The sequence below is a fragment of the bacterium 336/3 genome (genome assembly GCA_001281695.1).
Lineage (GTDB): Bacteria > Bacteroidota > Bacteroidia > Cytophagales > Thermonemataceae > Raineya.
The window spans coordinates 3,155,219-3,212,889 of sequence record LJIE01000001.1 but is presented as its reverse complement, the minus strand read 5'-3'; the positions used below and the strand labels follow the sequence as shown (position 1 = coordinate 3,212,889).

General features: G+C 33.0%; 58 protein-coding genes and 4 pseudogenes (2 of these 62 running past the window's edge). 29 read left to right on the top strand and 33 right to left on the bottom strand.

Features of this window, described 5'->3' with window-relative positions:
- The 4 genes from AD998_15080 to AD998_15065 form a co-directional block, all read right to left on the bottom strand.
- Positions 1-1,544 carry the 5' portion of a peptidase M16 gene (locus AD998_15080; GenBank protein KOY88230.1) on the bottom strand. The gene continues 1,387 nt to the left of window position 1, outside the view, so only the first 1,544 of its 2,931 coding nucleotides appear in the window; the start codon lies at positions 1,542-1,544; the stop codon falls past the left edge of the window.
- A 243-nt stretch (positions 1,545-1,787) separates the two neighbouring features.
- Positions 1,788-2,906, bottom strand: a complete 1,119-nt coding sequence (locus AD998_15075) for an MBL fold metallo-hydrolase (protein ID KOY87296.1) — start codon at positions 2,904-2,906, stop codon at positions 1,788-1,790.
- Positions 2,907-2,956: 50 nt separating this feature from the next.
- Positions 2,957-3,517: a hypothetical protein gene (locus tag AD998_15070; protein KOY88229.1), complete on the bottom strand. Its 561-nt coding sequence runs from the start codon at positions 3,515-3,517 to the stop codon at positions 2,957-2,959.
- A 100-nt stretch (positions 3,518-3,617) separates the two neighbouring features.
- Positions 3,618-4,103: a hypothetical protein gene (locus tag AD998_15065; GenBank protein KOY87295.1), complete on the bottom strand. Its 486-nt coding sequence runs from the start codon at positions 4,101-4,103 to the stop codon at positions 3,618-3,620.
- A 419-nt stretch (positions 4,104-4,522) separates the two neighbouring features.
- Between AD998_15065 and AD998_15060 the strand changes: the two genes are divergently transcribed.
- From AD998_15060 to AD998_15010, 11 genes are all read left to right on the top strand, one after another.
- On the top strand, positions 4,523-5,020 hold the full coding sequence (locus tag AD998_15060) for a hypothetical protein (GenBank protein KOY88228.1): 498 nt from the start codon (positions 4,523-4,525) through the stop codon (positions 5,018-5,020).
- A gap of 14 nt (positions 5,021-5,034) precedes the next feature.
- Positions 5,035-5,256, top strand: coding sequence for a hypothetical protein (locus AD998_15055; protein KOY87294.1), 222 nt, complete (start codon positions 5,035-5,037; stop codon positions 5,254-5,256).
- Positions 5,257-5,365: 109 nt separating this feature from the next.
- Positions 5,366-8,335, top strand: coding sequence for a hypothetical protein (locus tag AD998_15050; protein ID KOY87293.1), 2,970 nt, complete (start codon positions 5,366-5,368; stop codon positions 8,333-8,335).
- A gap of 30 nt (positions 8,336-8,365) precedes the next feature.
- Positions 8,366-9,508, top strand: a complete 1,143-nt coding sequence (locus AD998_15045; protein ID KOY87292.1) for a hypothetical protein — start codon at positions 8,366-8,368, stop codon at positions 9,506-9,508.
- A 31-nt stretch (positions 9,509-9,539) separates the two neighbouring features.
- The gene (locus AD998_15040; GenBank protein KOY87291.1) at positions 9,540-10,232 is read left to right on the top strand and encodes a hypothetical protein; all 693 of its coding nucleotides are present in this window, start codon (positions 9,540-9,542) and stop codon (positions 10,230-10,232) included.
- A gap of 12 nt (positions 10,233-10,244) precedes the next feature.
- Positions 10,245-10,949 carry a hypothetical protein gene (locus tag AD998_15035; GenBank protein ID KOY87290.1) on the top strand — a complete coding sequence of 235 codons (705 nt, stop codon included), beginning with the start codon at positions 10,245-10,247 and terminating at the stop codon, positions 10,947-10,949.
- 39 nt (positions 10,950-10,988) lie between these two features.
- Positions 10,989-12,290 (top strand): hypothetical protein, encoded by a 1,302-nt coding sequence (locus tag AD998_15030; GenBank protein ID KOY87289.1) that lies wholly within the window; start codon positions 10,989-10,991, stop codon positions 12,288-12,290.
- A gap of 47 nt (positions 12,291-12,337) precedes the next feature.
- The gene (locus AD998_15025; protein KOY87288.1) at positions 12,338-13,735 is read left to right on the top strand and encodes a methyltransferase type 12; all 1,398 of its coding nucleotides are present in this window, start codon (positions 12,338-12,340) and stop codon (positions 13,733-13,735) included.
- Positions 13,736-13,846: 111 nt separating this feature from the next.
- On the top strand, positions 13,847-16,417 hold the full coding sequence (locus AD998_15020) for a polynucleotide kinase-phosphatase (GenBank protein KOY87287.1): 2,571 nt from the start codon (positions 13,847-13,849) through the stop codon (positions 16,415-16,417).
- 6 nt (positions 16,418-16,423) lie between these two features.
- Positions 16,424-16,972, top strand: a complete 549-nt coding sequence (locus AD998_15015; protein ID KOY87286.1) for a hypothetical protein — start codon at positions 16,424-16,426, stop codon at positions 16,970-16,972.
- Between the two features lie 71 nt (positions 16,973-17,043).
- The gene (locus tag AD998_15010) at positions 17,044-17,412 is read left to right on the top strand and encodes a hypothetical protein (GenBank protein ID KOY87285.1); all 369 of its coding nucleotides are present in this window, start codon (positions 17,044-17,046) and stop codon (positions 17,410-17,412) included.
- A 109-nt stretch (positions 17,413-17,521) separates the two neighbouring features.
- Here AD998_15010 and AD998_15005 read toward each other — a convergent pair whose 3' ends face one another.
- The 4 genes from AD998_15005 to AD998_14990 form a co-directional block, all read right to left on the bottom strand.
- A complete protein-coding gene (locus AD998_15005; protein KOY87284.1) occupies positions 17,522-18,382 on the bottom strand; it encodes a hypothetical protein in 861 nt (286 codons plus the stop codon).
- 6 nt (positions 18,383-18,388) lie between these two features.
- Positions 18,389-20,755 (bottom strand): collagen-binding protein, encoded by a 2,367-nt coding sequence (locus tag AD998_15000; GenBank protein KOY88227.1) that lies wholly within the window; start codon positions 20,753-20,755, stop codon positions 18,389-18,391.
- A gap of 311 nt (positions 20,756-21,066) precedes the next feature.
- Positions 21,067-21,885, bottom strand: a complete 819-nt coding sequence (locus AD998_14995) for an alpha/beta hydrolase (GenBank protein ID KOY87283.1) — start codon at positions 21,883-21,885, stop codon at positions 21,067-21,069.
- 64 nt (positions 21,886-21,949) lie between these two features.
- The gene (locus tag AD998_14990) at positions 21,950-22,531 is read right to left on the bottom strand and encodes a hypothetical protein (protein ID KOY87282.1); all 582 of its coding nucleotides are present in this window, start codon (positions 22,529-22,531) and stop codon (positions 21,950-21,952) included.
- A 182-nt stretch (positions 22,532-22,713) separates the two neighbouring features.
- Here AD998_14990 and AD998_14985 point away from each other — a divergent pair, with 182 nt between their 5' ends.
- Positions 22,714-23,973 carry an NADH dehydrogenase gene (locus AD998_14985; protein KOY87281.1) on the top strand — a complete coding sequence of 420 codons (1,260 nt, stop codon included), beginning with the start codon at positions 22,714-22,716 and terminating at the stop codon, positions 23,971-23,973.
- A 31-nt stretch (positions 23,974-24,004) separates the two neighbouring features.
- Here AD998_14985 and AD998_14980 read toward each other — a convergent pair whose 3' ends face one another.
- From AD998_14980 to AD998_14965, 4 genes are all read right to left on the bottom strand, one after another.
- Complete coding sequence (locus AD998_14980) at positions 24,005-24,439, bottom strand: 3-dehydroquinate dehydratase (GenBank protein KOY87280.1); 435 nt, start codon at positions 24,437-24,439, stop codon at positions 24,005-24,007.
- Between the two features lie 17 nt (positions 24,440-24,456).
- A complete protein-coding gene (locus tag AD998_14975) occupies positions 24,457-25,437 on the bottom strand; it encodes a hypothetical protein (GenBank protein KOY87279.1) in 981 nt (326 codons plus the stop codon).
- An 81-nt stretch (positions 25,438-25,518) separates the two neighbouring features.
- On the bottom strand, positions 25,519-26,682 hold the full coding sequence (locus AD998_14970) for a hypothetical protein (GenBank protein KOY87278.1): 1,164 nt from the start codon (positions 26,680-26,682) through the stop codon (positions 25,519-25,521).
- A gap of 110 nt (positions 26,683-26,792) precedes the next feature.
- Positions 26,793-28,343, bottom strand: coding sequence for a glutamyl-tRNA synthetase (locus tag AD998_14965; protein KOY87277.1), 1,551 nt, complete (start codon positions 28,341-28,343; stop codon positions 26,793-26,795).
- Positions 28,344-28,910: 567 nt separating this feature from the next.
- On the opposite strand from AD998_14965, the pseudogene AD998_14960 reads away from it, so the two are divergent.
- Positions 28,911-29,663: pseudogene (locus AD998_14960) on the top strand (hypothetical protein).
- 33 nt (positions 29,664-29,696) lie between these two features.
- Complete coding sequence (locus AD998_14955) at positions 29,697-30,101, top strand: transcriptional regulator (GenBank protein KOY87276.1); 405 nt, start codon at positions 29,697-29,699, stop codon at positions 30,099-30,101.
- 52 nt (positions 30,102-30,153) lie between these two features.
- On the opposite strand, the gene AD998_14950 is transcribed toward AD998_14955, so the two are convergent.
- The 5 genes from AD998_14950 to AD998_14930 all read right to left on the bottom strand — a co-directional run bounded on the left by AD998_14950 (position 30,154) and on the right by AD998_14930 (position 34,122).
- Positions 30,154-31,083: an alpha/beta hydrolase gene (locus AD998_14950; protein KOY87275.1), complete on the bottom strand. Its 930-nt coding sequence runs from the start codon at positions 31,081-31,083 to the stop codon at positions 30,154-30,156.
- 31 nt (positions 31,084-31,114) lie between these two features.
- Complete coding sequence (locus tag AD998_14945; protein KOY87274.1) at positions 31,115-31,660, bottom strand: hypothetical protein; 546 nt, start codon at positions 31,658-31,660, stop codon at positions 31,115-31,117.
- Positions 31,661-31,720: 60 nt separating this feature from the next.
- Positions 31,721-32,281, bottom strand: coding sequence for a hypothetical protein (locus tag AD998_14940; GenBank protein ID KOY87273.1), 561 nt, complete (start codon positions 32,279-32,281; stop codon positions 31,721-31,723).
- A gap of 61 nt (positions 32,282-32,342) precedes the next feature.
- A complete protein-coding gene (locus AD998_14935; GenBank protein KOY88226.1) occupies positions 32,343-33,626 on the bottom strand; it encodes a fumarylacetoacetase in 1,284 nt (427 codons plus the stop codon).
- Positions 33,627-33,747: 121 nt separating this feature from the next.
- The gene (locus tag AD998_14930) at positions 33,748-34,122 is read right to left on the bottom strand and encodes a hypothetical protein (protein ID KOY87272.1); all 375 of its coding nucleotides are present in this window, start codon (positions 34,120-34,122) and stop codon (positions 33,748-33,750) included.
- A gap of 96 nt (positions 34,123-34,218) precedes the next feature.
- On the opposite strand from AD998_14930, the gene AD998_14925 reads away from it, so the two are divergent.
- On the top strand, positions 34,219-34,809 hold the full coding sequence (locus AD998_14925) for a hypothetical protein (GenBank protein KOY87271.1): 591 nt from the start codon (positions 34,219-34,221) through the stop codon (positions 34,807-34,809).
- A 58-nt stretch (positions 34,810-34,867) separates the two neighbouring features.
- Positions 34,868-35,746 carry a hypothetical protein gene (locus AD998_14920; protein KOY87270.1) on the top strand — a complete coding sequence of 293 codons (879 nt, stop codon included), beginning with the start codon at positions 34,868-34,870 and terminating at the stop codon, positions 35,744-35,746.
- A gap of 1 nt (position 35,747) precedes the next feature.
- On the opposite strand, the gene AD998_14915 is transcribed toward AD998_14920, so the two are convergent.
- A complete protein-coding gene (locus AD998_14915; GenBank protein KOY87269.1) occupies positions 35,748-36,107 on the bottom strand; it encodes a hypothetical protein in 360 nt (119 codons plus the stop codon).
- A 12-nt stretch (positions 36,108-36,119) separates the two neighbouring features.
- Positions 36,120-36,353 carry a hypothetical protein gene (locus AD998_14910; GenBank protein ID KOY87268.1) on the bottom strand — a complete coding sequence of 78 codons (234 nt, stop codon included), beginning with the start codon at positions 36,351-36,353 and terminating at the stop codon, positions 36,120-36,122.
- 780 nt (positions 36,354-37,133) lie between these two features.
- Here AD998_14910 and AD998_14905 point away from each other — a divergent pair.
- Both AD998_14905 and AD998_14900 read left to right on the top strand, forming a co-directional pair.
- Positions 37,134-37,403 (top strand): annotated as a pseudogene (locus AD998_14905) (hypothetical protein).
- A 119-nt stretch (positions 37,404-37,522) separates the two neighbouring features.
- The gene (locus AD998_14900; GenBank protein ID KOY87267.1) at positions 37,523-38,539 is read left to right on the top strand and encodes a hypothetical protein; all 1,017 of its coding nucleotides are present in this window, start codon (positions 37,523-37,525) and stop codon (positions 38,537-38,539) included.
- 67 nt (positions 38,540-38,606) lie between these two features.
- On the opposite strand, the gene AD998_14895 is transcribed toward AD998_14900, so the two are convergent.
- From AD998_14895 to AD998_14880, 4 genes are all read right to left on the bottom strand, one after another.
- Positions 38,607-39,206, bottom strand: coding sequence for a hypothetical protein (locus AD998_14895; protein KOY87266.1), 600 nt, complete (start codon positions 39,204-39,206; stop codon positions 38,607-38,609).
- A 671-nt stretch (positions 39,207-39,877) separates the two neighbouring features.
- On the bottom strand, positions 39,878-41,746 hold the full coding sequence (locus AD998_14890) for a DNA topoisomerase IV (protein KOY87265.1): 1,869 nt from the start codon (positions 41,744-41,746) through the stop codon (positions 39,878-39,880).
- A 265-nt stretch (positions 41,747-42,011) separates the two neighbouring features.
- Positions 42,012-42,257 (bottom strand): nitrogen fixation protein NifU, encoded by a 246-nt coding sequence (locus tag AD998_14885; protein ID KOY87264.1) that lies wholly within the window; start codon positions 42,255-42,257, stop codon positions 42,012-42,014.
- A gap of 96 nt (positions 42,258-42,353) precedes the next feature.
- Entirely contained in the window at positions 42,354-43,448 is a 1,095-nt protein-coding gene (locus AD998_14880) for an ATP-binding protein (protein ID KOY87263.1), read from the bottom strand.
- A 199-nt stretch (positions 43,449-43,647) separates the two neighbouring features.
- On the opposite strand from AD998_14880, the gene AD998_14875 reads away from it, so the two are divergent.
- Both AD998_14875 and AD998_14870 read left to right on the top strand, forming a co-directional pair.
- Positions 43,648-44,640 (top strand): glucose-1-phosphate thymidylyltransferase, encoded by a 993-nt coding sequence (locus AD998_14875; GenBank protein ID KOY87262.1) that lies wholly within the window; start codon positions 43,648-43,650, stop codon positions 44,638-44,640.
- A gap of 5 nt (positions 44,641-44,645) precedes the next feature.
- A complete protein-coding gene (locus tag AD998_14870; protein ID KOY87261.1) occupies positions 44,646-45,341 on the top strand; it encodes a hypothetical protein in 696 nt (231 codons plus the stop codon).
- Between the two features lie 126 nt (positions 45,342-45,467).
- On the opposite strand, the gene AD998_14865 is transcribed toward AD998_14870, so the two are convergent.
- From AD998_14865 to AD998_14850, 4 genes are all read right to left on the bottom strand, one after another.
- Positions 45,468-45,932: a hypothetical protein gene (locus tag AD998_14865; GenBank protein ID KOY87260.1), complete on the bottom strand. Its 465-nt coding sequence runs from the start codon at positions 45,930-45,932 to the stop codon at positions 45,468-45,470.
- Between the two features lie 4 nt (positions 45,933-45,936).
- Positions 45,937-46,155, bottom strand: coding sequence for a hypothetical protein (locus AD998_14860; protein KOY87259.1), 219 nt, complete (start codon positions 46,153-46,155; stop codon positions 45,937-45,939).
- Positions 46,156-46,280: 125 nt separating this feature from the next.
- Positions 46,281-46,805, bottom strand: coding sequence for a hypothetical protein (locus AD998_14855; protein KOY87258.1), 525 nt, complete (start codon positions 46,803-46,805; stop codon positions 46,281-46,283).
- 124 nt (positions 46,806-46,929) lie between these two features.
- On the bottom strand, positions 46,930-47,136 hold the full coding sequence (locus tag AD998_14850; GenBank protein KOY87257.1) for a hypothetical protein: 207 nt from the start codon (positions 47,134-47,136) through the stop codon (positions 46,930-46,932).
- Between the two features lie 89 nt (positions 47,137-47,225).
- Between AD998_14850 and AD998_14845 the strand changes: the two genes are divergently transcribed.
- From AD998_14845 to AD998_14825, 5 genes are all read left to right on the top strand, one after another.
- Positions 47,226-48,686, top strand: coding sequence for an RNA 2',3'-cyclic phosphate--5'-hydroxyl ligase (locus AD998_14845; protein KOY87256.1), 1,461 nt, complete (start codon positions 47,226-47,228; stop codon positions 48,684-48,686).
- 56 nt (positions 48,687-48,742) lie between these two features.
- Positions 48,743-49,330, top strand: coding sequence for a hypothetical protein (locus AD998_14840; GenBank protein ID KOY87255.1), 588 nt, complete (start codon positions 48,743-48,745; stop codon positions 49,328-49,330).
- A 65-nt stretch (positions 49,331-49,395) separates the two neighbouring features.
- Positions 49,396-50,136, top strand: a complete 741-nt coding sequence (locus AD998_14835; GenBank protein KOY87254.1) for a hypothetical protein — start codon at positions 49,396-49,398, stop codon at positions 50,134-50,136.
- Between the two features lie 9 nt (positions 50,137-50,145).
- The gene (locus AD998_14830) at positions 50,146-50,541 is read left to right on the top strand and encodes a hypothetical protein (protein KOY87253.1); all 396 of its coding nucleotides are present in this window, start codon (positions 50,146-50,148) and stop codon (positions 50,539-50,541) included.
- Positions 50,525-51,619: a hypothetical protein gene (locus AD998_14825; GenBank protein KOY87252.1), complete on the top strand. Its 1,095-nt coding sequence runs from the start codon at positions 50,525-50,527 to the stop codon at positions 51,617-51,619. The genes AD998_14830 and AD998_14825 overlap by 17 nt, the downstream gene beginning before the upstream one ends.
- Positions 51,620-51,623: 4 nt before the next feature.
- Here the strand turns inward: AD998_14825 and AD998_14820 are convergent, their stop codons facing one another.
- From AD998_14820 to AD998_14800, 5 genes and pseudogenes are all read right to left on the bottom strand, one after another.
- On the bottom strand, positions 51,624-52,250 hold the full coding sequence (locus AD998_14820; protein ID KOY87251.1) for a hypothetical protein: 627 nt from the start codon (positions 52,248-52,250) through the stop codon (positions 51,624-51,626).
- Between the two features lie 2 nt (positions 52,251-52,252).
- Positions 52,253-53,110: pseudogene (locus tag AD998_14815) on the bottom strand (hypothetical protein).
- A 182-nt stretch (positions 53,111-53,292) separates the two neighbouring features.
- A complete protein-coding gene (locus AD998_14810) occupies positions 53,293-53,676 on the bottom strand; it encodes a hypothetical protein (GenBank protein KOY87250.1) in 384 nt (127 codons plus the stop codon).
- Positions 53,677-53,695: 19 nt separating this feature from the next.
- Positions 53,696-54,172, bottom strand: coding sequence for a hypothetical protein (locus AD998_14805; GenBank protein KOY88225.1), 477 nt, complete (start codon positions 54,170-54,172; stop codon positions 53,696-53,698).
- 98 nt (positions 54,173-54,270) lie between these two features.
- On the bottom strand, positions 54,271-54,717 hold the full coding sequence (locus AD998_14800) for a hypothetical protein (GenBank protein ID KOY87249.1): 447 nt from the start codon (positions 54,715-54,717) through the stop codon (positions 54,271-54,273).
- 206 nt (positions 54,718-54,923) lie between these two features.
- Between AD998_14800 and AD998_14795 the strand changes: the two genes are divergently transcribed.
- From AD998_14795 to AD998_14780, 4 genes are read left to right on the top strand one after another with little or no spacing between them, the layout of a single operon-like run.
- The gene (locus AD998_14795) at positions 54,924-55,136 is read left to right on the top strand and encodes a hypothetical protein (protein ID KOY87248.1); all 213 of its coding nucleotides are present in this window, start codon (positions 54,924-54,926) and stop codon (positions 55,134-55,136) included.
- On the top strand, positions 55,120-56,049 hold the full coding sequence (locus AD998_14790) for a coproporphyrinogen III oxidase (GenBank protein ID KOY88224.1): 930 nt from the start codon (positions 55,120-55,122) through the stop codon (positions 56,047-56,049). The genes AD998_14795 and AD998_14790 overlap by 17 nt, the downstream gene beginning before the upstream one ends.
- A 25-nt stretch (positions 56,050-56,074) precedes the next feature.
- Positions 56,075-56,716 carry a hypothetical protein gene (locus AD998_14785; protein ID KOY87247.1) on the top strand — a complete coding sequence of 214 codons (642 nt, stop codon included), beginning with the start codon at positions 56,075-56,077 and terminating at the stop codon, positions 56,714-56,716.
- A gap of 34 nt (positions 56,717-56,750) precedes the next feature.
- Positions 56,751-57,206, top strand: a complete 456-nt coding sequence (locus AD998_14780) for a hypothetical protein (protein ID KOY87246.1) — start codon at positions 56,751-56,753, stop codon at positions 57,204-57,206.
- 380 nt (positions 57,207-57,586) lie between these two features.
- On the opposite strand, the pseudogene AD998_14775 reads toward AD998_14780, so the two are convergent.
- Positions 57,587-57,671 (bottom strand): annotated as a pseudogene (locus AD998_14775) (hypothetical protein) (it continues 191 nt past the right edge of the window).

The following is a 57,671-nucleotide window of genomic DNA, read 5'->3' as shown; positions in this document are numbered from 1 at the left end:
TCAACAGGTGTAATAGTAGGTTTATCTACTTTAAGACTCTTCTTTTCACCTTTGCGTTTATAAACTACTACATAATTTTGGGCATAATAACGATTTGCAAATTGTACCAACTCTTCTTTGGTAATGGTCGCTAACTCATTGATTTCATTGACCATATCTTGCCATTCTACACCATAAATAAATGCAGTTACAAAAGCATCAGCTCTTGCATCGTTACTTTCCATTTGTAACATTTTAGTTTTCTTAAAGTCATTTAGAATAGCAGGAAGAAGCCAGTCTTCAAATTTGCCTTGTTTTACCAAATCTAATTGTCCTAAAAGTAAATCTTTTACTTCTTCTAGTTTTTGTCCTTCTTTTGCTCTTCCACCTAAGAAATGTATACCATAATCTCTAAGACGATATACAGAAGAATATGCTCCTTGTACTTTTTGAGTTTGATTCAGATTTAGGTCAATAAGCCCTGCTTGGCTGTTGCTAAGTACCATATCAAGCATAGTGGCAAGTTGCATTTCACGTGTGTTGTAAGAAGGTAAACGAAATCCAATTTGGAGATTTTCAGCATCAGGACCAGTTACCTCTTTTTCAATTACTTTGGTCAAAAGTGGTTCCGCTTTCACAGAAAAAACAGGAACAGGTTTTTGGGACATTCCACCAAAATATTTGTCAATGTAAGCAATGGTTTCAGTAGGGTTTAAATCACCACTTAGACAAATTGCCATATTATTAGGCACATAATAAGTGTTAAAATACTTTTTAATTTCAGTTAGAGAAGGGTTTTTTAAGTGCTCTATCGTACCTATAGTAGTTTGTGTTCCGTATTGATGATTAGGAAAAAGTGTTGCAAACATCAGTTCTGACATTTTTCTACCATCATTGTCAAGGGAAATATTTTTTTCTTCATACACAGCTTCTAATTCTGTATGAAAAATACGTGGTACCATATCCGAAAAGCGATTAGATTCTATTTTAAGCCACTTTTCAAGTTGATTAGTAGGAATATCATTGACATATACAGTTTGTTCATACCAAGTGTAAGCATTTGTGCCTGTTGCACCAATAGCCCCTAACATTTGATCATATTCGTTACCAATAGCAAATTTTGAAGCTTGGTTTGAAACTTTATCTATTTCCGCATAAATTGCTTTGCGTTTTGCCTCATCTTTGGTTTGACGATAAGTTTCAAAAAGTTGCTCTATTTTATCTAATAAAGGCTTTTCGCTTGCCCAATCTGAAGTTCCAAATTGTGTAGTACCTTTGAAAACCATGTGTTCCAAGTAATGAGCCAAACCTGTTGCATCAGCAGGGTCGTTTTTACTACCTGCTCTTACAGCAATATAAGTCTGGATACGTGGTGCATTTTTATACACGGTCATATATACACGCAAACCATTTTTGAGTGTATATATACGTGTTTTTGTAGGATCTCCTTGTACAGTCTGATAAGTGTAATTATCTTCTGTAACAGTTTGGGTTTGTGCTTGGGTATTGTTGGGTAAATAAAGTGTAGAAGCCCAAAGTCCAAGTACAAACAATTTTTTTAGCAAATTCTGTTTGAACATTTTTTTTTACGATAGATAGTGAATAGTTGTAATGAAATTATATAAACGAAGTATTGTTCATTTCTTTATGATGATATTAGAAGTCAATAACACTTGTTATTTTTCATCAATTTACTGAATGTAAAATTATATTTTTTTGATATATAAAACCATAACCAGTGCAACTTTATATAAAATAACAAACGATTTTGCTGAAATAATATTATTAATATTTTGGTTTGTAATAAATTAATCCACCTTTTTCCACCAAGTTTCAAAAGTTTGTGTTTGCATAAAGTCTACCCCTTCGCCTATCATGGGGGTAAGAAGTGGCATTTTTTGTTCTAAACCATATTCTGATACTTTTAGAATAGGTTCATCCCAAGCATGAAGAGCAAGGACAAATTTACCCCAATGTACAGGCATAAGTTTTTTGGCTTTTAAATCTTGAGCTGCTTTCACAATTTCGTGTGGGAGCATGTGGATATATTTCCAATATTCGTTGTATTGTCCTGCTTCCAAAATAACCAAATCAAACTCACCAAACTTAGAGCCAATTTCTGCAAAATGCTTGTCATAGCCACTATCTCCACCTATATATAATTTTTTGGTAGGTGTTTGAAGCACAAAAGATGCCCAAAGAGCTTTATTTCTTGATAAACCTCTTCCTGAAAAATGCCTTGCAGGAGTGACATGAATGGTAAAATTATCTTCAAAATCAAACTTTTCGTACCAATCACCTTCATAGATGTTTTTTACATCAAAGCCCCAATGTTCAAAATGCTCACCTGTACCCAAACCTGTTACAATATGTTTGATTTTAGGTTTTAAAGCCAATACCGTTTCATAATCCAAATGATCCCAATGGTCATGAGAAATGAGTAAATAATCGATTTCAGGGAAATCATCAGGGCTATAAACATCTGCTCCTTTAAAACTACGAGTGGTAAACTTAATAGGCGAAGCTGCTCCACTCAATACGGGGTCCACAAGAAATGTTTTTCCATCTGTTTGAATAAAATAAGATGAATGACCGAACCATACCAAAATATCCTGATTTTTGGGTAAATTTTTCAAATCTACTTTTTTAGAAGGCAAAATATTTTTTGGAGTGGAACGTTTACTTCTGCCAAAAAAGAAATCCCACATTACTTTTGGATAGCTTGCCCCTTCGGCAAGGTCGGGGGTATGGCTTAGGTTTTGGAATTTGCCGTCTTTATAATGAGGCGATTTTTCAATTCTTTCAAGCCTTTTGCCACTAGGCAGTTTTCCGAATTTTGTTTGTTGCGTAAATATCATAACAGAAATAGTTAAAACAATAATTAAAATGAGTATGGAGAGAAAAGTGTATTTAAAGAATTTTTTCATGATGTAAATATTTTAGACTGACTAATCAGTCGGATTGAGTGATAAATTTTTTATGTAAGCATTTTCCAAAGAAGCTCAAAAGATTGCTCAATGAGTTCTTTCTTCGGTTTTTCACCTAATTCTTTTTTTGAAATATACTGATACACACCAAAAATATGAATACCAATCAGGCTATGAATAAAGTCTATGGGTAGTTTTTGAATATATCCACCTTCCATAGCTTCTTCAATAAGCTCTATAGCTGCCTTCTTTTGTTCTTGAATTTCGTCCAAGGGTATTTGGTTTGCAAAAGGAGAGAGGCTCACTTGTTGCATAAAATGAAACTCCAAAGGATGGTCTAAAGCCCAATACAAAGTATAAATATAATGAGTCTTTACTTTCTCTTTGGTGTTTTTTTGTGTTTGAGCTTGATTTTCAGTAAAATCTAATAATTGTTTTTTGATGTCAAGATATAATCGAATAATTAAATCGTCTTTGGTTTTGAAATGATGAAACAGCGTTCCATTGGCTACACCAGCCTCTTGAGCTATTTTGCTCGTGGCTGTGCCATGAAACCCTTGTTCTACAAATAAACGCAAAGCCGCTTGTAATATTTCTTTTCTTTTATCTATCATAGACTGACTAATCACTCCACAAAAGTGAAATAAATTTTAGATATATCCAAATAGAAAATAAATTTTATTGAAAAATATTTAAGAGAAGTTATTGAAACTAAAGTAAATTGCTTGCTTCAAACGAAAAAGGAAGCAGTTGAGCAATAGAAGGAATTTTGAAAATTTTCCCTTCAGCATCTATTAAAAGCACTTCAATTGGGCTGTTTTGGCGTTGTTCAAACTCCAACATCACTTGTCTACAAGAGCCACAAGGAGGGGTAAAATTATACTTTCCATCACGTTTTTTTGCGACAATAGCCACCTGCAATATTTTAACATCTTTATAAAGTACTCCAGCACTGAAAAATGCCACTCTTTCAGCACAAAGCCCTGAAGGGTAAGCAGCATTTTCTTGATTTACGCCTTCTACTATTTCTCCATTTTCTAATTGCAGGCAAGCTGAAACTAAAAAATTGGAATAAGGGGCATAAGCTTTTTCACTAATAGATTTGGCTTTTTGAATGAGTTTTCTTTCAGATTCTGTTAAAAACTCTTCGTTGGCATAAAATTTATAAGAGGTGATAAACTGGCGTTCTTCTATCATTTTTCGGAAATTAAGGATTGAAATTTAGTAAAAATACCCACAGTCTCCAAACTTACTTATAGCTAATTTTGTAGATTAAGTGATAAATGGCTAATTTTGGAAAAAACTATATGCTCTTAGAGTCGCACCAAATCGCAGAAACCATCAATTTGAAACAATTTAGGGCAAGTTATGTACAAGTACCTATATATGCAACAATTTGGGATGCTTTTTATGTAGATGATAAACAGCGATTTATCCATGTTTTTGGGCATGGAGTAGTGGTTTTTGTAGGCTATGAAATCGCAGAAAAAAATGAGTTTATCAAGTTTTTGAGCCAATTTTCGCAAGGATATATCAATACTGATGTAAATGAGGATTTTACCATTCACTTGGATGCTACCATTCGAAAACCAATTGTAAAAAATAATTCTATTACTCTGTCTCATTTAGAATATGATACCATTCGGATTATCACACTCAATGTAGCTCAATCAGTATCTTTAGATTATTATGACTCCTTGAGCCTTGAAATGCTTAAGAGTAGTAAAAAGCATATTGATGAACTTGAACAGTTTGGTAAAGTAAAAATTTCTAAAAAAAACTTACTTAAACTGATTGGAAAAATTAAAAATATTAAAAATAGTATCATAGATAATTTGTATATTTTGGATGATCCCAATATTGTTTGGGATAATGAAGAACTTGAAAAAATTAACAAACAACTCAAAGAAACATTCGATATAAACCCTCGTTTCAAAGATTTGGACTATCGTTTGCGAATTGTTGAAGAAAACTTGGTATTGTTTACAGATTTACTTCAACACCGAGAAAGTTCCAGACTGGAATGGATTATTATTATTTTGATTTTGGTAGAGATTTTAAATGTATTTTTGGGTGATTCGCTCAAAAAAGCTTTTGATTGGATTGGAAAATAAATTAGAAAAAATTTATGTGGAAAACATTATTAATCATCGTTTTATTGGTGTATTTTCTCTCAAGCGTATTAGGTAAAATATTACAATTTCTGAAAGAAAGTAGTGGTGAAAAACCACAGTCTAAACCCCAAAAACCCGAAAAAGCAGGAACAATGAAAGTTTTTATTCCTGAAGAAAAAAATAAGAAAAAATCGTTTCAGGGCGGAGAATACACAGATTATGAAGAAATAAAATAAAAAATGAATGAGCTATGAATGATTGAGTTTTTAAATATTTATTCACACATTCATTTATAAAATTTTAAACATATCACGACTTTATTTTGAATATTTTGCCTGAATTATTATGTATAGAAAACTAATTTTATTTGCATTATTACCAATTGTTTATCATTTATCCAATTATATAGAACCTCAGGTTTCACCACAAGAAAGAACACTTTTTGTAAACCCTATAAATTACTTTAAACAAGAGCAGTGGGTAGATAGCGTTTATAAAACCATGAGTTTGGATGAAAAAATAGGACAACTTTTCATGGTTGCAGCCTATTCTAACAAAGATGAAAATCATTATAAAGAAATAGATCATCTTGTAAAAGAGCATCATGTGGGTGGGCTGATTTTTTTTCAAGGAACGCCCTATAAACAAGCCGAATTAACCAACCGTTATCATACTAAAGCCAAAATACCTTTGCTTATTGCTATTGATGGCGAATGGGGACTGGGTATGCGATTAGATAGTACCATTTCATATCCTTATCAAATCACACTTGGTGCTATCAAAGAAGATAGCCTCATTGAAGAAATGGGTAGCCAAATAGCTGACCAATGTAAGAGGTTGGGAATTCATGTCAACTTTGCTCCTGTCGTAGATATTAATAGCAATCCTAATAATCCTGTGATTGGGTTTCGTTCTTTTGGTGAAAATAAAGAAAAAGTAGCCCAAAAAGGAATAGCCTACATGAAAGGTATGCAAAAAAATGGTGTGATGGCTGTGGCAAAGCATTTTCCGGGGCATGGGGATACAGATGCCGATTCGCATTATGCTTTGCCTGTGCTCAAACATGATGTTCAGCGTTTGGATAGTTTGGAGTTGTATCCTTTTCAAAAACTTATTGAAGCAGGCGTACAAGGCATGATGGTGGCTCATTTAAACATTCCTGCTTACGAAAAACGCCCCAATTATGCTACAACACTTTCTTCGGCAGTTGTAACTGATTTGCTTATCAAGAAAATGAATTTTAAGGGATTGATATTTACAGATGCTTTGAATATGAAAGGTGTAAGCAGTTTCTTTAAACCAGGTGAAGTGGATGTTCTTGCTTTGCTTGCAGGAAATGATGTATTGCTTTTTTCGGGTGATGTGCCTATTGCTGTTAAAGCCATTAAAAAAATATTAAAAAAGAAAAAAATTAAGCCTCAAGATTTTGAAAACAGAGTAAAAAAAATCTTGAGAGCTAAATATCAACTAGGTTTGCATGAATATAAACCTATTGAATTACAAAACATTCAAAAAGACTTACACAAAAGAGAGTACTATACACTTTTAGAAAAAATTTATGAAAATGCTGTAACCATCCCACAAAATCAGGATAGTTTATTACCTTTCAAGTATTTGGATAAATATCAAATAGCTTCCGTTTGTATCAATGCTCAAGAAAAAGATGCAAATTATTACCACGATATTTTAAGTAAATACACTGATATAAAGCGTTTTAGTATCAGTCCACAGACATACAATATCGAAACTCGTCTCCAAACCATTGATAAATTAGATAGTTCAAAAACACTCATTATCTCTGTTTTTGGAATGAGCAGACTTGCTACTAAAAAATTTGGGATAGATTCAGCAACCATTCGTTTGGTAGCAGATTTACAGAAAAAGCATCCTAAAAACTTATTGTGTTTGTTTGGCAATCCGTATGCCTTAAAATTCTTCCCAAATACCCGTAATGCCATCATAGCCTACGAAGAAAATGCTTTTACAATTAAGTACATTCCTCAAATGATTTTTGGGGCAATAGGTGTAAAAGGTACTTTGCCTGTTTCTGTAAATGGCATCAAGGCTGGTACAGGCATACAAAGTGCTTCTGTGATGCGTTTGCAGTATGGTTTTAGTCCTGAAAGTGTAGGTATGAGTACCGATACACTTCAAAAAATGGATACACTCATCAAAAGTGCTATCATCAACAGGGTATTCCCTGGTTGTCAGGTGCTTGTAGCCAGAAAAGGAAAAGTAATTTGGGAAAAAGCTTATGGTCATTTTGATTATCAGGGTGAACAAAAAGTAACAACCCAGAGTATTTATGATTTAGCCTCTATCAGTAAGGTTGCAGGTACAACACAAGCCTTGATGTTTTTATTTGATGTTGGGAAATTGGATTTATCGCTGAAAGCCTCTGTGTATCTTCCTGAACTTGAAAAAAGCAACAAGAAGAATATCATTGTTCATGACATTATTTTGCATCAGGCGGGTTTACAACCATATATTTTATTTTTCAGAAAAACTTTTGGAAAATTAAGAGAACCTTCTCCCAAGTTTTATAGATATGCACCAGATGATACATTTTCATTACAAGTTGCACCAAGTTTGTTTGCTCGAAAAGACATGGAAGATTTGATATGGAAATGGACAATAGACTCTGATATGCTCAAGAAAAAGGGCAAACGTTACCCTTACGAATACAGCGATTTGAGTTTTTTTATACTCAAACGCATAGCCGAAAAGCAACTTAATGAACCTTTGGATAAGTTTTTACGTAATAATTTTTATCTTACTTTAGGAGCTAATAGTTTGTGTTATAAACCTTTAGAGTGCTTTAAAGCTGATGAGATTGTACCCACTGAAAATGATAAATATTTTAGAAGAGAGCTTCTGAGAGGTACAGTACACGACCCTACGGCTGCTATGTTGGGGGGAGTAGGTGGGCATGCAGGTTTATTTGGTAATGCCAATGACCTAGCTAAACTCTTTCAAATGAATATGCAAGGAGGGTATTATGGAGGTATTCGTTATCTTGTTCCAGAGACAATACAATTATTTACATCTCAGACAGATAGCCTCAATAGAAGAGGTTTGGGTTGGGATAAACCTGATAAAAATGCGATTTATGGTTATATTTCTAAATATGCCACAGATAAATCGTATGGGCATTCAGGTTATACAGGTACAGTAGCGTGGATAGAGCCTGAAAAAGAGCTGATTATTATATTTCTTTCTAATCGGGTACACCCTAACGACAACCCTCGAATAGTACGTCAACATACACGCCGAAAAATACAAGATATTGTCTATGAATCGATTGTAAATCCATAACAATCTCATTATCTTATTAAATATCATCCAATGGCTCTACCCATTATTACTCAGCAAGTTCAAAATCAGCTTTCTAAAACACAAACCAGCTTTAATCAGAAGATTAAACAAATAGATGAGTTAAAACTTCTGCTTAATTTGATAGAAGAACATGAGATTTTTTTACGTAAAAGACTTACAATATCTATTTTTCCGCTTATCAAAGAATCTAATAAAATTCGTATGGAATTTGCTGAAAAGTTGAATAATTATTTCTTTGATAATCAATTTACAAAAGCAGAAAAAAAGAAAATTTCAACGGTTATTTGTGAGTATATGTCTATCGTTTTAGAAAATGAAGAAACGCCAAGAGCCATAGAACTTTATAATATGCATACAGATACACTTTCTTTTGAAGAAGAACGAGCAAAAGCAAAAGAAATGCAGAAAAACATGATGAAGAAACAAGCTGAAAAGTTTGGTTTTGATTTTGAGAACGTAGATTTGGACGATCCCAATAGTTTTATGGCATCTATGGCAGAGCAAGCAGAAGAATTGCAGAAAAAACAAGAAGAAAAACAGGCAAAACGTAAGAAAACACCCAAACAATTAGAAAAAGAACAAAAAGAAGCTGAACAAAATAAAATATTGAATAAAACTGTAAAAGCTCTTTATACAGACTTGGCAAAAATTTTGCACCCAGATTTGGAACATAATGATGATAAAAAGCAAGAAAAAACAGAGCTGATGCACCAAGTAACCACTGCTTACGAGCAAAATGATGTGTTTGCATTGCTCAATTTGCATATCAAATATGCCCAAGAGGGAGAAAATAAACTTGATGCCATTGCTGAGGAGCAAATCAAACTCTACATTGTGCATCTCAATGAGCAAATCAAAGATTTAGAAGACCAAATACACCTCAAACGCTTCGCAAATTTTTCGCCTATGATGGAATGGGCAGGACAGAAAAATTTTGAAAGGAAGGTGAAGCAAGAAGAAAAAGGCATGAAAGATGAAGTACTTTCGCTTAAAACTATGGTGATGGAAGCTGATGATGTAGCCATTGTCAAAAAAAGACTAAAAAATACAGATATAGATGACAAGAACATGATAGATTTTGATATGATGTTAGAAATGATGGAGATGATGAATATACAAATCAAAGACCCCAAAAAGAAGAAAAAGAAATAAGAAATTTCTTAAAATCAAATGATTATGAACTATGAAAATTTATCTGATTTTAATATTATTTGTTGGACTTTTAGCAACTTGCAAGTCACCACACCAAAAAAATACAATGCCTGTGGTACTAGACACCACAAAACTACATCTAACAAAAATTGAAAAACTGGATAGTAGCTATAGGCAGTTTTTTGATTATCGAATTATGTATGTGGGGCAAATAAAGGATACTATATTATTGCCAGACACATCTAATAAACGTAAATTTCAAGAAACATACTTGCCATCCTTGCCTCAAAATGCTTTTAGTTTTGATGATTCTTTAAAAACAAACCTATTCATAGATACCAACAGAAGGATATATTCTAAATCCTTTTTAAGAGTAATAGTGATAATACCTAATCAAGATTTAACGAAAACAACATTTCCATGCTATCCATTAATCATCAAGAACCAAACAAAAAATGATTTTTATGTAGGGAATGATATTGATTTAAGTATGGAAGCCCAAGACTCCAAAGGCAATTGGATAACGGAAAAAAAGATGATTAGATTTGGATGTGGTACAGCAGGTTCAATAGCTAAATGGTTACCTAATCATATAATTATAGTACCCATTCCTATTTACAAAGGGGATTTTACCACTAAATTAAGAGTTCGATTGGGTAAAAATGTTTCTAATGAATATACAGGGCAAATTAATTTAGAACAGTTTGAGAAGACTCAATATTAAAGTTTGAATACTATGAAAATTTATGTGATTGTGTTTTTTCTGCTCATCTTTTTATTGAGCTGTAATTCTTTGGAAACGAACAAAATGTCAGTTATTATAGATACAACAAATCTAAAAAAAATGCCTATACATGAAAGAATCGAAAAAGAACAAACTCTATTTTATTATCATGTTAAATATGCAGGAAAAGAACAGGATACTATTTTTATACCTAATCATCTTTGTTGTTTGGAGGCATTTTTGGAAGATAGTAGTAAACAAATCTCAACAAGAAATAGCCTTATGGATTCAGGTGCTATAAAAATTTTGATAGATACCACCCAAAATATCTATGATTATGGTATAGCTAAAGGAGTAGATATAAAAGAGATTAATGCAGAAAATGTAAAAAGCAAAATGGTAGCATATAAAAGCTATCCTTTGATAATTAAGAATGTATCTTCTAAAACTATCTCAGTTTTGGAAACTCCAGATTTGATAATAGAGGCTCAAGATAAAAAAGGCGTTTGGAAATCAATACAAAATAATGATTTTAAACGTTTTTGTGCAACTGTTGCCAATACCATAAATATACCAGCAGGATATTTAGTAATAATACCCATTCCCATTTATAAAGGCGATTTTACAACTAAATTAAGAGTTCGGTTGGGTAAAAATATTTCCAATGAATATACAGGGCAAATTAATTTAGAACAGTTTGAGAAGACTCAATATTAAAGTTTGAATACTATGAAAACATATATCTTATTTTTATTAATGTTTGGTATAATGGCTTGTAATACAAAGCCTTCCAAGGAAGAAAAAACTGTAAAAAAAGATACGTCAAAACTTTCTCAGAAAGCTATTTTAACAAAAGAAGATAGAGAAGTTGTAGATTATGAACGCAATCAAACAAGTGATGGAACTTTTTCTACTAAAATACAAAGTGATGGTTTAGAGATATACAAAGCCAAGAATGCTCAAATTATCCAAACAGACTCAGGTATTTCGTTTAGAGTGTGTACCATAGATACCACCAGAAAGTTACAACAAGAATTTTCGTATGTAAAAGCCATAGAAAAAGCTTTGAATAAACGTATAGAAGGCTATTCGAGAATAGATGCAAAAACCAAAAAACTTGTTCCTGCCAGTAGTTTAGTAGCTTCTATGCAGATTGCCTATGTCAATCATCATCCATTTGTCATTTCTCCTGATATGATTTGGCTAACACTTTGCCAAGGATTTTCCAAACATATCAACACAAACCCCAACAAATACAGAAAATTTCTGGTGGCTCATCAGGGTAAAAAAAGACTTGATATTGTACCAAAGGACTTCAAAAAAGGTAAACAAAATCCTTGGGAAGAAGCCATTGTTCAGTGGCAAGATAGCATCAAAAAGTATGTCAAAGAAGATGCCTATGGGCTGATAGTGGATTCTTTTAGTACAACAGACCTCAATGCTACCATTGCCTATCAGGTAACACTGATGGAAACTATGCAAGAATACTTTAATTATGGAATGTATGGTTGTGGTATTCCTTATATTACACTGGAAGGTAAAACAGAAGACTGGGTAAAAATACGAAACAAAATTGAAGGTTTCCGAAAATATGATTTGAATGAATGGGTAGATAACCTGATACCTATTTTAGACCAATTTGTAGAAGCCTCTAAAGGCAATATTGATGTGGATTTTTGGCAAAATATGTTTAAAAATAATGTTAGACGCTACGGTCCAAAACTTATAAATGGTTGGATATTAAAATTATATCCTTATTTGGAAGACAGAAAAAATAATTCTGGTATAAGAGGACAAAAGAAATATATACGCAATGCTTTTCTGAAAGGAAATGCTTATCATAATTCAAATTTGGTACTTAAAGATTTTCCTTCGGGGCTTTCCAGTTTCGATTTTGTATGGATAGACCCTCGTATTAATTTAAGGGCAAATATGGAGTTTGGAGCTGGGTTTATTGGCATGACTCAAAACAAACAAACCAAAGCCCTTAAACCAGAAATAGGTTGGTATGTATTGGATAAAAACTCTCCATATATTGAAACTACACAAACTCCTTAGAAATTTACCAAGAAATTTATAGATTAAGGCAATAATTGTAAACAACAATGCTTTTAAACATCTCAACAACTCATTACCCTGCTACTGATTTGGGGTATTTGCTTCATAAACACCCTGATAAATTCCAGACCATCGAACTTTCGGTAGGGAAAGCTCATATCTTTTACCCCGAAAAAAGCGATGAACGAACGACCATTTCGTTGATGCTTGATATTGACCCCATTGATATGGTTAGAGGCTCAAAAAATATGATGGGAGATGGTTTTTCGTTAAGGCAGTACGTAAATGATCGTCCTTATGTGGCTTCTTCATTTATGAGTGTGGCTATTGCCAAGGCTTTTTCTACGGCTCTCAATGGCAAATGCAAAGATAAACCCGAATTGGTAGAAGTGGTAATGCCTTTTGAAATTTCAATTGCTTCATTGCCTTCTCCAAAAGGTGGTGAAAAGCTTATTCGTAAATTTTTTGAGCCATTAGGCTATGAAGTAAGCCTTACAAGACACCCTCTTGATACCAAATTTGACTGGGGAGAAAGCCGATATTACAGCCTTACACTCAAAGGTTTTAAAACTACTCAGGAAGTGCTTTCACATTTATATGTGTTAATTCCTGCTTTGGATAATGACAAACACTATTTTATAGATAACAGTGAAATTGAAAAACTCCTTGAAAAAGGTGGTGAGTGGCTCAGAGAACACCCTGAACGTGAGCAAATTGTACAACGTTATTTGCTGGGCTTGTATGGTCTTTCTAGAAAAGCCATCCAAATTATGAAAGAAGAAGAAATAGATTTGGAAAGTACTGAAATAGAAGAACAAACAGAACTGAAAGTAAAAAGAGAAACACTCCACGACAAGCGTTTGCAACTGGTTTCTGAAAAAATTATAGCATCTGGTGCTATCACAGTACTCGATTTGGGTTGTGGAGAGGGTAAACTGATTAAACTCCTGATGAAAGAAAGCCAAATTACGCAAATTTCAGGGATGGACGTATCATATCAGGAGTTACTGAGGGCTAAAGATAAACTGCGTTATGATGAAATGGCTCCCAAACAAAAAGAACGCATACAATTATTTCAAGGTTCTTTGATGTACAGAGATAAACGTTTTGAAGGCTTCGAGGCTGCTGCTGTAGTAGAAGTGATAGAACATCTGGAACTTAACAGACTCAAAGCTTTTGAAAGAGTATTGTTTGAGTTTGCCCGCCCCAAAACCATTGTACTCACTACTCCCAATCAGGAATACAATGTCATGTGGGAAAAACTGGATGCTGAAACTATGCGACACGAAGACCACCGATTCGAGTGGAACAGAGAAGAATTTAAAGCTTGGGTAGAGCAGATTTCAGAAAAATATAATTACACCTATTCCATTTTTTATATTGGTGATGAAGCTGAAAATATAGGCTCACCCAGCCAAGGAGTGGTTTTTAAGGATAAGTTATAAATTCTTTTTTTGATAAAGGAGGAAGGAAAAAAGAAAAAAGAGTTTTTTATCCTTATTCCTTTTTCCATACTCTTTTTTCCAAACTGTCTCAAATCTAATATCTCAAAAAATATGCATATAAAAGTTCCTGAATTGTCGTTGGTGGTTTTAATAGGGGTTTCTGGCTCTGGAAAAAGTAGTTTTGCTAAAAAGTATTTCAAAAGAACAGAAATCATCTCTTCTGATGAATGTAGAGCCTTAATTTCTGATGATGAAAACAATCAGGCTGCTACCCCTGATGCCTTTGAGTTGCTTCATTTTATGGCAGGAAAACGCCTCAAAAATGGTTTGCTTACAGTTATTGATGCAACCAGCGTTCAGAGAGAGTCTCGTAAAACACTCATAGATTTAGCCCGAAATTATCATGTTTTACCGATAGCTATTATTTTAGATGTTCCTGAATCAGTTTGTGCAGAAAGAAATAAAAAAAGAGAAGATAGAAATTTTGGACATCATGTCATCAGAAATCAATCACAACAACTCAAAAAGAACCTTAGAAGTATCAAAGAAGAAGGTTTTTCGCATGTCTATCATCTCAAAACCGTAGAGGAGATAGAAAATGTAGAAGATATTATCCGTGAAAAACTTTACAACGATAAAAAACACGAAACATCACCTCTTGATATTATTGGCGATGTACATGGCTGTTTCGAGGAACTGACAGAACTCCTCGCAGAGTTGGGTTACAAAATTGAAAAAGTAGACGAAGACGAAACAAATTTTGGGTTTGCTGTAACTCCTCCTGAAAACCGAAAAGCCGTTTTTGTAGGCGATTTGACAGACCGAGGACCTGATTCTCCAAGTGTTTTAAAGCTCGTAATGAGCATGGTACACGCAGGCACAGCCTATTGTGTTTGTGGAAACCACGATTCCAAGCTTCAAAAGCATTTAGCAGGCAAAAAAGTACAACTCAAACATGGTTTGGAAACAACTGTTGAGCAACTTGAAAAAGAAACAGACGAATTCAAACAAAAATTAGAGAAGTTTTTATACAAATTAGTAAGCCATTATGTATTTGATGAAGGCAGACTGGTAGTAGCTCATGCAGGCATCCGAGAAGAAATGCAGGGACGTGGCTCTGGAGCTATCAGGGCTTTTTGTATGTATGGCGAAACAACAGGCGAAATAGATGAATTTGGTTTGCCTGTTCGTTACAATTGGGCAAAAGACTACAAAGGAAAAGCCAAAGTAGTCTATGGACATACGCCTGTACCCGAAGCAGAGTGGCTCAACAGAACCATTGATATTGATACAGGTTGCGTTTTTGGTGGAAAGCTCACAGCGTTAAGGTATCCCGAAGATCAATTGGTATCTGTAAAAGCTAAAAAAGAATATTATACCCCCAGAAAGCCATTTTTATCAGAAGAAAATGCTTTAAATGCTCAACAAGAATACGATGATGTATTGGATGTAGAAGAGGTAATAGGCAAAAGAATTATCCAGACAAGGCTTAGAAGCAATATTACTATCCGAGAAGAAAACTCAATCGCTGCTTTGGAAGTGATGAGTAGATTTGCCGTAAATCCCAAATGGCTGATTTACCTGCCACCTACTATGTCGCCATGTGCCACTAGTAGCTTGCCTGAATACTTGGAATATCCTACAGAAGCTTTGGATTATTACCAGAAAAAAGACGTTCAGAAGGTGATTTGCGAAGAAAAACACATGGGTTCGAGGGCTGTGATAGTACTTTGTAAAGATGAAGAGGCTGCTCTCAAACGTTTTGGTGTTGAAAATGAAGGAATAGGAGTGTGTTATACTCGTTCAGGTAGAAATTTTTTCAATGATGAGATACTCGAAAAGGCTTTTTTGAATAGAGTAAAAGAGTGTTTGGATAAAGCTGATTTCTGGAAGAAATTTCAAACAGAATGGGTGTGTTTTGATACTGAACTGATGCCTTGGTCTGCCAAAGCCCAAGCCCTGCTCAAAGAGCAATATGCTGCTGTAGGGGCTGCTGCCAGTGCTGCTCTGCCCGAAGCCGAAAAAGCCCTTGCCCTGACACTTGCAAGAGGTATTGAAGGTGTAGAAAAATTTTATGAAAAAATAAAGGCAAAAAATAGTGCTGTTCAGCATTATATCAAGGCTTATCAGCAGTATTGCTGGGAAGTAAACAGCATTGATGATTATAAACTTGCTCCTTTTCATATTCTGGCAACAGAGGGCAAAGTACACATTGATAAAACCCATGAATGGCACATGCAACAAATTGCCGAAATCTGCAAACATAACCCTTCTTTTATGGTTGAAACGCCCTATAAAATTGTAGATTTCCATGATGATGCCAGCTACGATGAGGCTGTGGCTTGGTGGCTCGAACTCACTGCCAAAGGAGGAGAGGGAATGGTGGTAAAACCTTACGATTTTATTGCATACCAAAAAGCTGATTTTCTGCAACCAGCTATCAAATGTCGTGGAAAAGAGTATTTACGTATTATTTATGGTGCAGAGTACGATTTGCCCGAAAATTTAAAACGCCTGAAAAACAGAGCCTTGAATGCCAAACAATCACTGGCACTCAGAGAGTTTGCTTTGAGTATTGAGTCTTTGGAGCGTTTTGTACGAAAAGAGCCTCTCAGAAAAACCCACGAAAGTGTTTTTGGACTCCTAGCCCTTGAGAGTGAAGACATTGACCCAAGATTGTAGGTGAGTATGAACTATATAGAAATACTTAAAAGACTTTTGGGAGATACAATAGAAAGATTATTTCTAATAATGTGTTCAGATGGAATAGAAGATATTGATGTTAAGTTAGGCTTGGTGATGAATAAAATGCCTAACCAACTTATTGTAATAGGAACAGATTTAAGTGATTGGGAATCGCCTGCTGTAACACTTGAAGAATTACCCACTAGATGCTTGCAAGAAGAAGATTTTTATAAAAATATAGAAAAACGCATAAGTATAGAATCTGATGAGGAAATGTGGTTTTCTTATGAATATGAATATTATGATTTTTCTAATTCAAATTCTTTCAAGGATGTCATAACAAGAAAAATTAGTAATATTCAATTCTTTGGATGGAATAGGTATGAGTTTAGTCCTTTTGGAATAAAACTTATTTTTAAAAGTGATTTTATCCTATCCCTTTCTCATACAAATGGTAATACCATTGAAACCAAAAATTTTAATATAAATAGGAAATTTGAAATCCGTCAAAACTTTAGGGAAATTATTTACACAAATATAAATAGCCTATAATGGCTGATTTTGTATTTTAATTAGGTTTGTAGTAATACTAAACACGAGAGAAAAATTTAATTTCTACTGCTATGAATAAATATATTTTTCTAATTATTGTTGCTATAATTTTTGGCTTTCTTATCCAAATAAATAGGCACGATTGTGAATATATCAAAGAACGTACTCATGAAGAATATAAAGGCATAGTTGAAACAAAATCTAAGATAAAAAGTGACTATGTTTATGAGCTTCAAACTAACAAAGGATACAAAAAAATCTTTAGGATTAACAAAGAAGTAGATAAATACTTAATGGTGGGAGATTCTATATATAAAAAGGATTTTAATGAATGTCTGGTTATTAAAAAAGGAGAATCTAAGTTTTTTCAGAAATTTCATGATTTTTCTTCTGAGAGTAATTGTGATTCTATTGTAAAACCTAATGTATTCAAGAAATAAAAACATCGCTATTCGTGATTTGTAATCACGAATGTATACCATTGGTTTTATAAACCTAAAAAACAGAAAGCCTCTATTTTAAAGGCTTTCTGTTGAATAAAGTATACTTTTATTTAATCACTTGTCCATCTCCTTCTATTTTCCCCAACATACTAATCACGCTTGCTCCACCAAAATAACCAACAGCCTTTTTACCTTTAGGATTGATATTGAGTATATTGGTACGAACATTGGAAGGTGGATTGGCAAATAAACCTCCATTTTGGGTTTGTAAAATCAGTTCATTGTAAAAATTAAATGCATCACGAGTGATAGATAATACTTCTACTTTTAGTTTATCACCTACTCTGAAAGGGTCTCCGTTATTCAATTCTAAATTACTCAGATAATTACCATCGACAAACTGGTCTTCTGCAATAATAATATTATCAGGGCGATTCATGAGGGAGTCATTTCTATACACTTTTACCCTAAAATTATCACCTACACCTTCGTTTTCGGGTCCATTATAGAACAGAAAATAACCTTCACCTTTGCTTGCGGGGATATTGGGACGTTTTTCTTTTTTTACCACAATAGAATCAATTTGAGGTACATTGGGTGTAATTTCAGTTTGAGCCTCGTATGTTTCACCCTGCCATCTGATTTGTAGTTTGTAAGTATTCCCTACAATACCTTCAATTTGATTGATATTATAAATACCATTTCCTGCATGGGTGAGTTGTTCAGTGTTTCCATCGCTATCTGAAAGGGTAACAATGGCATCTGTTATGGCTGGGGGCTTGCCATTTTGGAAATAAGGGGCTGTCGTACTCAAACGAATGGACTGTTGTTTGTTTTCGTCTGTAATCCAGCCATCTACTGCAAGCAATGTTTCACCTTGGTCAAGTTTTACATCTATGGTTCTTTCACAAGAAAATAACCAAAATATAGCCAATACAAATATAGAATTCAAAAATATACGTTTCATAAGAGATTAAAATTTAAAGTTCCAAGTAACAGAAGGAATAATAGATGCGAAAATAGAAAGTTCCCTTGCCTGAGTATTTTGAGGAGCTTGTATCTGTCCATCTTTGGCAGGCTCTTGCCTGAAATACACTGTAAACGGATTTTTACGACCATACACATTATACAAAGAGAAAACCCACTCCTGTTCAAATCTGCCAGTTTTCTTTCTGTGATAAGTAGCTCCTAAATCAAATCTATGATAAGCAGGTACACGATAATTGTTTCTGACGTTGCCTGTGTTGTGTGGTACAACAATTCCATCCATCTCATAACGAGCATTAGGGAAAGTAGTAGCGACACCTGTTGCATAATTGAAATTACTTGAAAAAGACCATTTTTCGTTCAAATCATAAATAAGAACCAATGATAAATTATGTGTTCTATCATATTTGGCTCTGTACCACTCTCCATTATTGATACCATCAATTTTTCTTTCGGACTTGGAAAGCGTATAACTCAACCAGCCATTTAATTTCCCTGAATTCTTTTTCACATAAAACTCTGCTCCATAACTTCTACCCAAACCATACAACAAATCACCTTCCATTTGTCTATTTAAGAGTAACAAAGCCCCATCTACATAATCTATTTGGTTGGTCATGGTTTTGTAATACACTTCAGCAGAGGCTTCAAAAGTATTGTTTTTGAAATTTCTGAAATATCCAGCAGCCACTTGATCAGCCAGTTCTGGCTTGATATTATTGGTGGTTGGCGACCAGACATCAGTAGGGGAGGCAGCCGTTGTACTTGAAATCAAGTGAATATACTGTGAAGTTCTATTGTAACTGGCTTTAAAAGAGCTACTTTCATCAAATTGATAACGCATAGAAAAACGAGGCTCTAAATTTCCATAATCTGCAATGGATTGATTACTTGTAAATGTTCGTGGATTAACGGCAGTTTTACGTTTGCCTGTTTCGCCTACATAATCATATACAGTGCCTTTTCCTAAGAAATTGTACCAAGAATAACGCAAACCATACTGCAACTGCAATCTTGTAGAAACTTTGTGTTCGTGGTCTAAGTAAATGGCAGTTTCCAAAGCATTTTGTCTGTCCAAAGTAAATGGATTGAAAATAGAACCTTTCCCAACTTTGATAGAACCAGGGTAAAAATTGTATCTCAAAGCTGTTGCACCAAAGTTGAAAATACTTTTGGGAGATGAAAAATAGCTAAAATCTGCTTTTCCTTGAAATGTTTCAATTCTTGATGCCCAATCGAAAGCTTGTGTACCTGTCGGAACGCCCAAATTATAATCATAATTACTATAAATGCCTGAAAAATTGGCAAATAGCTTCGGATTGAAAGTTTTATTCCAACGAACAGTTGCTGTTGCATTGCCCCAATTAATCTTAAAATCATCACTAAACTGGAAAACATCCCTGCCAAAATATCCAGATACATACACTTTGTTCTTATCATTGATTTTATAATTGGCTTTGGTCGTTAAGTCATAAAAATATAACTGGTTTTGGCGTTGACTTTCATTTCCAAAAGCTCTCAAAAATACATCAGCATAAGAACGCCTGCCAGCCACAATAAACGAACTTTTATCTTTGATAATAGGGGCTTCTACTGCAAAACGACTTGAAACAGTTCCTACACCTCCCGAAGCCGTAAACTTCTGATTATTACCTTCTTTCATGCGTACATCCAAAACAGAAGCAAGTCTGCCACCATATTGTGCAGGAATGCCCCCTTTGATAAGTTTTACATCTTTTACAGCATCAGGATTGAACACTGAAAAGAAGCCAAATAAATGCGAGCTATTATACACAGCAGCCTCATCCAAAAGTACCAAATTCTGATCTACACCTCCACCACGTACATTAAAGCCTCCAGACCCTTCGCCTACAGTACTTACCCCTGGGGTAAGTTGTAAAGACCTCAAAACATCTACTTCACCAAGCAAGGCAGGCATTTTTTTAAGTGTTCTCATTTCAAGTTGTACCGTTCCCATAGCTGTACTTTCTACATTTTGGCGTGGAGAATCTTCTTTTCCAACGACTTCTACAGCCTCAATTTCACTTCCTTCAGGTTTTAATAGAATATCGAGTGTTTGGGAACTCTGTAAATCTACTTTTTTTACAATATCTACAAAACCTACATAGCTGACCGTAAGCTCATAAGAGCCTTTTTCAACGGTAATAGAATAGAAACCGTATTCGTTGGTAACAGCTCCTGCTTTCAATGATTTAATAACAACAGTAGCCCCAATCAGTTCCTCACCACTGGAGGCATCTTTTACTTTACCACTCAAGGTATATTTTTCTTGGGCAAATGCTTGTAGGATAATTGCTATCCAAAGCAAACAGACATAAACAATTTTTCTCATAGATGGATTTGAAGTAAATACAGCACTTAGACAATCAAAATTTAGATTACCCCTATGCAATTTCATAAAAAAATAAAATATTTTTTAAGTGCTTGATTCTTAATGGTTCATAACTTAATTATAGTAAGATATCTTAAGAGTGTATGGTTGAATTTTACATAAAAACGAAATAGTAATATAAATATTGAATTTACTACGATCTTATATAGTTGTTACACAACTACAAATTTATGAAAAACTTATCAAGAAAGCACTTGTATAGAAAATAGAATATTAATTAGTTGTGCGACCAAAACGTTATGGGCTACCCTCTAAGGCAGTTTAGAAAGAAGTAAATTCAAGTTATCTAAAACTAAATTAGGTTCTTCAATAAAAATATAATGTCCAGAATTTTTTGTTGTAATGTGTATAAAATCTGTGATGCCAGATTTCAATAATTGATGAGCATTATACCAATTTTGTCTATCTGTTGTATTGTGAGAGGCATCTACTTTCATACTTGTCAATATAATTGTAGGTACATTAGGTAAATTCGAGAGTGTAACCATATATTGTGAATCTTCAATTAGTTCTTTTGCTTCCATAGTTGCACCAAAATCTGCACCATTGCTATTCAAAAATGTATTATAAATCAGATCTTCTTGTTCTTGTGTTGGGTTGTTATATGCTTCATGGGAAGGATCAATTAATAATATCCCAGCTATTTTTGTTGGATTTTTTATTGCATAATCTCTCATAATCATTCCTGCAAGAGAATGCCCTACCAATATAACTTTTCTATTGTTTGCAAATTTAGAAATAACACTATCAAGTTCAGCACTTAATTTGACTATGTTTCTTGGTTTTGCACCTTTTTCAGATTTTCCATAACCAGCTCTGTCGTATAGTAAAACGTCTTGTTTAGAACTGATATTAGTTGGTAAGTTTTTCTGATTCCAAATAGAATGATCATCACCCAAACCTGATTCAAATACAATTAAATACTTCGTATTTTTAATGATAGAATAGCTAGTCAGTTTATGAGTTGGTAAAATAATTGTTGCTGTTGTAAAATTATTAGGATTTACAATATTTTTCTTGCAAGAAACAGATGCAATTAAGCAAAAAAGTAAAAAGAGTGATTTATACATAATTTTATATAATTTGATTGACGTAAAATTACTCAAGTCAAAAAAATAAAATCATACACCTAAGTTAATAAATCTCCTTTGTAAATCTTTTTCTTATTCTACTCAATGACTGGGGCTTTACTCCAACATAAGAAGCAATGTAATATTGTGGTATTCTTTGTACGATTTCAGGATAAGTTTTTAAGAAATGTAAATATCGTTGGTCAGGAGTATGCATATAAATAGACATTAATTGGTTTACCAAGACATTAAATCTATGTTCAATGACTATACGTCCAATTTTATCACCATTTTTAAAATTTGCATATAGATTTTGTAAATCATCATTTGTCATTACTAACATTGTAGTATCTTCAATTGCTTGAATACTTTGAATAGATTTACTTTTTTGAACTAAACTTTGATATTCTGCAATAAATTCTCCCTCTCTACTAAATTCCAAAGTTGATTCTTCTTCATTTTTATATACAAAGTATCGTATAAGTCCTTTTTGAATAAAACCTAGTTTATTATTAATTTCTCCTGATTGAAGAAAGAAATCACCTTTTTTTATTTGAAATTCTTTGAACGCTGACTTGAAAAATTCTATTTCATTCAATTCTAATGTTACAATATGGTTTAAGGTCTGAATTAGGTTATCATGCATATCAACTATAATTAAAGTATTCGGAAATTATTATTAACACTTAATAAATACGACAAAAATAAAAACATATTGCTTTTGAAAAGTGTTAAAACTGCTAAAAAAGCTAAAAAAATTTAGAGATTTCCTAAAAAATTGCTAATTAGCTACCTAATTTAGCTATTGTTAAAAATAGAGATATACTCATGGCAAATTTAGTACCCATTGAAAAAGACCCCCAACTCTTAGACCTGATAGGTTCTAAGAAGCCCAAAGTAGAAGATGCAGTGTATATGAACGACCTAACTACACTCAATTTAGGTCCAACACACCCTGCAACACATGGTATTTTTCAGAATATACTCCTCATGGATGGAGAAAAGATTATTTCAGGAGAATCTACCATAGGCTATATTCATAGAGCTTTTGAAAAGATAGCAGAGCAACGCCCTTTTTATCAAATAACGACTCTTACCGATCGTATGAACTACTGCTCTTCGCCCATCAACAACATGGGTTGGTGGATGACAGTAGAAAAGCTTTTGGGTGTACAAGTGCCTCAAAAGGCTCAATACATGCGTGTGATATTGATGGAACTTGCTCGTATCTCAGACCATATTATCTGTAATGGTATTTTGGGTGTGGATAGTGGAGCATTTACAGGATTTTTGTATATTTATCAGTGGAGAGAGCATATTTATGACATTTATGAAGAAGTTTGTGGAGCTAGGCTTACCACCAACATGGGTCGTATTGGTGGTTTAGAAAGAGACTTTACAGATAAAGCCATTGCAGGTATCAATAAAATACTTAAAGAATTCCCAGTTGTTCTCAAAGAATTTGAACGTCTGTTCAATAGAAACAGAATTTTCATGGATAGAGCCATTGGTGTAGGGGCTATCTCTGCTGAAAGAGCTTTAAACTACGGATTTACAGGTCCTAATTTGCGTGCTTGTGGTATCGACTACGATGTTCGTGTCAATGAGCCTTATTCAAGCTATCAGGATTTTGAATTTGATATTCCTATTGGGCAACATGGTGACACTTACGACCGTTTCATGGTGCGTAACGAAGAAATGTGGCAAAGTTTGCGTATTATCCAACAAGCTATGGATAAACTACCCAAAGCAGAAGGTAAACATTATGCTGATGACCCTCGTTATTATTTGCCTCCAAAAGAAGACGTTTATAACAACATGGAAGCCCTTATTTACCATTTCAAAATTGTAATGGGCGAAATAGATGCTCCTGTGGGTGAAATTTATCACTGTGTAGAGGGTGGTAACGGAGAGTTAGGCTTCTATTTGATTTCTGATGGTGGTAGAACGCCTTACCGTCTGCACTTCAGAAGACCAAGCTTCATTTATTACCAAGCTTACACCGAAATGTGCCAAGGACAGCTAATCTCTGATGCTATCATGACTATGAGTAGCCTCAATGTGATTGCAGGGGAATTGGATGCGTAAAAAATATTAAATAGAGTAAAAAGCCAGTATTTTACTGGCTTTTTTGTTTTTGAGTAATCAAATACTCAATGGCTAAATCGTAGCCTTTAAGCCCCAATCCTGAAATAATACCTACTGAAACAGCCGAAACATAACTCTGATGTCTGAAAGCTTCTCTTGCAAAAATATTGGAGATATGAACCTCTACCACAGGGCTTTTTACAGCCTTAATGGCATCAGCAAGGGCAATAGAAGTGTGGGTATAAGCACCAGCATTGAGAATTATTGCATCTGCCAAGAAGCCTATTTCGTGAATTTTATTAATGAGTTCTCCCTCAATATTTGACTGAAAATAACTAAGCGTAATATCTTTGTATTGCGTTTTGAGCTTTTCAAAATATTCTTCAAATGTTAGAGAACCATAAATTTCAGGTTCTCGCTTGCCCAATAAATTCAAATTTGCTCCATTGATGATTTGTATATGCATGATTTTGTGATGTTTAATTACCAGTATTCGTATTCATAAGTTGAAACTAGCTTTCGCATTTCTGTTTTGAAAGCTTTCTGTTTTATGTCATAAAGATGAGTTTGACTCATAAAAAAGCTGATACTCCCTTTTATAAGTCCTTTTTCATTATAGCTATATTCCTTGTAATCATGTAATTCAACTTTTGCATTAGGATCTCTTTGAAGTTTCTCAAAATCCTCTTCTGATAATCTATAGACTTTGTTTATATTTTTTTCAGAATCATGTGTATAAATTTGTACACAAGAAAGTGGACTTTTATTATTAGGATAATAATCTTTAATATCCTTGAATTTTAGTTTCTTATTTTGATAATGAATATAACCTTCAGAATAATTATTTTTATCACTCCCAAAAACTTCTTTTACATATGTTCTATTACTATCAAGGTAATTATATTTAATTACTAATGAAGATTCATTATAAGTGCTATCAAAGCTTCTTAGAGTTGGAGAAATTTTAAAAATATAATTTTTATCTTTATTGTAAAACACCTGTTGATGTTTAATTAAACGTTGAAGAGAATCAAATTCCTCCATTTGATAAAATAATAATAGACCTTTTTGATAATTTTTAATTTCAAAGATATTTTTCTTTTTAATGATGATTACAGAGTCTTTCATTTCCTTCTTAGAAACCCCATCAATACTAGAAGTAATTTGTTTATAATAATTGTCATTAATTACATAAGTAAAATCATGGATAATATTAATATTGTGTTTTGAATTATTTAAGATTAAAACCCTTCTTGTGATACGTCCCAAGGTATCAAAATAATTTTCTTTGGTTGTATAATCCATTTTATGATAAGCATTTTCCGTATAACTTTTGATAACAACTTTTTTTACTCGATTGTCTTTGTGATCCTTATATTCAAATGAATTAAAACCCCAAAAGGTTTGAGCAGAAAGTTTAAAGCAAATATTAAATAGTAATATGGTTATCAAAGAAAATTTCATAACTATGTTCAATTAAAAACGGCAAAACATCAGTTTTGCCGTTTAAATATAAAAAAAGCTTTTATTTTCTCAAAGTGATTCTTACTTAGGAATAATCTGAATAATTCTTCCGGGGCTTTCCACAGAAACATAAATACTGCCATCAGGGGCTTGTTTTACATTCCTGATTCTGCCTTCATTTTCAAGTAGTTTGTACTCTTGCACAATTTGGTTGTCTTTGATTTCACAACGACTCAAATACCTTGATGCCAAGCTACTCACCAAAAGATTTCCTTTCCATTTCTTAAATTTATTATCTGTAATAAAAGCCATACCACAAGTACCAATAGAAGGTGTCCATGTATGGATGGGGCTTTCCATGCCATCCATCAAAGGGCTTGCAGAAATCTGAGTATTGTCGTAGTTTGTACCATTTGAAACCAAATGCCAGCCATAATTTTTTCCTTTTCTGACAATATTAATTTCATCGCCACCTTTTGGTCCATGTTCGCTTTCCCAAATTTCGCCTGTAAACGGATTTAAAATCAAACCTTGAGGATTTCTATGCCCGTAAGAAAAAATAGTTGTAGCTGTTGTATTTCCTTGTAAAACAGGGTTGTCAGTAGGGATGCTACCATCATCTTTCATTCTGTGTACTTTTCCCCATTCACTTTTTACATCTTGAGAGTTTTTGTTGGTGGCAGTAGGTCCTCCATAGCTACCACTACCTCCTTCACCTACCGAAAGGTACAAAAAGCCATTTTTATCAAACTCTATACGGCTTCCATAATGCCCATACCAAGTATTTCCTGCACTTGTCTGAAAAATAATTTGTGCATCTGTGATAGTATTTCCATCTAATTTAAAACGCATCAAATTCAGTTGAGCCTGATTAAAACCTATGGGCAGACTGGCATAACAGATATAAATCAAACCATTGCTGGCATATTTGGGATGAATCCTGATATCAAGCAAACCACCTTGCCCACTGGTATGAATGGCAGGAAGCCCTGTAATTTCTGTAATACTGCCATCATTGGCATATCGGAATAATTTCCCTCGTTTTTCTGTAAATAACAACTCTCCATTTGGCAGAAAATCCATACCCCAAATAGTTTCCCGATTACTGAAAAGTGTTTTTATTTCGATGGTAGGTTCTTCGTTAGAAATGGGTTGAGTCTCGTTTTTAGTTTTTTTACAATTTGTAAAAATGAAGATAAAAACAAGTAGTTTGAGAGCAGCGGATACATTAAAATAGTTTTTCATGGCTTTTTAGGTTTTTTAAGTTTATACGAAAAAAACATCTATTTGTTTGAAAGCCATAAAAAAAGGCAAAACATCTGTTTTGCCTTTTCAAAGTGATAAAAAAAATATTTTTAAACTTTAATCGTATTCAGAGCATTTTCGAGGCGGGTAAGCACTTCAGTTTTGCCCAAAATCTGCATAATGGCAGCAAGGTCAGGTCCTGCACCTACGCCTGTAAGGGCTACACGCAAAACAGGCATTACTTGACCCAGTTTCAAGCCTTTGGCTTCTGCCTCATGGTGTAAAGCTTCTTTTGCTTTTGTACCATCAAAATTACTTTCATTAGCGAACTGGTCTTTCAAAGTTACAATTACTTCTTGTGTTTGAGCATTCCATTTCTGGCTTACAACACCTTCATCATATTTGCTGGGGCGTTCGAAGAAATAACGAGCTTCTTTCCAAAGGTCATCAGGGAAGGTAGCTCTTTCTTTCATGACTTCACAGATTTCTTGTAATTGAGCATCTGAAAACATACCATAATCTACACTTGCGGAATCTAAGCCAGCTTTTAAGTAATTTACCAATTCCTCATTGCTCTTAGCTCTTAAATATTGTTGATTGAACCAACGAGCTTTGTCAATTTCAAATTTAGAACCAGACTTGCCAATACGTTCAACAGAAAAAGTATCGATGAGTTCTTCTATTGAGAAAATCTCTTGGTTTGTCCCTGGATTCCAGCCTAATAAAGCTAAGAAATTGATAATGGCTTCAGGCAGATAACCTGCTTCTCTGTAACCAGTAGAACCTTGCCAAGTAAGCGGAAAAATAGGGAAACCCATGCTCTCTGCATCCCTTTTTGAGAGTTTTCCATGATTTTCCTGAATTACCTTGCCTTTAGGGTCTTTCAAATCAGGTTTTAAGATAAGAGGCAAATGAGCAAAATCAGGGTGTTCCCAACCAAATAACTGATATAAAAGTACATGGAATGGGGCAGAAGGCAACCACTCTTCACCACGAATGACGTGGGTAATTTCCATCAAATGATCATCAATGATGTTTGCCAAGTGGTAGGTAGGCATTCCATCAGATTTTAGAAGAACTTTGTCGTCTAAAGTAGAGCTTTCCACAGAAACCCAACCTCTAATCAAATCTTTGAAACGAATATTTTGTTTAGCAGGAACTTTAAGACGTATCACATAAGGCTCTCCAGCTTCCAGACGGCGTTGTACTTCGTCAGAAGGCAGTGTAAGAGAGTTTTTCATCTGCATACGTGAAATCATGTTGTAAGAAGTATTTTTGGCTTTGGCAGCTTCTAACTTCTCACGCATGGCTGTAAGTTCTTCAGAAGTATCAAATGCATAATAAGCATTTCCACTATCTATCAGTTGTTGTATATATTCTTTATAAATTCCTTTTTCTTTTCTTTCAGACTGGCGATAAGGGGCATGTTTACCACCTTTTTCGGGGCTTTCATCTGCTTCTATTCCTACCCAACGCAACGCTTCCATAATATAGTCTTCAGCTCCTTCTACATAGCGTTCTTGGTCTGTATCTTCTATACGGATTAAAAATTGTCCACCTGTTTGTTTGGCTAATAAATAGTTGTATAAGGCAGTACGAACACCACCAATGTGTAGCCCTCCTGTGGGGCTGGGTGCAAAACGGACTCTAACGGGTTTCATCGAAGGTTATTAAATTTTGAAATGCAAAATTAATAAATTAAAGGTTTATAGATAGAAAAATTAATAAAAAAATACTATTTAACAATTTGAGATACTTGAGTGTATTATTGAAAAATGTAACCTTTTTGCTATTGCAATCGTTAAGAATATCAACACCTTTGAAAGTATAACTATAAAAAATTAAAACTATTTTTTATTTCTATGAATGTATCTCATAAAAAACGAGGGGATAATTCTTATTTTGATATTATTATCAATCATAACCCCGAACTAATTTGTAGATATAATCTACAAAAGAAAATAGAATTTATCAATCAAACTATTTATGAAAAGACGGGTAACCTGCCTGAATTTTATATAGGAAAGACAATTTATGATTTTGGCTATCCCAAAGAGTTTATTGAGAAATTTGAGAGTGCCTTAAATACTTGCTTGGAGCAGGGTTTACAACAAAATATTGAGATATATGTAGATAATAACTATTTGAAAGATACTTTCTTTTCCATTAGTTTTGTTCCTATTTTCGATGAACACAATGCAGAAATTATAGGAGCTTTTTCAGTATCAAGAGATGTTACCAAAGAAAAAAAAATGGAAATGACACAAAATATGCAAATAGATCATTTACAAATACTATCTCAGCGTCTTATCAATAAAGCTAATAAATTACAGAATTTTGCTTATATCGTTTCGCATAATTTACGCTCCCCTGTTTCTAATTTGAATACGCTTATTAATTTTTGTGAAGAAGCTACCACAGAAGAAGAAAAAAGAGAGCTATTAGAGATGCTTAAAATATCTATAGAAAGACTTACAGATACGATTAATGACCTCAGTGAAGTAGTGAAGGTAAATCAGAATATAGATTTAAAAACAGAAGAAATTCGTTTTGAGGAAGTAGTAAAACGTATAGAAGATAGTCTAGTAATCTCTATTACAGATAACAATACTTCTATTATCACAAATTTTGATGAACAACCCACCATTGTTTATAATCGGGCTTATCTAGAAAGTATATTTTTAAATCTAATAACGAATGCTATTAAATATCGTCATCCAGAAAGATCTCCTATCATTGAGTTAAAGACTTATATCTCTGATAATCATTTGTATCTGATGTGTAAAGACAATGGTCTAGGGATAGATATGAAAAGATACGGAGATAAAATATTTGGTTTACATAAAACCTTTCATGGAAACCAAGATGCTCATGGAGTGGGCTTGTACATTACAAAAAATCAGATTGAATCTTTTGGAGGCAAAATCACCGTAGAAAGTACTGTAAATGCAGGAACTACATTTCTTGTAGAGTTTCAATAACTTATCTTAAATATATCAAAAACTTTTATTTCTATGTCAAAAATAGATGTTTTATACATAATTGATGATGATAAAATTTATCATTTTACAATTAAGAAGACGATACAACAGATTGATATTGCTAATAACTTATTATCATTTTACAATGGTGAAGAAGCTATCAATTTTTTGGATGAAGCCATCAGTAATAGCCAAAATATGCCTGATGTGATCCTTTTAGACATAAATATGCCTGTAATGGATGGATGGCAATTTATGGAGAGTTATGTTTTACTGAAACCTAGAATAGGTAAAAAAATACAAATCTATATGGTAAGCTCTTCTGTATATGAAGAGGATATAGAAAGAGCAAAATCTATTAGTGATATATCAGATTATATCATAAAGCCTATTACCAAAAATCAATTATTTCAAATATCAGAGGCTTTGGCTTCTTAAACGAAGAAAGCTCATTTTATGAGCTTTCTTGTTGGTATTAGAGTATGTTAGGTTATCGAATCCAAAGCTTCAATTGTTTAACAAATTCAGTTTGTTGGTCTATAAAAACATTATGAGAGCAATTTTCATAATATTTGAGCTTATCTGTACCTAAAATTGCTTGTAATTTTTGAACTTGCTCGGGAGAATATAAACCATCTTCTTTGCCATAGATGCCATAAATTTTAGTTTTTTGAGCCACTAATTTTTTGGTAGCATCTGTCAAGTCGAGGCTTGTGTATTTTTCATTCTTCCAAAAACCTTGTGGAGCCTGATAACCCATCAGTCTGCCATATTTCTTGATAAGCGTATCTGTTTGGAAACTACCATACAGTTTTTTGGCTTCTTCTGTGGGTGTTTTGGTTGAATAAAACCCATTTTGCATGGCATGAGCAAAGCAGTAAGAGCTATATTCAAGACTTGTTTTATCCATTTTTTCAAGCATACCTACATATCGTAAATTGACACTGTCCTTTTTGCTTTCATAGATTTTTTTAGAGGAGGCGATAATCGTTTGAAAACTCTCTTGTAAATTGATAGGTGCTCCAGCTAAAATGATGGTATTTACTTTTTCAGGATGTTTTTCTGCAAAAAAAGAGGCTACAACTCCACCAAAACTATGCCCAATAAAATTAGCTTTTTTGATGCCATATTGTGTGAGTAAGGTATTCAAGTCAGCAATTGTTTCTGTATAATTATATTGAGCATTTTTATCTGCACTTCTGCCTTCACCACGCCTGTCATAGACAATAACATAGAAGCCTTCATTGGCAAGACGTTGGGCTGTAGTGGCTTCAAAAACGCTAGAATTATACCCTGGACCACCATGCAAAAATACAACAGCAGGATTGGATTTACTTCCAAAAGCTTTTGAATAAATACTTTGCGTAAATGCAGAAAATGAAATAAAAACGAATAAAATAATGGGAAAAATAAATTTCATGAGATTTTGTATGTTTTGATAATTCATTGAATTAAAGAACGTATTCGCCTTCAATAGATTGTGGGTTAATGTGCATATACTTTTCTATCTTCCTTTTGATAAAAATGGCTTTTTCGTAGTCATCATAACTTAAAACCTTGTTGCTTGTGCCTTGCGGAGAGAGTACATTTAAGGAATAACTCACAGATGCTCCATTTTTCCCACGACTAATTTCTTGTTTGATATATACCTGTCCAATATCAGAACGTTTCAGATGCTTATTTTTGTATGTAGGAAAAGGAATAGGCGAGTGACGAGTAGCAAAATCTTGAGAAGTAATGGCAATTTCTGTTTTATTCACAAATAAACAGATGACATACCAAGCCAGCCCAATGCCTACTGCCAAGTGTAGCAGAGCAAATAATTTGAAGAAAATAGGAGTGGGTAAGCTAAACCAAACAATTAAAAATCCATTCCAAATAAGAGCAAAAAATATTAAAAACCAAGCTAGTGGTTTATACCAACGATAGCTAACAGCAATTCCCTGAGCTGTTTCTTTAAGTTCAAAACCTTCTGGGTTGGGAACAAGTTTTTCCATAATGCAAAATGTTTTTTTGTGAAATAGCAAAAATCTAATAGGTTTTTATTTTTTTAATGATTATTGGAGGTATTCCCCTTCTACGGGTTGTGGTTCGATATTCATATATTTTTCTACTTTCCTTTTTAGAAAAATCGCTTTTTCATATTCCTCCTTATCATAACTTAAAACTTTACTACTAACTCCTTTTGGAGAAATTACATTTAAAGAGTAACCATTCAGTGTTTTATTTTTATGCTTGTTATAAGTAAACTCTTCTTTGATATACACTTGTTCAATATCAGAACGTTTGAAGTGTACATTTTTGTATGTTGGAAATGGAATAGGGGCATGTTTAGAAATAAAATCTTGAGAAGTAACAGCAATGTCTGTTTTATTGAAAAATAAGCACACAATATACCAAATTAGTCCAAAGCCCACAACTAAAAATATAACACCAAATGCTTGAAAAATAATTTCATCTACTTTGGTAAACCAAAAATACAAAAAACTAAACCAAAAAACGGCAAAAATTATCATAGGAAATACCATTTGTGGTTTATACCAACGATAATGAATCACAATACCTTGAGTTGTTTCTTTGAGTTGAAAATCTTGAGGGATAGGAACAATGTTCTCCATAGTGTCATATTTTTTGTTAAAAAAAGGAGTTTGTTTAAACAAACTCCTTCAATATAAAATTTTATTTTTTAGCTGGCAAAATTTTACCAACACATTCACCAAAACCAATACGAACACCATCTTTCTCTCCATAACCTTTTATAATAACAGTATCTCCATCTTCTATAAATTTACGCTCTGAACCGTCTTTGAGTTTAAGAGGTTTTGTTCCTCGCCAAGTAAGCTCCAAAAGAGAGCCGTAAGAGTCTGGAGATGAGCCACTAATTGTACCCGAAGCACACATATCACCTACACGCATATTACAGCCTCCAACAGTATGGTGTGCTAACTGCTGGCTCATATTCCAATACATATATTTAAAATTGCTCTTACAAATAAGACTTTCTTTGCTTTTATCAGGAGCGATTAAAACTTCTAAATTGATATCAAAATTCTTTTTGCCTTTAAATTTCAAATAGTCCAACACTTCAGGGTTTTGCTTGGGTGTAGCAGTTCTGAAAGGCTCAAGAGAATCCAGCGTTACAATCCAAGGAGAAATGGTTGATGCAAAGTTTTTAGCTAAAAATGGTCCGAGAGGTACATACTCCCATGCCTGAATATCTCTTGCTGACCAGTCGTTGAAAAGTACCAAACCAAAAATATGATCCTCAGCATTTTCAGTAGTTACAATTTCTCCCATTTGGGTATTTCCGCCTACTATAAAAGCTACTTCCAATTCAAAATCGAGTTGGCGAGTAGGGGTAAAAAATGGTAATTCTACATCAGCAGGCTTTATTTGTCCTTTGGGGCGATGAATATCCGTTCCAGAAACCACAATAGAAGAAGCCCTTCCATGATAGCCTACAGGTAAGTGTTTCCAGTTGGGTAAAAGAGCATTTTTAGGGTCTCTGAACATCGTTCCTACATTGGTAGCATGTTCGATACTCGAATAAAAATCTGTATAATCGCCAATTTGTACAGGTAAATGCATTTTTACCTTATCAGCGGGATAAAAAGCTTGTTTTTGAGCTTCTTTATCATCTTTGAGAAGCGTATTATCCTCTTGAAAAAGCGAAGAGAGGTGTTCTCTTGTTTTACGCCAAATAGGTTTTCCTAAGGCTATAAAATCATTGAGGACTTCTGCATGAAACACAGAGGAATCATCCAAACGTAATTTATCAAAAAAACCTAATTCAACCAAAACACTCAAATCTATCACTGTATCGCCAATACGAGTACAAGCTCTTGGGCTAGAGCCCTGATATGAAAAAATGCCAAAAGGAATATTTTGAATAGGGAAATCACTGTTTTTAGGGACTTTTATCCAAGTTTTGAGGGCTGGGTTGTTTGCCTTAATCGTTGCCATGATTGTATAAAAATGTTGTGAAATAACAAGATAACAATAGCTACAAACATTGCTATTTTTTTTGAATTTGACAACTCTTTTCATCAGGTAGCTCTACTTTATAAACATATTTATAGTGTTTTTAGAACAGACCTTTATATCTGTCATCAAAATATTTCTGAATATCAAAAGTTTTATTTTGAATACTTTCTATAAGTTTTTTGGCTTTTATATTCATTTTTATTACAAAAGGTTTGACATCATGAATACAAGAATATACATTTCCATCTTTATCTGTAGCAAAATAATTCCCATCTTCTAAATCATAGAAAAAGAAAATAACAGTGTTCTCAAATAATAAAGGTATGATGTCATGATAATCAATAAAACCTTTACAAGAATCATCTAATTGTGAATAGAAGTTTTCAATTTCGACTGGTTTTAAATCAATACTTTCTGGTTTGGGATATTTATCTTTAGAATTAAAAATATTGATTATTTTACTCCATAAATGCATAAAAAAATAATAAGTATTGAAATATAAAGATTTATATACAAATAGGTATTTTTCAAAAGTTTTGTAAAATTAACTTCAATTTAAAAATATTTAAGAATGCTTACAAGAGAAATTAGGGCTATCTATGACAAAGAAACCATAACAGTTTATCAGGCTTATCAAAAATCTATTGCTTTAGTTGCTGTTAAACATCAAAAATTTGTATCTCCATTTAAAATGGAAAGAATGACATGGATAAAACCTTCTTTTCTGTGGATGATGTATCGGTGTGGTTGGGCAAGTAAAGAAAATCAGGAATATGTATTAGCTATTAAAATTAAAAGAGAAGGCTTTGAATGGGCTCTTAAAAATGCTTGTTTATCGCATTTTGTAGCTGAGTTGTACCAAACTGAAGAAAATTGGAAACAATGTTTATCTGTTTCGCCTGTTCGGATTCAATGGGACCCTGAGAAAAATATTTATCTTCATGATTTAGAATATCGTTCTATCCAAATAGGGCTGACAGGTATAGCCGTTCAGAAATATGTAAACGAGTGGACAGTAGATATTGAAGACATCACAGAATATGCTAAAGAAATAGGAAATCTGGTGAATCAGAAAAAAATAGAAGAAGCACAAAAATTACTGCCTATTGAAAACATATATCCTGTTTCTGAGGATTTAAAGCTCATAATAGGACATTCTTAGAAAAAATAATTTATGGAAAAATTTTACTTTTTGCATCTATACTACAAAGCTTTATTTTATGAATTTTAAACTTTTTTTATCTGCATTTTTTTCTTTTTTTGTTTGGGCATGTAGCAACAAAACAACCAATAATCCCGAAAACAAAGATAAAAACAAACGAGGAACACTGTATTATCACTCTAAGCTTGACAAAGAAGGGCGTTTGATATTAAATGAAGGGGATAAAATAGTGGCTCAGGCTCAATTACATTATCATTCTAAGCCCAAAGGTGTAATGGATGGAGATGGTGGGACAAATTTATATCTGGAAATACCTTCAGAAATGCTCTTAGAAACGGGCAAATCTTATGATATTCATAATGAAACACTTGCTTGCTTTGTTACAAACTGGGCTAGTCCATATCATCATGAAGTCCTTTCTAAAGAAAAAGTAAAAGGGAAATTTTCCATTGTGACTTATCAAAAATATGAGTATCTGCGTGTTGAGTTCGATATTAGCCTGATTGAACCAAATCATGATTTCAAAGGCTTTAAAGATACAATTGAATTTTCGTTGGGTAATCCTTGGCACAAGGTACCCGAAAATAACATCAATTGGGAAGGTTTTTCTAAAGAAAGTACAAAAAAAATAGCCATAGAAAGCATTACGGGCTCTTGGGAAGCCCGTAACCTTATCAACAAAAATTTTCAAGACAAAACAGATCTCATGGATACGTTATTACATGTAAAATTACCTTACCCACTCATAATAGAAAAAAACAGTCTTAAAAGTCATCTAACTAATAAAGAAACCTTATTTACATTAGAAGAAAACCAGCTCATCTTGAAAGATGAATATAGAACAGTGGGTTTTATCAATTTTTTAGATAAAAAAAACCTTACCATTACTTGGAAAAACAAGTATAATTATCAACGATTGCGTTACGAAAGAAAATAGTTTATTTTGCTTTGTATTCCATTTGATGTGTATTAGTGCCTCCTTGAGAGCTCAAAAATACCACACAAGTAAAATTTTTAGGCAATTCTTTGAGCTTAGTAGGAATAAGTTCCGTTTCAACAAGTCCATAACTGGAAAGGCCACGCTCTGCGATGGTTTTTCCATTAGAAACCACCTTGAAAATTGGGTAAGAATAAAAACCTGCATCTTTTTGCTTGTCTTGAATAGCAATTTTAAGGAAGTTTTTACCATTTTGACGAATCAACTCAATGTTGGTAACTTCAAATCGAGTACTGGTTTGTGCTTTTAAGTTTATAGAGATGAAACAAAAAAGAACTAGGGTAAAAAATTTTAAACGCATAATGGTATGTGATTAAGATGAAAAATTGTATTTAAAAGTAAAAGAACCTCCTGTTATTTGTGTGCCATTCATTACGAAAGAGCCATTTGTAAGGTTTAAATCACCATATTGTTTACTTCCTGCTTTGTAACCTACCCAAGAGAGTTTGCTTTTTTTGGTGTCTGTGATGTATGTTTGAGGAGCAAGTTTAAAAGCACTCAAAATAATAAGGATTAAAAATGCAAGTGTAGTGATATTGTTTTTCATGGAGAATATAGGTCTGAGATTTATAAAATTTATGTTGCCCAAATATTATACCAAAATGTAAGAACAAAGTTATCTGTTTTTTCTGAAAAATGGTAAACGTTATAACATCTAATTTTTGATTTTTATTGAAAAATTGAAAAAAACTTACACTCTTTTTTCTGTCATTCTCGAAGAAAATCTACGAAAAAAGAGTGTTTTATACATAAAAAAGTTAAAAAAAACTTTTTTATTACATGGTTGTAAAATCAGGGATTCCCTGATGCGTAGGAGTTTTGGATTGCTTAAATTGGTGCATACTTACATGAAAGAATATTTTTTCGTCTGCCATTTAACTACAAAACATTTATGCAAAATGAATTTGAAAATCTTGCAGCCTTCCAACAATTATTTTATGTCATTGACTCTTTGTTATCGAAAGGAAAAATACAAATAGAAGACATAGAACTTGTCTCAAAAGATGTAATGATTCATCTGAATAAAAAAGATGACTTACAAGTAGCTCACATGAGCCAATCTATTGAAAATATTTTAGAGTTACACCCAGAAGAGATTTTAAAAATGGATACAGAAACATATTTTCGTACCTATGTCTCTCCAGAAACGATTAAAAATGCTTTTCCAAAGATTATTGAACATTACCAAAAAGAAGATAAAAATGGAATAGTTACAGTAACACAAGATGTAAAAGCTATAAAAACTACTCATTATAGTACTGTTTTGACGAATGCAAAAGTATATAAAAAAGAAAATATGTTTTTTGCAATGAGTATTTTATTAAAAGACTTAGAAAAAGTAACCCATAAAATAAATAAAGCCATAGAGTTAGATAACTTTATGAGAAGCCATTATGCTGAATTTATGAGCCTTACTAAGCAAGAAAAAGTAGTTTTGGGCTTAATAGCAGAAGGGCTTAGAAATGAAGACATTGCCGAAAAACTTTTTATTTCTTCGCATACTGTACGAGCTCACCGCCGAAATATTAACGAAAAACTGAGTATTAAGCATTTTAAAGACATTCTCCAATATGCCCAAGCCTTCGATTTACTCTGAAAAATAGGCACTTGTGCCTATTGTGAGAAATGAGTGGATAGGTATATTTGGTTATGTTTTACTAAACTTATAAGGTTATGAAAAAAATATTAAAAACACTTATACTGTTACTAAATATTATGTATTTTAATATTTACGCTCAAACAACAGAAGATGCTGTTCAAGCTACACAAAAAAATATAGAAAAAACGGCTAAAGAAACTGAAGAATTAAAGAATACAATGGAGCAGTTAAGAAAAGAATCTGAAGAGATAATAAAAAAACAAAACCAAATAGGTAATACAACATACGAATATCAAAAAGATTTATATGAAGAAAATTATCAATTGATTATAAAAACATTAGATGACATAAAAAAGATAAATGGGCAGATAAACGAAGTAGATAATTTAATTAATGTAGCTAAATCAGGGGCTTTGATTGCAGGTATAAATAATCCAACAAGTTCAGAGCTTGGGATAAGTTTTTCAAGCCTTGTTGTGGAAAATAGTAAAACAATATTTGTTGGTGACTTAAAAAGAAATCAAAGGAGTAATTTTATAGGTACTATAGAGAAAATATCTCAGTTGCCTCTTATCGCAGGCTTTATTGAGGCTAATCCAATAGCATCCTTAGTAAAAAGCATTTTAGGAGAAGTTGTAAAGTACAAAGAAATCAAACAAGAAAGAATACAGAAGTTTATCAACACTATTAAACCATATACAGACTTTTATGATGAACTAGGGAGGATAATATCTCTTTTTACAGAAGAATTAAATAATCACAAAAAGGATTTAGAAAAAACGAAAAGAATGTTTAATAGATATAGTAATAATATATATAGTTTAATCAACGCACAAGGAATAAGAGCTTTGGAGAAAGTGAAAAATGATTTTAAATATGGAGATAGATATAAACTATCTTTAGAAGAATTAAAAAATATAAATAAAATATCATGGGTTCAAAGTTGTATTAAAACAATTAATAGAACACCAGAGATAGAAATAGATCAAAGTGAGTTTAAAGATTCTTTTAATAAATATATTGGGAATATAACAAATTTACTTAATCAATCTAAGGGAAATCAAAATTTAAAATTTGATAAAGTGAAAATAGAAAAAATAGTAGGAGAACTGGATGGTTTAAAACTAAAGTGAAACAAAAATAAGGAAAGGTACAGCCTAAACTGTACCTTTCTTTATATTAAAGTAAAATAAAAATCTATTATTTACTGTTACTATTATTAGCTACAATATTCAAACCAATTTCAAATTCGTTGTCAATCAGTTTATCAGCAGCAGTGCCAGCAAGGCTAGAACGGTACATAATGTCCCATTTGGTACGGTCTACTTTCAATGTGCCTTTTGCTGTTAGCTTCATGCTGTTTGCATCTACGGTTATCGGGAAAGTAATATCTTTGCTAATACCTTTGATGGTTAACTTTCCTGTAACATCATAAGTGTTTTTTCCTGTACTTGTAGCTTTGGTTAGCTCAAAAGATGCTTTAGGATATTTTGCAACACTAAAGAAATCATCACTTTTCAGGTGACCTAATAATTTTTCAGCCATTCCTCCCTGTAAATCCAATACAGTCATGGAAGTCATATCTATGGTAAAAGAGGCACTTGTGATATTTGCACCTGACATAGTGATTTTACCGTCTGTAAGTTTTAAATCACCATTGTGTTTACCACCTACTTTGTAACCTACCCAAGTAAGATTACTAGCTTTGGTATCTACGTTATAGTTTACAGTTTTGATAAAGCTAAAAGCACTCAGAATAACAAAAAGTGCTATTGCCACTGTAGAAAATAAATTTTTCATGTTTTGGTTTGGTTTAAAATTAAAAAATAAGAAAATGAATGCTTTTGAAAGATTCATGCAAATATATGTTATAACATTAAAAAAGGCAAGTATGCTTCACTTTATTCAACATGAAAAAACGTCATTACGAACTGAACAAAGTGAGGTGAAGTAATCTTGAAGGCTTAGATTGCTTCCTGCTTCACGTTGTTCGCAGTCGCAATGACAATTCTGTAAAAACATATAAAAAAAATTTGCAACCTGAATTTTCAGAAGAAAATACTGCCCTTTGAGCAATATAAGTATAGTGTTTGGTTTTATAAATTAATTTAGATTTTTATTCTTTTTAATTGGTTTTATTTTGTTTTTTATTCTGTTTTTTGGATTTTTTTATTTGAAAAACAATATTTAATTTTGTAACAGCAAAACACCTTAAGACGAGCTAAAATTTTAAATCTATGAAACATTTAAATTCAACCCAAACCAAAAACCTTATCTTCTTGAAAAGATTCGTGATGGTGATTGTAACACTTTCTGTATTAAAATATATTGATGCTTCCATCACTACCAATCCATTCATTACTAAGGTAAAAGCAGTTGTTCAAATCGGTCTGATTTAACTGCTTTTCAACATAAAAAACAAATACTTCTTCATAAAAAAAGCCTGAATGTAAAATTCAGGCTTTTGCTTTTTAAGCAATTTCAGCTTCTACTTCATCGAGTTCTAATCGGAGATTGTTGATGATAAACTCCTGACGAACAGGCGTATTCTTACCCATATAATACTCCAAAATCTTATGAATGTTGGTATGCTCTCTGAGAATTACAGGCTCAAGGCGAATATTTTCGCCAATAAAACCACCAAATTCATCAGGCGAAATCTCTCCAAGTCCTTTGAAACGAGTAATTTCGGGATTTCCACCAAGCTGTCTAATAGCTTTTTGTTTTTCTTGTTCTGTGTAGCAATAGAAAGTCTTTTGCTTGTTGCGTACTCTAAACAAAGGCGTTTCGAGAATATACAAATGTCCATTTCTTACTAAATCTGGGAAAAATTGCAAGAAAAATGTCATCATCAGTAATCGGATGTGCATTCCATCCACATCAGCATCTGTAGCCAATACAATTCTGTTATAACGCAAACCTTCTAAACCATCTTCAATATTTAAGGCATGTTGAAGCAAATTAAACTCTTCATTCTCGTACACAATTTTCTTTGTAAGATTGAAGCAATTTAGGGGCTTTCCACGCAAAGAAAAAACTGCTTGTAATTGAGGATTTCGAGCTTTTGTGATAGAACCACTTGCTGAATCCCCTTCGGTAATAAACAAAGTAGTTTCGTGGCGAAACTCATTTTTCTGGTCTTCGTAGTGTATTCTACAATCACGAAGTTTTTTGTTGTGCAAATTAGCTTTTTTAGCCCTTTCGTTAGCAAGTTTCTTGATGCCTGCGATGTCTTTACGCTCTCTTTCTGATTGTAAAATACGTTTTAAAATTGCTTCAGCAGTTTGAGGATTTTTGTGTAAGAAATCATCCAACGATTTTTTAACAAAATCGTTTACAAAAGCTCTGACAGTGGGCGAGTTATCGGAAGGGGCAATATTTGTAGAACCCAATTTTGTTTTTGTTTGAGATTCAAAAACAGGTTCTTGAACTCTGATACTCACAGTAGCAATCACAGATGCCCTGATGTCTGCTGCATCAAAATCCTTCTTATAAAATTCTCTAACAGTTTTAACAAGAGCTTCTCTGAAAGCTGCCAAATGCGTTCCACCTTGTGTAGTATATTGTCCGTTTACAAACGAGTAGTATTCTTCTCCATATTGGTTGCCATGTGTCATAGCAAACTCTATATCATTACCTTGTAAGTGGATAATTGGATAACGGATTTCGTCTTCGTTGGTTTTACGTTGCAACAAATCGAGCAATCCATTTTTAGAAAAATACTCTTGTTTATTGAAAATAACCTTTAAACCTGCATTGAGGTATGCATAATTCCAAATCTGGTCTTCAAGATAATGGGGTATGAAATTAAAATTCTTGAAAATTGTATCGTCTGGTTCAAAAATGGTAAGTGTACCATTTTTATCTGTACATGATTCTACTGGATAATCATTGACAAGCTTTCCTTGAGTAAATTCAGCTACTTTGGTTTGTCCATCACGTACAGATTGTACCTTAAAGTATGCAGAAAGAGCATTTACAGCTTTTGTACCCACACCATTCAAGCCAACTGACTTCTGAAATACTGAAGAGTCGTATTTACCCCCTGTATTGATTTTAGAAACGCAATCTATCACTTTCCCTAACGGAATACCTCTTCCGTAGTCTCTGACCTTCACCAAACGTTCTGTAACATCAATTTCTATTTTAGAGCCAAAGCCCATTGTGTACTCATCTATGGAGTTGTCAATAATTTCTTTGACAAGTACATAGATACCATCATCTTGTGCAGAACCATCTCCCAGTTTGCCAATATACATACCAGGGCGTAAGCGAATATGCTCACGTGGCTCTAACGATTTAATGCTTTCCTCGTTGTAATTATTCGGATTTGTCGCCATAATATTTATGTAGTTATATCTAGGCAAAGATAATTAGAAATCAGCGTTTTTTCTAATATTTTTTGGGATTTTGGAAGTAGAATTTTTTATATTTAAGATGTTGATAATAAGTTAGTTATATTGAAATATTTTGAGAAGTAAATTTGACTGGAAATTTTAGTTGTATCTATAAAAAAGGAAACCTATAAGGTTTATATTGAGAGCCTAAAATATAAATTTTAAGTCTCAAACCTTATAGGCTGTTTATCAAAAAATAAATAGAATACTACACCATTGCTGTTAAATTCACAGCTTCAATGCTTGCAATTTCGGGAACGGCTTTACGGATGGCTTCTTCGATACCTGCCTTGAACGTCATGATAGACATAGGACAACTGCTACAAGAGCCCAACAACTCCAACTTTACAACATTCTCTGCTGTAATTTCTAAAACCTTTACATTTCCTCCATCAGTTTCCAGATAAGGGCGAATATTGTCAAGGGCTTTTTCTACTCTTTCTAATAAGTTCATAATCAATGATTTTTATTATGCTGAAACCTATAAGGTCTTAATCAATTACAACAATATATACAAATAATTTCAAACCTTATAGGTTTTTTTCTTTTTTTAAACTTTAATTTCCACACGTTGTGTTTGTGGTAAGGATGCATTTCGGATAGCCACTTGGCGAGCCAAGTTTTCAGCAATTTGTTTGAATGCAATATAGGTAGGAGAATCTTCTTCACCTTGTGCAATAATAGGTCTGCCTATATCACCAGCTTCTCTGATACTTTGTACCAATGGTACTTCACCCAAAAATGGTACATTATAGCGTTCTGCCATTACTTTTCCACCATCTCTACCAAAAATATAATATTTGTTTTGAGGTAGTTCAGCAGGAGTAAAGTAAGCCATATTTTCGACAACACCCAAAACAGGAATATTGATTGTACCTTGTTGGAACATTGCCAAACCTTTTTGAGCATCTGCCAATGCTACTTTTTGTGGGGTTGTTACAATAATTGCACCTGTTACAGAAACAGCCTGAGCAAGTGTAAGATGAATATCACTTGTACCTGGAGGCATATCTACAAGCAAATAATCCAATTCGCCCCAATAAGTATCTCCTAAAAATTGCATGAGGGCTTTGCTTGCCATAGGACCTCTCCAAACCACAGCACCTTGTTTGGCTTGTGGAATCAAGCCCATAGACATAATTTTTACGCCATATTGCTCAATAGGAATGATAGAAGGCTTACCATTTACTTCCTCCATAGCTGGAACTTCGTGTTCGATACCAAACATAATAGGCATGGAAGGACCAAAAATATCTGCATCTACCAAGCCTACTCTTGCACCCATTTGTGCAAGTGCAATGGCTAAATTGGCTGTAACCGTAGATTTTCCGACACCACCTTTGCCAGAAGCAACAGCGATGATGTTTTTTACATCAGGCATTACAGCAGACTTCAAGATAGAAGTTACTTCTGCTGTCATATTGATGTTTACAACAACATCGGGGTTTATTTGATGAATAGCTTCCTCACAATCTTTGCGAATTTTTTCTTTCAGAGGACAAGCTGGGGTAGTAAGAACAACTGTAAAAAATACATTGCTACCTTCTACACGTACATCACGAATCATGTTGAGCGTAACCAAATCTTTTTTAAGGTCTGGCTCCTGAACTGTAGAAAGGGCTTGCAATACTTGTTGGGTAGTCATAGAATCTTTAAAAATTTTACAAATATACGATTTCGTAAGTAAAACACCAAATTAGGTGAATAGGTTTGAAATTTTACAATTAAGTTCTAAATTTGAACAGTTGTCGTTGAACATTAAGCAATGAACAATTATCGTTTGAAATTTAGTTTTCAAATATTTACAACTTAGCATTAAAAACATTTAGCATTAAAACTAAGCTATGAAAGTAATTATTCCTGTGGCGGGAGCTGGCATGCGTTTGCGTCCGCATACACACACACAACCCAAAACCCTTGTTCCTATTGCAGGAAAGCCCATTTTGGCTCACATCGTTGATGATTTAATTAGCTATGGCTTCAAAGAGTTTGTATTTGTGTTGGGGTACATGGGCGAAAAAGTAGAAGATTTTATCAAAACGCATTACCAGAATAAAATAGAAGCCGAATTTGTAACACAAGAACCCAGAGAAGGTTCTGCTCATGCTTTGTGGGTAGCAAAACATACTTACGAAAAAGAACAGGATATTCTGATTGTACTCGGTGATACCATTGCCCCATTAGATTACAAAAGCCTTTTGAAAAATAAAAATTCGGTGGTGGGTATTAAGAAAGTGAGTAATCCAATGCTTTTCGGAATTGTGCAAGTAGGTAAAAAAGGTGAAGTAATCAGTTTGATAGAAAAACCCAAAATCCCAAAATCGAATCTGGCACTTGTGGGCGTGTATAAAGTGAAAAATATTCCTCTTTTTTTAGAAGGAATACACTTTTTGATGCAGAAGAACAAGAAAAACCAAAATGAATACTACCTCACAGATGTACTGATGTACATGGTCGAAAAAGGTGAAAACATCCAAACTATGACCGTAGAACATTGGTACGATTGTGGGAAACGTGAAACGCTTCTAGAAGCCAATGCCATTTTGCTCAATAAATCGGAATTTAAAAACACAGTCAATACTTATCCCAACACCATTATTATCCCTCCTGTGAGTATTGGTGTAAATTGCCAAATCAATAATTCTATTATTGGACCTAATGTGGCAATTGGTGAGGATACTATTCTTGAGAATGCGATTGTATCGAACTCTATTATAGGCTCTTACAGTGAACTCTCGAATGTGGTTCTCAAAGATTCTATCGTAGGAAATGACAGCTCCCTGAAAGGCGAAAGCTATGTTTTGAGTATTGGAGATAATGCAGAGATTAATTTGTAGTATGAATGAAAAAGATATTATTAATAATTTTATTAAATACAATTATTATTCCTTGGCTCTATGGTCAGCATAGTTCTAAAAAGCCACAAACTATATATTTGGAAAATAATTTTTATTTTTTAACAGAAGTTTTGGGAGAGATAATAGCCATAAAGCTTATTAAAGATAAAGATAAAAAAGGTAATGTTTGGGTATATGAACATGTTTTTAATAATAAAATACATTATTATGCTTCATTACATAGGTATAATAATTTTATCCAGTTCTTAAATCAAGAATTAACTCACGAAAAACTACTTTCATTAGGAAAAAGATATGGTACAGTTAAAAAGGAACTAAAACCAAAGGTCATACAAAGGATTATAACCTTTAAAATATCTTATGATGAAACAATTAGTATTCCTCTTGATAGTTCATCTATGAAGAACCCTACTATTAGCAAAATTGTAAATTTTTTTGAGAATTATAGAAAAGAACATGGATGTGAAAAAAGATACTACCTTTACCAACTAAAAAGAGGAGAAACATTAGAGAAAATTGCTAAAAAGGAAAACATTGAATGGACAGGGTTATATGATTTTAATTATAACTATAAACATGAAATTGGCGTAAATATACATATGTTTAATAAAAATATTAGTTATGAACCAAAGGAGGGGGATTCTATACTATTGCCTTGCTTTCTAAAAAAGAATGAATAAAATTGTACTTTCCATATTTCTTAAAAAGCTATTTGATAGCTGGAAAGCCATTGCAAAAAATAATTTAAGATTCTATAATCAATGTAAGATAGAATATATGCACATATTCTAGGATATATGAACAATCTACCCCAACTCCAAAATAGCTTTTGTAAGCTCTTCAATGGTCTGGACTTGGGGAACGCCATATCTTGCACAAACAATATCAATATTTCCTTTTCGCCAAAAGCCTTCAGGGCAGCAAACTACACATTCTTTGTTTTGGGCAAATAAGCCAAGCTCCAGTATTGTGATAGGAGAGTAAGTTTTGGGTGCAAAATAAAAGATAATTAAAGTAGCTTTTTCTAAACCTTCCAGTTCCCATTCCACTTGCTCTCTAAATTTAGGATTTTCTATTTTTTGTTCCCAAGAGGAGTCCCAATCTGCTCGTCTGGGGTTTAATACAGCACCATTCCACTGAGCATCTGTGAGTTGTTTGATGACTTCTTGTTGCCAGTCGATGGCTTTACCCATTTCGATACTGCCTGCCAAAAATACACTGGGTGTACTGAAAGTAGCAGGGTGTGGAGTAGGAGGATAGTGAACTGTCATAGTTTTAGGGACATTTATCGAAATCTTCTTGGTAAAGGATATTTTGCTTGCTATCAAAAATTTTAATCCAATCTACAGCCCAAGAACTCTTGAGTGTAAACTCCAACATACGAATACCTTGATTGTTGGTAGGAGTTGTTCCAATATACTCTCCATTCCAATAATAAGCTACTTTTTGACTATATTTTTTTAATTTTATTAGGAAGTATATTTTTCTTTTCAATTGATTATCATTGTCTTAAAAAGACACTCAAGAATAAGAAAAACAGCCTGAATAAATACTCTTTTTTCATAAAAATAGTTTCAGTGGTATTATTTCAAAACTCCCCAATAGGGCAGTTTTGAATATTATTTACTTTTTGCAAGTGTCCTCAATTTGCTTTCCATAGAAATTAAATCACCAATATCTGTACGTAATATTCCTGCAAGAGTTGTTTCGTCAGCACTTTGGCTCAAATGATTTTTTACGCTAGAAATAAGACTAGAAGCTTTTTGCATACCATCATTTACTTTTGATAAAGAGGATTTGCTAAACTTCTTTTTAGAAATCTTTTCCATTTCTTTTTCAATACTCTTGATTTTGTACTCAACAGAACTCAAATCTCTTATAAATTGAGTATCCAACACTTTGTTGGCTTCCCCCATTTTTTCCATTTTTTGCTTTTCATCTGAAATACCTTCTGCTTCTTTGTATACTTTTTGAGCATCTTGAAGTTTGGTATCTAAGATTTTAGCTAAAGAAGGATATTGGGTTTTAAGCTTTTCAAGGTTTTGAACATTGTTTTTCCATGTTCTTTGTTCGGAGTCCACAGACGACTTACAAGCATTCAGAAGAATTAAACTTACTAAAAATAAAAAACTAAACTTTCTCATAAAAATAGATAAATGAAGGGTTTATAAATTAAATGTATTAAATATAATACTTAATGGTATTTATAAAGAGTATTTTTTTTATAAAAGGTAGTTTCTAATTTACCAAAGATAAAATTTAAAGGATTTATTTTACTTTCTCTTTTCCTTTCTTGAGCTTTATATGGCTCTTATTCATTTTGATTTTTCTTCTTTGGGCATAGACTGATATACTTGTGCAAAGCAACATCAAAGATAAAATCTGTTTTTTCATAAGCCTTATATTTAATTTTTTCACGATTTTTGCTGTAAAACTAAATCGCAGTTTTAAGAACATTGTAACAGTAAAAAACATTAAACCTTATAAAATTATGAAAATCAGTATTTTGAAACCCCAGAAAGAAGAGAAAAAAATTTTAGTAAAGAAAAAAATTAGACAAAAAAATGGCTTCAAAAATTAATAATAACGAATTAAAAATATTTTTTCAGGATAAAGAATTGTTGGAAGAGGCAGGAAAACTTGCCAAATTTTTACTCAAAAAAGGAAAAATAGAAAAAAAATTACTCTTAGAAACCTACGAAAAATTAGTCAATCAGCCCGAAAAATATACAGAAGACGAGACTTTTGGAGAAATAGCTAAACTTACACAAGAATTACAACCCAAAAAAACAAATGAAAATGAGGGTTTTAAGTCTTTTGAACTCCGAGAACGCCCTTTAACTTATCAGGTTTTTGGAAAAGAGCATATCGAGGAAACTGCTCTTTATCAGATGGATACAGCCATGAAATTGCCTATATCAGTTGCAGGGGCTTTGATGCCCGATGCTCATCAAGGTTATGGTTTACCAATTGGAGGAGTCCTAGCTACAGAGTCAGACAAAATTATTCCCTTTGCTGTGGGTGTAGATATTGCTTGTCGTATGTGTTTGAGTGTATTTGAATTAGATGCTGTTTTACTCGAAAAACGCAGAAGTGAATTTAAAAAGCATTTGGGAGACCATACCTATTTTGGAATTGCAGGCACAAACAAAAATTCTTTGGATGACGAAGTTTGGGAACATCCTGACTGGAAAGCTACACCTTTTATTAGAAGTCTGTATCCCAAAGCTTTATCGCAAATAGGGACATCTGGAACTGGTAACCACTTTGTAGAATGGGGAGTGATTGAAATAGTAGAAGAAAACAGTGCTGATTTAGGAAACCTGCCCAAAGGGAATTATGTAGCTTTGCTATCTCATTCAGGATCAAGAGGTTTTGGGGCTGGTATTGCCAATCATTATTCTAAATTAGCTATTGAGCAAACAAAATTGCCTCGTGAGGCTCAACATTTGGCATGGCTCGACTTGAACACAGAAGCAGGGCAAGAATATTGGATAGCCATGAATCTTGCAGGGGAGTATGCTGCTGCCAATCATCACCAAATTCATAGAAGAATGGCAAAAGCCTTAGGCAAAAAACCTCTTTTTATGATAGAAAACCATCATAATTTTGCATGGAAAGAAAAATTGGCTGATGGAACGGAGGTAATGGTACACAGAAAAGGGGCTACACCTGCTCAAAAAGGTGTTTTGGGAATTATACCCAGTTCTATGGCTACACAGGGTTTTGTGGTTCGTGGTAAAGGAGAAATTTCAGCAGTAAATTCTGCTTCACATGGTTCGGGTAGGTTAATGAGCAGAAATAAGGCTCTTAACAGCTTCACAATGAACGAAGTAAAAAAAAATCTACAAGAAAAAGGTGTAACACTGATAGGTGGCGATTTGGATGAAGCTCCTATGGCATACAAAGACATTAATGATGTGATGTTAGCTCAGAGGGATTTGGTAGAGATCATTGCCAAGTTTAGTCCTAAAGTTGTAAGAATGGCAGAGTCTGATGAAAATAAAAAAGGAAGAGAAGATTAAAATCCCTGAAACAAAAAAATAAACTTTGGTGTTAGAAATTAATAAAACCAAAGTTTATGTTAAAGTTACTGAATCAAAAACGCTCATACCAAGAAAATATGCTCATAATAGCTATGATAGGTATGAGTGTTTTGTTTTTAATACTCGTGTTGGCTTACAGCCTTTCAAAAGGGAATAAAGGTTGGTTAGATTTCCAGTTACCTAAAATTTTTAACTTTAGTACTTTTGTTATTCTCATTAGCAGTTATACTTTACATCAGGCTAATTTATCATTTAAAAAAGACGATTTTGTAGGTTATCGTTATTTTTTGGGTTCTACTGTTTTTCTAGGACTTACCTTTATGGTTTGCCAAGTAATAGGATGGGTTCATCTTCAAGAAAAAGGTCTTTTTCTTATCAAAGGAAAAACTTCTGTAGCATATCTATACTTGCTTACTGGATTGCATGTTATACATTTTTTGGCAGGTATGACAGCTCTCTTGATTTTAACTTGGCAAGCTCTTAAAAAGATAAAATATGTAGATTCTTTTGTCTATTCAATCAATCCACCTAACCAAAAACGCTTAAAATTAGTATCTATGTTTTGGCATTTTTTAGATGGAGTGTGGTTATTATTATATCTTTTCTTTTTTTTGAATCACTAGAAGTCAAAAAATCAGGCTTGATTTTTGACAGAAATTTGTAAATTACAGTCCAAATACAAATCATAATGAAAAATTTATTACTTTTTTTACTCATAGCATTGCCTTTTTTATCAAAGGCACAACTCAACCCATCAGGAGAAAAAATAACATATAAAATCTTAAAAGATGGAAGTGATGTGGCAGAACTGACTCTGCAAGTAGATAATCAAACTGTAAGCCTTAATAACCAAACTTGTTATAAAATTACAGCAATTGGTAAAATCACGGCTGCTTTGGGCATTATTAATTTTGATAACAAAGTAACTTCTTGGATAGATTCAAAAAAACTACGTCCTCAAAAACTACATGCCTTTGTAGATGATGGTAAAAAGAAAACCAATTTTATCACAGAATACAACCATAAATTGGGTAAGGCTGTCAGTTATACACTCGAACGCCCCAGCGAAAAGAAAACGACTAATTTCTCTGCTGAAACAGAAGACGGTTTCAGTGCTTTTTACAAACTTCGTCAAATTGACTTTAAAAACCTGAAAATCAATGATATTATTAATATACAAATTGTTGCTGAACCCGAAAAAACAGAAACTATAAAATTTAAGTACTTAGGTAAAAAAAGTATGAGTATTTACAATGGAACAAAGGACTGTTATATTTTGGGAGTAGTGGCTCCTGTGGTAGAACAAGTTGAAACAAGCTCTATTCGCATTGCTGTTACAGCTGATGCAGACCAGTTGCCTGTAAAAATGTATGCTCGTACTTCTAAAGGTTTTATAGTTGTAGAAACAAAAGCTTTTTCTAAAAGATAAAATAATTTCATGTACAAAAAGATAGCCATAGCCTTGCTATTAGTCTGGCTTCCTTTTTTGCTTATCAACGATTTTTACCCGTTCTTCCGATTTGGAATGTTTGCTGAACCCATCAGAACAAACCAAAAGGAAGAACTATTTATTTTGTATTATACCAACAAAAAAAACATTGTTTATAAATTTAACACTTATCAAATAGGTGTAGATGAGAGTGTTTTTAATTATCTTGTAAGAAAATATTATTATCAGAACAAGATGAATGACTTTGAAAAAAAGTTTAGAAAAAGTACTCAAAATTTGTATTCTACCAATCAAGATGTAAAAGCATGGCATTTGTATCGGGTGCAAATTTCTAATAAAAAAAGAGATTCATCATTGATTGCAACCTATGAAAACAACAAGTAGATATTTTTTGTATATAGTGTTTGTAGTCAATATTTTAGTGCAAATTGTCTATTGGATTTTTCTGAAATATGAAATCCTTTTGGCTTACGAAAACCCATTGCTTGCACCCAAATGGTTTACAAGTATCATAGACACTTTTTACCCTCGTTTTTTTACAGAAAAACATCGTTTCGAGATCAATTTTTTTTTAGGCAAAGCCGAACAAATTCTGATTCGTTTTGCTTTTTTAAGTATTTTGGCATTGGGATTTTACTATCGAAACATTATTTTTCGCTGGAGATTCTTCAACAAATCATCCATAAATCATTTTTGGAAAATTATAATTCATAAAAATAAAGTAATTTTTTTGCAAGCATTTCTGACTGTGGTATGGGTGTATGAGAGTTTTACATGGTATAAAAGCCTTAAACTTTTGAGTAGGGCAGTAGAATTTTACGAACCTCATTTTTTACTAAAATGGCTTCCATTTCCCACAGATGAGAGTGTTTTTTACTGGTTTGTAGTGTTGTATCTCGCTTTTTTAGCAAGTTTTTGGAGAAAATGGGCTACTCAATTTTGGATATTTGCAATCTTTATAATTCTCATTTTACAAGGCTTTTTGTATGGTTTTGGAAAAATAGACCATACTTATGCTACATGGGGCTATGTGAGTATGTTACTACCTTTTTTACTTGTAGAAATAAAAAAAGGCTCAGAACAAGTACAAGCGTGGGGACTACGCCTGATGCAATTGGTAGTGGTTTGTGTATATGTGCAAAGTGGCTTAGAAAAAATCATGATAGCAGGCTTCACTTGGTTTGAGCCTCAAACACTTCAAACACATTTACTATCTCACCCAACCACTCTGGGCTTGTGGGTGGCTCAATCAGATATACTGTGTGTTTTCTTGAGTATTATGGCTATAATCTTTGAGTTAGGATTTATATTAGTCTTGATATACCCTAAAAGTAAATATATTTTCTTGCCAATAGGAGTGCTTTTTCATACAGGAACTTTCATTCTGATGGGAGTGGGAGGTTTTCCTTCGCTTTGGTGGCTTGTGTATATAATTTGGTTTTTAGGGGAGCAGAAAAATTGATAAATTAATCTACACCATTGGTAAGTAATAAAAATGCTTTTTGGTCATTTATTAGTAAACTTGCAGAATCAGTAGCCAAACAATCACTACCCATAAAATAAGCTAAAAAATTTACGGGTTGCCCCAATTTTCTAATATCACCTTTACTATAAAGAAAATCAGGATTTACTGTCCATAATTGCCAGAAACTTTCCCCAAACAATGCATTAATAAAGTTCTTAACTAAATTTTTAGCTTGTTTGGTTTCTATGCCTTTGTTATAAGGACTATAAAAAATGCTTTGTGTTTCAGGAATTTCAATAACTCTTTCATCTGTAAGCATTGCTTCCAGATAAGGCAAAGGAATAAAAGAGGTTTTTAACTGAACTTCATTTTTTCTTTTGAAACATTTTGATGTGCTTTTTGAACGAGTAAAATTATTCCATTTTCTTAAAATATCTTGTTGAACCAAATCTTGATCGAAAGAATCACTACCAATATATGCTCTAACATGGTTTTGCCATTGAAATGTAGGCATCTGTAAGTTTGCTTCTGGAATATAAAGTAAAAAAGTATTGCTGTTTAATACCATATCAACTGCATCCAAAAATGATTTGATACCCTCATCAGAAAGATACTTTTCAACACTCATATCTATCTGTATTTTAGTTTAATAATTCGGGTAGTAATCATCATATCTATACAAATCATGATAAAAGCAATAATCAAGAAGTAATAATATTTGTTAGAATCTAAGCCTATTTCTCTCTTATCTTCAAGGGTTCCTTGTATTTCTTCAAGATTAGCTTTTACTTTCTCCATATCATTTCTGTTGATATTTCCTTGCTTGCTAATCTCAAAATATTTGCCTCCACTCATTTGGGCAAGCTGAATCAATGCATTTTTATTGAATTTAGAAATTACTTTTTCCCCTTTTTCATTTTTTTTATAGCCAGCAGGTGTAGGAATAGGACTACCTTCTTCAGAACCAATACCTATAATAATAAGATGAATACCCTTGCGTTGAATAAGATTTGCTAAATCGGAATAATCATCACCAAAATCTTCACCATCTGTAAACAAAACTACAATTTTAGCTCTTTTATGAATTTTATCTTCTTTTTCTCTGAGAACACTTTTAATACTCATATCCAAGGCATTATACATTTGAGTGCTTTGTCCGTAAGTTTGTTTCGTAGAAAGAGCAGGAATAAATATATTTTGAAGTAAAGTATAATCTTTGGTAAGAGGGCAGGAGCTAAAAGCTTCTGATGCAAAGGTTACAAGTCCCATTCTAGCTTGTAAAGGGTTTGAGAGTAGTAATTGGAGTTCATATTTAACCTTCTCAATACGGCTTGGCAATACATCTTGAGCATCCATAGAAGTTGAAACGTCTATGGCAAAAACAATATCTTTTCCTTTTACCTTAATTTGTTGTTTCTCTTCACCAAAAATAGGTCCCAACAGAGCAATGAATACAAAACTGATATAGACACTTCTAAAAATAAGTTTAGCCCAAAAATAGCTTCTTAAGGGCAAGTTAAGCCTATCAGCTTTGTAACGAGCCAAAATAAAATAAAGTAAATAAATAGCAAAGAATAAAGCTACCAAGATGTACTCAAGGTAGCTAGGATTAATATAAAAATTCACAATCTAAAAGTTTTAAAATTTGAAAATCAATTTATTCAAGGCTTTTAGTATGAAATAATGTTTATATCAATATTTAAAAAGTTTTTGTAATCTTCTGCTTCTTCCCTAATATCATCATCATCTTCTGGGTGTTTCCAGTTAATGACAACGGAGCCTCCAGCATCTTGATATTCTTTAAGTTGTTTTACAATATCTAAAAAGCATTTAGAAGAGCTTGTATTATAATAGGTAAGATCAAATGTGAAAGTAACGGGGTTTTTAACTTCTTCTGCATACTGTTTTAACCAGCCTAAGATAGGTCGATAAAAATCCCAAGTATCTTCTAAGTAAGATTCGCCAGTAATAGAACATTCGCCGGTTTCAGCATTGAAAATAACCTGAGGTGTAAAATATGTACTTTTAACACCTTCAATAATCAGATTTTCCATTATGGTTGTGTTTTTTTTGTTATAGGTTTTTCTTTACACTCACAGATAATGCAAAGAAAGATTTATGATCATTAATATCTCTAAATTCAATAGATATAGGTTGTGCTGAGGTTAAGGCAATTTGAATAAGCCCGATACCAGCACCTTTACTATTTTCAGTACTCATTTCACCTGTATCTTTTTGTTCAAACTTTAGTTTCCTAAGAGTTTCTCTATCCATGGAATTAATCATCTCACATTTATCCCAAAGTACAGGTATCCACTTTTTATCCACAATGTTACCTGCAGTAAGTACATAATTATCACCTTCTTGGCTAAGAACAATAGAGCCTATGCGATAGGTGTTTCCACCTAATGTTGTAGATTCAGAAGAATAGAAAAATATATTCTGAGCCAACTCCATAAAAATGGAATATATTTTTTTTCCTGATTTAGGGTCTTGAGCAAATTTAGCCTGTATTTCTTTGCTGATTTCATGAATAATTACATCAGACATAGGACCCTTGTACGAAATAATCACATCTTCATCACTAAGACTTAGATAATGATGGAAAAAGCTAAATTTTTTTGAGGACATAGTTGAATAAATTTTTGTTAGTTTTTGTCTCCGCCAAAGTATTTTTCTTCAATGATATCGGCTACTTCAGCTACTTCCCATACAATATCGGCAAGTTCGTTTGAAGAATCAATATGCTCTGCAATGGGACTTGCTTGTACAATTACAGTTTCACAAGGTGTTCCATCAGATAATTTATCTTTGGTAATGGTAATCATAGAATAATACCCAAAAGCAGCTTCTTTGAGTAAATTGTAAGTATCAGTAGCTTTAGGATCGAATGTACCACAACGACTATTGAAGTAAAAACAATCTTTACCTTTTGCTCTACCAGGGATTACCCAAGCGTATACATACTGGTAACGGCTAGAACCATCTTTTAATTTGAAAGGTATATCTAAAGAGTAAACACCAGGCGATAATTCTTTGATTTGAGCATTGAACTTGGTTGCTACTTCTTTAATAGCTGTATCAAAATTGACCATATTGAGAATAAGTTTCTTGTTAAGACGAACGATTATGCAAACAATTTTCAAAAAAATATTCTTAAAAACAAATTTTTTTTTCAAGAAACTTAAATATAATATTTTAAAATAAAGAAATTTGACCTTATAGTAAGAAAGTATTCAAATAGAAAGCCATAAAAATATTATTTTATACTATTTTTGTGAGTAAAAATATATCACCAATTATGGAAAATGAAAAGATAGATTCATCTATGATAGCCTTTGTTAGCTATAAAAAAAATGAACAAATATTAGAGGTTACCTTCCAAAATCAGACAATTTATGAATACTATAAAGTGCCTGAAGAATTGTATGAACAATTCATGGAAGCTTCATCAAAAGGACAATTTATGAACCAACATATTATTGGAAATTATGAGTATGCAAGAAAAAAGTAGAGGTGAAGAATTTCATTTAATAGTTATAGAAGAGTTTCAGAATATTCAGAGTAGTATTTGTAGTGCTTTAGAATTGGCTGATGGGAGTGGTCAGAAGTTTTCGGAAGATCTTTGGCTACGTCCTGAAGGTGGAGGTGGACTTACAAGGGTATTTGCAGAGGGGAGTGTGATTGAAAAAGGAGGCGTAAATTTCTCGAAAGTTCACGGTGAAGTAACACCTCTTATGGCTGAAAAACTTCATATGGCAGAAGGTGATTTTCTTGCTACGGGTGTCTCTATTGTATTACATCCACACAATCCATTTGTGCCAATTATCCACATGAATATCAGATATTTTGAGTCACAAGGAAAAGATGGTAGTTCTACTTATTGGTTTGGAGGAGGTATAGATTTGACTCCACATTATGTAAATAAAGAAGATGCCCAGTTTTTTCATAACCAACTTAAAAGAGTCTGTGATTTACATCAGGTAGATTTTTATCCAAAATACAAGAAATGGGCTGATGACTATTTTTTCATCAAACACAGGAATGAAACCAGAGGTATTGGAGGAGTGTTTTTTGATAGGGTTCAAGGTTCAGAAAACTTTTCAAAAGAGAATTTGTTTAATTTTGTGTTGGATTTAGGAAAGAGTTTTTCTTCTATCTATACTCATTTAATGCATAAAAATAAAGATAAAGAATATACAGAAAAGCATAAAAAATGGCAATACCTAAGACGTGGACGTTATGTAGAATTTAATTTAGTATATGATGCAGGCACAAAATTTGGTCTTGAAACCAATGGAAGAATAGAATCTATCTTGATGAGCTTGCCTCCTCAAGCCCAATGGACGTACGATTTCAGACCAGAACCCAACAGCCCTGAAGAAGAAACTCTACAAATGCTCAGAAAAGGAATTGATTGGGTATAATAAAAAACAATTAAGAAAATAGAAAATGGACGATAGAAGCAAAATTATAGCAAATATTCAAAATGCTTTAAAAAAAGAAAGTACTAAAAAATCGCCTAAACCCGATTTTACAGCAAATATCTATACAAAACCAGCTCATGACGATCTAGCGATTTTATTTGCCGAAAATCTTAAAAATATACAAGGAAACTTCTGTTTCTGTGAAGATGAAAAAGATTTTCTGATGAATCTTTCTGCACTCATTCAATACAAAAAAACAACAGATGTATATGTTTGGGAGAAAGAATTACAGAGTATTATGGACCTTACAGACATTTCCTATAAGAAAGATGATGAAAATTTTCTCAAAGCAGAAATAGGAATCACTACTTGCGAAATGCTCATTGCTCGTGATGGAGGTGTATTAGTGAGTTCTCGCCAGAAAGCAGGCAGAAGACTTACAGTGTATCCACATATTCACATTGTGGTGGCTTTTACATCCCAATTGGTTTATGATGTAGAGACAGCTTTAGGGAAAATAAGGCAAAAATATAAAAATATGCCTTCCATGATATCTTTTATCAATGGCCCCAGCCGTACAGCCGATATTGAAAAAACACTCGTTCTGGGAGCTCATGGACCCAAAGAATTGCATGTTTTTCTAATAGAAGATATGTTGGGAGAGTAGGAAAATATTTTTTATGTTTCACTTGATCGTTTATATGGCTTTTTGGGTATCTCCTAACATTCAAAATAAAGATTGTTGTGAGATTTATCTTATGGAGAGAAAAAAAAATTTCCAATACAAGATAATTAATAATTGTAGTGAAGACATATTTATACCTTCTGAACTTAGCATCGATGCTGATAAATCTATAAACGATACTATCATATTTGAAGCATATTTAAAGACTAAACTTTTAGAATATTGTGGTAGAGGTTTTAAGCCTTTCATCAAAATAGAATCCAATAAAATATTTATAGGAAAATATGAGTGTTATCCAAGAAGAAAGGCTAATTTTACGTTTATATTTAGGATTTTTACAAAAGATATTAAAAGTCATTTTTGGCAAAAATATGAATTAAAACTCGAAGATATTTCTGTTGAAATATTTACATATTTTGAAAACTGTTATTCTTATCTGGTCAGAGTTCAAAAAGTTGATAAAATACAATAAAGGAAATCATTAAGGATGTTTAGTTATTTGGGAGGCAATATATTTACATCCATTAACTCAATATCCATTTCTTGTTTCGGATAAGTTTTTTCAAGTATAAAAGAGATACCCAATGGAGTCACTTCTATGACCTCCACCACAAATTGAAAATCAAGCCTTCCTTCATATTTATATTTTATCACACATTTGAAAATAGCATACCCCTCTTTATTTTCTCTTAAAGCATAGTCATAAGGGCAAGTATACACTACTGCACTCACACTTTTATCAATAACATTTGTTTCAATAGGTTGTTTTAGAGTAATTGTATCACCTTCTTTATAACGAGTATAATTTAATTTTGCATTTTCTTCTCTTTTGGCTTTACATTCCATGAGAGGCTTCCAATAAGCATGTATTCTATTCACTTGTTCTTCCAAATGAATAGGCTTGTTGTTAAGTTTTCTGTGAAATGAAGTGAGAATG

Bases quoted from the DNA above. Each gene is read 5' to 3' on its own strand.
- AD998_15075 (KOY87296.1), bottom strand. From the start codon at position 2,906: ATGAAAAAATTCTTTAAATACACTTTTCTCTCCATACTCATTTTAATT.
- AD998_15065 (KOY87295.1), bottom strand. From the start codon at position 4,103: ATGATAGAAGAACGCCAGTTTATCACCTCTTATAAATTTTATGCCAAC.
- AD998_15055 (KOY87294.1), top strand. From the start codon at position 5,035: ATGTGGAAAACATTATTAATCATCGTTTTATTGGTGTATTTTCTCTCA.
- AD998_15050 (KOY87293.1), top strand. From the start codon at position 5,366: ATGTATAGAAAACTAATTTTATTTGCATTATTACCAATTGTTTATCAT.
- AD998_15045 (KOY87292.1), top strand. From the start codon at position 8,366: ATGGCTCTACCCATTATTACTCAGCAAGTTCAAAATCAGCTTTCTAAA.
- AD998_15040 (KOY87291.1), top strand. From the start codon at position 9,540: ATGAAAATTTATCTGATTTTAATATTATTTGTTGGACTTTTAGCAACT.
- AD998_15035 (KOY87290.1), top strand. From the start codon at position 10,245: ATGAAAATTTATGTGATTGTGTTTTTTCTGCTCATCTTTTTATTGAGC.
- AD998_15030 (KOY87289.1), top strand. From the start codon at position 10,989: ATGTTTGGTATAATGGCTTGTAATACAAAGCCTTCCAAGGAAGAAAAA.
- AD998_15025 (KOY87288.1), top strand. From the start codon at position 12,338: ATGCTTTTAAACATCTCAACAACTCATTACCCTGCTACTGATTTGGGG.
- AD998_15020 (KOY87287.1), top strand. From the start codon at position 13,847: ATGCATATAAAAGTTCCTGAATTGTCGTTGGTGGTTTTAATAGGGGTT.
- AD998_15015 (KOY87286.1), top strand. From the start codon at position 16,424: ATGAACTATATAGAAATACTTAAAAGACTTTTGGGAGATACAATAGAA.
- AD998_15010 (KOY87285.1), top strand. From the start codon at position 17,044: ATGAATAAATATATTTTTCTAATTATTGTTGCTATAATTTTTGGCTTT.
- AD998_15005 (KOY87284.1), bottom strand. From the start codon at position 18,382: ATGAAACGTATATTTTTGAATTCTATATTTGTATTGGCTATATTTTGG.
- AD998_15000 (KOY88227.1), bottom strand. From the start codon at position 20,755: ATGAGAAAAATTGTTTATGTCTGTTTGCTTTGGATAGCAATTATCCTA.
- AD998_14995 (KOY87283.1), bottom strand. From the start codon at position 21,885: ATGTATAAATCACTCTTTTTACTTTTTTGCTTAATTGCATCTGTTTCT.
- AD998_14990 (KOY87282.1), bottom strand. From the start codon at position 22,531: ATGCATGATAACCTAATTCAGACCTTAAACCATATTGTAACATTAGAA.
- AD998_14985 (KOY87281.1), top strand. From the start codon at position 22,714: ATGGCAAATTTAGTACCCATTGAAAAAGACCCCCAACTCTTAGACCTG.
- AD998_14980 (KOY87280.1), bottom strand. From the start codon at position 24,439: ATGCATATACAAATCATCAATGGAGCAAATTTGAATTTATTGGGCAAG.
- AD998_14975 (KOY87279.1), bottom strand. From the start codon at position 25,437: ATGAAATTTTCTTTGATAACCATATTACTATTTAATATTTGCTTTAAA.
- AD998_14970 (KOY87278.1), bottom strand. From the start codon at position 26,682: ATGAAAAACTATTTTAATGTATCCGCTGCTCTCAAACTACTTGTTTTT.
- AD998_14965 (KOY87277.1), bottom strand. From the start codon at position 28,343: ATGAAACCCGTTAGAGTCCGTTTTGCACCCAGCCCCACAGGAGGGCTA.
- AD998_14955 (KOY87276.1), top strand. From the start codon at position 29,697: ATGTCAAAAATAGATGTTTTATACATAATTGATGATGATAAAATTTAT.
- AD998_14950 (KOY87275.1), bottom strand. From the start codon at position 31,083: ATGAAATTTATTTTTCCCATTATTTTATTCGTTTTTATTTCATTTTCT.
- AD998_14945 (KOY87274.1), bottom strand. From the start codon at position 31,660: ATGGAAAAACTTGTTCCCAACCCAGAAGGTTTTGAACTTAAAGAAACA.
- AD998_14940 (KOY87273.1), bottom strand. From the start codon at position 32,281: ATGGAGAACATTGTTCCTATCCCTCAAGATTTTCAACTCAAAGAAACA.
- AD998_14935 (KOY88226.1), bottom strand. From the start codon at position 33,626: ATGGCAACGATTAAGGCAAACAACCCAGCCCTCAAAACTTGGATAAAA.
- AD998_14930 (KOY87272.1), bottom strand. From the start codon at position 34,122: ATGCATTTATGGAGTAAAATAATCAATATTTTTAATTCTAAAGATAAA.
- AD998_14925 (KOY87271.1), top strand. From the start codon at position 34,219: ATGCTTACAAGAGAAATTAGGGCTATCTATGACAAAGAAACCATAACA.
- AD998_14920 (KOY87270.1), top strand. From the start codon at position 34,868: ATGAATTTTAAACTTTTTTTATCTGCATTTTTTTCTTTTTTTGTTTGG.
- AD998_14915 (KOY87269.1), bottom strand. From the start codon at position 36,107: ATGCGTTTAAAATTTTTTACCCTAGTTCTTTTTTGTTTCATCTCTATA.
- AD998_14910 (KOY87268.1), bottom strand. From the start codon at position 36,353: ATGAAAAACAATATCACTACACTTGCATTTTTAATCCTTATTATTTTG.
- AD998_14900 (KOY87267.1), top strand. From the start codon at position 37,523: ATGTATTTTAATATTTACGCTCAAACAACAGAAGATGCTGTTCAAGCT.
- AD998_14895 (KOY87266.1), bottom strand. From the start codon at position 39,206: ATGAAAAATTTATTTTCTACAGTGGCAATAGCACTTTTTGTTATTCTG.
- AD998_14890 (KOY87265.1), bottom strand. From the start codon at position 41,746: ATGGCGACAAATCCGAATAATTACAACGAGGAAAGCATTAAATCGTTA.
- AD998_14885 (KOY87264.1), bottom strand. From the start codon at position 42,257: ATGAACTTATTAGAAAGAGTAGAAAAAGCCCTTGACAATATTCGCCCT.
- AD998_14880 (KOY87263.1), bottom strand. From the start codon at position 43,448: ATGACTACCCAACAAGTATTGCAAGCCCTTTCTACAGTTCAGGAGCCA.
- AD998_14875 (KOY87262.1), top strand. From the start codon at position 43,648: ATGAAAGTAATTATTCCTGTGGCGGGAGCTGGCATGCGTTTGCGTCCG.
- AD998_14870 (KOY87261.1), top strand. From the start codon at position 44,646: ATGAAAAAGATATTATTAATAATTTTATTAAATACAATTATTATTCCT.
- AD998_14865 (KOY87260.1), bottom strand. From the start codon at position 45,932: ATGACAGTTCACTATCCTCCTACTCCACACCCTGCTACTTTCAGTACA.
- AD998_14855 (KOY87258.1), bottom strand. From the start codon at position 46,805: ATGAGAAAGTTTAGTTTTTTATTTTTAGTAAGTTTAATTCTTCTGAAT.
- AD998_14850 (KOY87257.1), bottom strand. From the start codon at position 47,136: ATGTTTTTTACTGTTACAATGTTCTTAAAACTGCGATTTAGTTTTACA.
- AD998_14845 (KOY87256.1), top strand. From the start codon at position 47,226: ATGGCTTCAAAAATTAATAATAACGAATTAAAAATATTTTTTCAGGAT.
- AD998_14840 (KOY87255.1), top strand. From the start codon at position 48,743: ATGTTAAAGTTACTGAATCAAAAACGCTCATACCAAGAAAATATGCTC.
- AD998_14835 (KOY87254.1), top strand. From the start codon at position 49,396: ATGAAAAATTTATTACTTTTTTTACTCATAGCATTGCCTTTTTTATCA.
- AD998_14830 (KOY87253.1), top strand. From the start codon at position 50,146: ATGTACAAAAAGATAGCCATAGCCTTGCTATTAGTCTGGCTTCCTTTT.
- AD998_14825 (KOY87252.1), top strand. From the start codon at position 50,525: ATGAAAACAACAAGTAGATATTTTTTGTATATAGTGTTTGTAGTCAAT.
- AD998_14820 (KOY87251.1), bottom strand. From the start codon at position 52,250: ATGAGTGTTGAAAAGTATCTTTCTGATGAGGGTATCAAATCATTTTTG.
- AD998_14810 (KOY87250.1), bottom strand. From the start codon at position 53,676: ATGGAAAATCTGATTATTGAAGGTGTTAAAAGTACATATTTTACACCT.
- AD998_14805 (KOY88225.1), bottom strand. From the start codon at position 54,172: ATGTCTGATGTAATTATTCATGAAATCAGCAAAGAAATACAGGCTAAA.
- AD998_14800 (KOY87249.1), bottom strand. From the start codon at position 54,717: ATGGTCAATTTTGATACAGCTATTAAAGAAGTAGCAACCAAGTTCAAT.
- AD998_14795 (KOY87248.1), top strand. From the start codon at position 54,924: ATGGAAAATGAAAAGATAGATTCATCTATGATAGCCTTTGTTAGCTAT.
- AD998_14790 (KOY88224.1), top strand. From the start codon at position 55,120: ATGCAAGAAAAAAGTAGAGGTGAAGAATTTCATTTAATAGTTATAGAA.
- AD998_14785 (KOY87247.1), top strand. From the start codon at position 56,075: ATGGACGATAGAAGCAAAATTATAGCAAATATTCAAAATGCTTTAAAA.
- AD998_14780 (KOY87246.1), top strand. From the start codon at position 56,751: ATGGCTTTTTGGGTATCTCCTAACATTCAAAATAAAGATTGTTGTGAG.